Raw genomic sequence first — 54,560 nt, forward strand, 5'->3', positions numbered from 1 at the left:
ACATTATTAGCGAGGGAAGCGTTCTCGCCGCTGGTAAGCCTGATGAAATTATTCAAAATGATGCGGTTCGAAGGGTTTATTTGGGAGAAAACTTCCGCATGTAGTGCACCAATTTGGTGAATTTTTGCGATTGGCGACCGTGAAGCCTTCCTAGAATGGATTCATGCGCTTTTCGATTAGTCCCCGACTAGGCCAACAAGCCAGCCTCAGCCCACAACTTCAACAAGCTGTGAGGCTCTTAATGCTCTCGAATCTCGAACTTGAGCAAGAGCTTGAAAAAGCCGCTCTCGATAATCCAATCATCGAATTTGAACCTGGCGCGGCTCATCACTCCACGCGTAGTGAGGGTGATGGACTTGAACAAATACCGAATCAAATCTCGCTTCAAACTGCCCTCGCTGAACAAATTCGGGTAATGAATATCAACCCGAGACTTAAAGCGGCAGTTCACTACTTGGCAGCATGTCTCGATGAGCGCGGCTTTCTAACTGAAAGCCTTGAAATCATCACCCTTGAAATCGCTGAACGTTTTCAGGAGCAGTACACCCTCGCTGAATTACAAATAGCATTAGGCCACTTACAGCAATTAGAGCCTATTGGTGTTGGCGCACGCGATCTGAGCGAATGTCTATGCATCCAACTTCAAGAAAAGCTAAAGCAGGCAACTATTACCCCTGAAGAAAGGGCCACTCTTTCGCTTGCCCTACAAATTTGTAAATCCCACTTAAGTAAGGTGGCAAATCGAGAGTATGCAAAGTTAAAGGTTCTTTTGGGTAAATCTGAAAGCAGTATTGAGGCGGCAATTCGGAAAATTAAAACGCTTAACCATCATCCGGCAGCCAATTATGACGATGGCATTGATCAGTTGGTGACCCCAGATATTGTCGTTTACAAAAAGCGCAACCTATGGCTTGCTAAACGTAATGAGGAAGCCGTTCCAAAAGTCTCATTAAATCAAGAATATATCAACATCATCTCTGAACACCGTGACCATGCCGATATTGGTGCAATGCGCCAAAAAATGACAGAAGCAAAATGGTTATTAAAAAATATTCAACAACGGGAAGAAACCATACTGCGCGTGGCTTCTGAGGTCGTTGCACGGCAACAATCCTTCTTTGAGTCTGGGGATATTGCACTCCGCCCATTGGTTTTACGAGAAATCGCTGATAACCTAGAGTTGCATGAATCTACTGTATCTCGTGTAACGAAGCAAAAGTACTTAAGTTGCCCCTTGGGTTTATTTGAACTAAAACATTTCTTTAGTCATTCCATTGCCTCAGAGCAAGGTGATCGAGTCTCCACAACCGCGGTTCATGAAATTATTCGTCGTATCGTGGCCAATGAGTCTCCTGGTAAACCAATCTCTGATCACTCGATTGCAATGATTTTAGAAAACCAAGGGTATGCGGTTGCTCGGCGCACAGTAGCGAAGTATCGGGACTCACTGCGCATCCCAGCCATGCATTTGCGTAGGCATTAATCATGGAGGTTTATAATGAATTTACGCATCAACAGCCGTCATCTCGAAGTTACTCCAGGCATTCGTGATCACTTAGAAAATCGTCTAGAACGAATTCGTAAGCATTTTGATCATGTGATTGATGCCTCTGCATTTCTCATGATTGATAAAGCAAAAGAAAAAGGATTAAGACAAACGGCTGAATTGACTCTTCATCTCAAGGGAAAGGAGTTATTTGCTCAGGCGCATCACGAAGATTTGTATCACGCAATGGATGCCGTCATCGATAAACTCGACCGACAAGTTATCAAGCATAAAGAGCGAATCCAAGATCACCATCACGATAAACATCAGCTGCAAAATTAAGTGTATTGACCCCTATAATCAGGGGTCATGAATGTTCTTAGTCGCCTATTTACTACTGACAGCATTAATTTGAATGCACAAGCGTCTAACAAGGCGCAGGCATTCGAAAATGCTGGTCAGTATTTTGCGACCAAACTTCAAATTCCGTCCGAGACTGTCTTAAGTTTCCTAAATGCCCGGGAAGCTCTGGGTTCAACTGGTCTTGGATTCGGTGTAGCCATACCTCATGGACGAATTAAAGGCTTACAAGAGCCATGTGCGGCTCTTTTTAAGCTCCAAACCCCAATTGAGTTTGGGGCCCCAGACGGCAAACCCGTTTCACTCCTCCTTTTTCTATTGGTTCCAGAAAAGGCAACCCAGGAACATCTTGAAATCCTAGCGGTCATTGCTCAGCTACTCACCAACCCCCAAACCCTTGACCAGTTGCAAAATGAGACTGATCCTGAGAAAGTTAGGGACTTGATTTGCCACTGGGAGGCTTTGCAATGAGCCAGCAACTTTTACTGGAAGACGTCACAGCCCAACAGATCTTCGATGAAAATATTGGGGATTTAAAGCTGTCTTGGATCAGCGGCCTCGAGGGCGCTGACCGAAAATTCAACGCTGATGCCGTCAAGTCTGCGGCCGCCTCCTCTGATTTGGTTGGGCATTTAAATATGATTCATCCAAGCCGAATTCAGATATTCGGGAATCAAGAGATTGACTATCACGCCAAACTACCAAGTGCTGAACGTCAAACCCAAATCTCCTCTCTGATCGCGAGTAAGCCGCCCTGCATTATTGTGGCCGACGGCTGCAAAGCAGATGAGGAATTACAACTCTATTGCCAACGTTCCTCCACTCCCCTCTTTGCGACCAATACTTCTGCTGCAGAGGTCATTGATCACCTGCGGTTTTACTTAACCAAGATTGGGGCGCCTTGCATTACGATGCACGGCGTTTTTATGGACATCTTAGGTCTTGGCGTCTTAATTACTGGTGAATCCGGCTTAGGCAAGAGCGAGCTCGGTCTCGAACTAATTTCTCGTGGTCATGGTTTAGTAGCCGATGATGCGGTTGACTTTACACGACTCGGGCCAGACTACATTGAAGGTCGCTGTCCTGAGATTTTGCGCGATCTTCTCGAAGTTCGTGGTTTAGGTTTACTGGATATTCGGACGATCTTTGGTGAAACCGCGGTTCGACGGAAGTTGAAACTCCGCTTAATTGTGCAGCTGGTTCGTCGCAATGATGGTGAGTTCGAACGCTTGCCGATTGAATCCCAGTTTGTCGAGGTTCTTGATATCCCAATTCGCACCGTGAAAATTCAGGTGGCTGCTGGACGAAACTTAGCAGTTCTCGTTGAGGCTGCTGTTCGTAACACCATTTTGCAACTAAGAGGCATTGATACTCTCAAAGATTTTATTGAGCGTCAACGCAATCAAATGAATCTCGATAGCGAACATAATAAATCCCAAGGCCGTCTCTTATAAGATGCGCATCCAACTCATTACTGGCATCTCTGGTTCAGGAAAATCAGTAGCATTACGTGCGTTTGAAGATGCTGGCTACGATTGCGTTGATAACTTACCAGTGTCTTTAATTGAGCAATTGGTAAAGACCATGGAGGGCGAACAACGTCAGCATATTGCAATTGCAGTTGATGCTAGACGAGGAGAATCGATCTCTCAATTACCTGCGCTTCTGGAAAAGCTACGCCACAAGCATCAGGTTGATGTGTTGTTTCTAAACGCGGACACCAATACCTTGGTCCAGCGCTTCTCAGAAACGCGCCGCCGTCATCCACTCTCCCACCCAACGCAATCGACCACCTTAATTGATGCGATTGAGAGGGAACGAGAATTGCTCGCTCCTTTAGCAAGCGAAGCTCAACAAATTGATACTGGGCACATTCCTGCCCACACACTACGGCACTGGATCGCCGATCAATTAAAAGAGCGGCCCATTGGGCTAGCGTTGATATTCGAGTCCTTCGCATTCAAAGGTGGCGTACCCAGTGAGGCAGATATTGTGTTTGATGTTCGCTGCCTCCCAAACCCACATTACGAAGCGCCCCTGCGAGATCAAACTGGCTTAGATCAAGCGGTGGCGGACTATTTGTGTCAGTTTCCTGAGGTCACACAAATGCTCACTGATATTGAGACACATATCGAAAAATGGTTGCCACACTATTTGAAAGATGGTCGCAGCTATCTCACGGTAGCGATTGGTTGCACAGGCGGTCAACACCGATCGGTTTATCTCGTACATCAATTGAATCAATTATTCTCTCAGGCAGCCATCAAAGACGTATATGTCTTAGAGCGTCATCGAGAACTCGATTCCAAGAAGACCCGGATTGGCTGAGGCAGGCCGTATTCTTTTAATCGTCTTGTGCAAATCCAATCGAGCGTAGCGCTTAAGTGCGACCATTTCCGTTTGAGATGAATGATCCATGGTTGCATTCGTAGCCGTCGATGACTAAATACATGCTCGATTACATGGCCTTTTTCAACTGAGGCAATCGACCCTAAATCGCTTTTTGATAAAAGCTTTGAAAGAACAGTTTGATTTAGTAAGCTCGTGACGTCACTTGGTTTTGAACGATTTATTTTCGGTTCGATCGGCTCCCATGGGGTTTCGATTAAGGAATAGAGTCCGCCCCAAATCGCTTTTGGAGCTCGCCTCTCAAGCAATATCTCATCCTGATAACGAATCAAAAAGATATTTGTTGTAAACGTTGGTGATTCTTTTTTCTTCTTTTTCGCTGGAATAAGGTCGACCTGACCAAGCTCATACGCTTTGCACTCACTCTTCATTGGGCACATCTGATCCTGACTTTGGCATTTAGCAGCCTTCGGGGTGCACCAGGTAGCCCCAAAATCCATTAGTGCTTGTGTGTAAATAGGCATTTGAGACTTTGACTTGGGAAGAAGCGCTGTTGCATGTTCCCACAGTAATTGCACTGTCTCATGGCTTTGTTGATCGCCTGTAACACCAAAAAATCGGCTGATGACCCGCTTCACGTTGGCATCTAGGATTGGGGCGCGCTCCTCGAATGCAAAGGCAGCAATTGCGCCTGCTGTCGATCGGCCAATGCCGGGCAGTTGCTCAAGTTCTTTTGCCGTTCTGGGGAACTGGCCCGCATACTTTGCCATGATCTCTTGGGAACAACGATGGAGATTACGTGCGCGCGAGTAATACCCCAATCCGCTCCACAGAGCCATAACCGCATCAAGATCTGCGCTGGCTAACGCTTTGACGGTTGGAAATTGACGCATAAATTGTGGATAGCGCTGCATCACAGTACTAACCTGGGTCTGCTGTAACATGATCTCCGATACCCAAACTGCATATGGATCTTGATGACCTTGCCAGGGCAGACCTTGACGACCATAATGCTTTGACCAACGAATTAAAGCCTGGGAAAAATGAAATCCCATAGCTATCGTTTCTGACAGTAAGGGCAATAATAGGTCGAGCGCTGACCCTGGGTGATTTGCCGAATCGGTGTTTTGCAGACTCGACAGGGTTCATTTGCGCGATCATAGACTTTGGTTTGCATCATGAAGTAACCTGGATCACCATGCGCATCCACAAAATCACGCAAACTGCTCCCGCCGGCTGCAATCGCTCTTTTTAAAATGGTTCGTACCGCCTCGGCCAATCGCTCACACTGAGCTTTGCTTAATTTGCCAGCGGGTAAGCCTGGATGAATGCCGGCCTCAAACAAGGATTCAGAACAATAGATGTTGCCAACACCAACCACCGCTTGCCCGGCTAATAAAAATGCCTTTACCGAAATCGTTCGCTTTCGGGAACACTGGTACAAACGTGTTGCGCCCAACTGCCCCGCAAACTCCTCGGCGAGAGGCTCTGGCCCTAATTTTTGAATTAAAGGATGTTTTAACACGTCGCCCTTGGTAAATGGATGCCACAAGACAGCGCCAAACTTTCGGGGGTCGTGAAGTCGCAAACTCAGATCATCAAAATGAATTGAGACTCGATCGTGTGGCTTTAGGGGGTCTTTATGGGGCAGAACGCGCAATACCCCAGTCATGCCTAAATGAATAATCAAGTAGCCATCGGTCATTTTGAGTAATAAATACTTTCCTCGGCGCTCGATCGTATTGAGTCGTTGCCCCTTCAGAATTTTTGGCAAGCCCCTGGGAACAGGCCAACGCAGTCGTCCATCAATCACATCGACATGCGTGATCTGGCGCCCTTCTAGATGGGGTTTAATCCCCAAACGCGTGACTTCAACCTCTGGTAGTTCTGGCATCGGTACATTGTAGATTCGGGGATTAGAATGTGCTGATGGGCTATCAATTGACTTCGATTTTGGCAAATTCTTATCTAAAGCGTGCATTGCTTTGGGCTATTTGCTGCTGCTCTTTTGGCCTCCTAGTGCCTGCCTCAGCTCAGACCAAAGGAGCTACCAGCGAGCAAGTCTTTGAAATACTTGCTTCTGAAATTGCCCTACAACGCGGTGAAGCTGGGTTGGCCTATCAAACCTATTTGAGTCTGGCACGACAAACCGGGGATCCTGCTTTAGCTCAACGTGCAATGGAAATCGCGATTGCCGCAAACGCAGCAGATCTCGCCTTAATCGCCGCACAAACTTGGGATGAGCTATCACCGCCTGGTCAAAGTAAGCCCAAGGAAGTGTTGGTCACCCTACTCATGCTCAATCAACGCTGGTCTGATGCTGTTACACCAGCCATCGCCCTTCTTAAGGAACAAAATATCAGAGAGCGCGAGCAGATTTTGCTCCAGTGGCAAAGCCTATTGGGTCGGGCTCAAGATGAGGGGGCGGCTTTAAACGCCTATTACAAAATTGTTGCGGCCCTCGTTCCACCTCCATCCAATCCTCAAATTTTGTATACCTATGCTTTAGCAGCCGAGAAATCCGGTCAGTTTGAGGTGATGGAGAAAACCTTAAGATCTCTGATTGAACGCAATCCAAATGATATTCAGGCACTCAATGCACTCGGCTACTCCTTAGCCGACCGAAATGTCAAGCTGAAGGAGGCGTATGAACTAATTCTGAAAGCGCACAACCTTGATCCTAGAGATCCGTTTATTTTGGATAGTTTAGGCTGGGTTAACTTTCGTTTAGGGAACAATGAGCTTGCCTTAAAGCAGCTGCAAGACGCATTTCGTATCAAGCCTGAGGCTGATATTGCTGCCCATTTAGGTGAAGTCCTCTGGACGCTTAATCGACCCATTGAGGCAGAGGATGCTTGGCGACAAGGTGAATTAATCGATGCCAACAATGCTACTCTGCGCGAGACCTTAAAGCGTCTAAAACCATCTTGGGCGATCTCGATGGATGTAGTTGCTAGTCAGTGGGATGGTCGTTTTGCCGTTAAAGCAAGTGATCGACCCACCAACAATAATCAAGGTGGATCGGGTAGCTTTACCCTCACCAAAAATGGCTTAAGTGACACTTTAGAAATTCGGGGGCCGATGGGAGGTGCAATTGCCAAGATCACAATTAACCCAGGTGAGGCTATCCTAGAACGCGATGGCAAAAAAGTAAGTGCGATTGACGCCGATACCTTAATTCAAAATACCTTGGGACTACCATTGCCTGCGCGTGGTTTATCCAATTGGCTAAATGGACAATTACGTGCTGGCAGCCCTGCTAAGCTCGAACGCGATAATCAAGGTCAAGTCAAACGGATCTTGCAAGACGGCTGGGATTTAGCCTATGTGTGGAGTGAGAGTAAGAAAATTGAGCGTCTTACCATGACTAGAAATACAAACACGGGCTCGATTGATGTACGCCTAATTTTTGATCAAGTGAATGAGTAATCGCCTCGAGCTCCTTGCTCCAGCCAAAATCAATTTGTTTCTTCATGTGACCGGTCGACGTCCAAACGGATATCACGAACTTCAATCCGTATTTCAATTGGTCGATTGGTGTGACCGCATTTCTTTAACTCGGCTCGAGCACAGCACAATTATTCGGCACGGCGGTAATCCAGAGATTTCCCCAGAGAATGATCTGGTTGTTCGGGCCGCTCAGTTATTGAAAAACCATACGAACTATCCATGCGGGATTGAAATTCATCTTGAGAAAAATATCCCTATAGGAGCAGGCTTAGGTGGCGGATCATCAGATGCAGCCACAGTATTAATTGGTTTGAACCATCTCTGGGGTCTTCATCTTCCCCCGGCCGAACTGAGTGAGCTAGGATTAAAGCTAGGTGCCGATGTGCCATTCTTTTTATTTGGTCAAAACGCATTTGTGCAAGGCATCGGCGAGCAACTGGAATCCATTGATCTACCCGATCAAGACTTCTTAATCATTTTTCCAGGAGAGTCAATTGCTACCGAGACTGTGTTTCAATCCGATCAATTGACCCGAAACCATGCTCCGATTACAATGGCAGACTTCCTTGCAAACACTGGTGAAGTTGGTCAGTTTACAAACGACCTCCAACCAGTTGCTTGTGAGCTCTGCCCTGAAGTAAATCGAGCATTAAATTGGTTGGCGCAAACGCTCCCAGATGCTACTCGTAAGATGTCTGGGTCGGGTAGTAGTGTGTTTGCCGTCCTTCCAGGATCGATCAATCGACGCGATCTGGAACAACGCTTGCTCAATCTTCCCTCAGGGTGGGTGGGTCGGCTTGTTCGGGGTCTAAAACAAAATCCCGCTTACAATTCGGTTTTATCAGTATGACGCAGTAGGGGAGTCGCCAAGTTGGTCAAGGCACCGGATTTTGATTCCGGCATGCGAGGGTTCGAGTCCTTCCTCCCCTGCCATTGTTATGATGGATAACCAAGACTAGCTAAGACCATGAACTCTGACGCGCTCACCATTTTTACTGGCAACGCCAATCCCACACTTGCACAGGCGGTTGCTAGCCAAATGCAGTTGCAGCTAGGAAAAGCCTTCGTTGGCCGCTTTTCTGATGGCGAAATCCAGGTTGAAATCCAAGAAAACGTGCGCGGCAAGAATGTCGTCGTAATCCAGTCGACCTGTGATCCGACCAACGATAACCTGATGGAACTCATGATCATGATTGATGCCCTCAAAAGGTCATCTTCCAACCGAATTACTGCGGTCATCCCCTACTTTGGTTATGCCCGTCAAGACCGCCGCCCCCGTTCTGCGCGGGTTGCGATTTCGGCCAGAATTGTGGCCAATATGCTGCAATCGGTTGCCGGCGTTGAACGCGTTCTGACGATGGATCTACATGCAGATCAAATCCAAGGATTTTTTGATATCCCGGTCGACAATATCTATGCCTCCCCCGTCCTCTTAGGGGACCTACGGGCAAAAAATCAGCCTGACCTGACCGTGGTCTCACCCGATATTGGCGGTGTAGTACGCGCCAGGGCTTTTGCCAAGCAATTAAGCTGTGATCTGGCCATTATTGATAAACGCAGACCAAAGCCCAATGTCTCAGAGGTGATGCATTTAATTGGTGAGGTAGAAAACCGCCACTGTGTCATCATGGATGACATTATTGATACGGGCGGCACTCTCTGTAAGGCAGCCGAGGTTCTTAAGGAACGGGGTGCCAAAAGCGTGACAGCCTATTGCACCCACCCGGTTCTATCTGGGGGTGCAGCTGCCCGCATTGCAGGATCTGAAATTGATGAGTTAGTGGTTACTGACACGATTCCATTGAAACAAGATACAAAATCAGTCAATAAAATCAGGCAGTTAAGTGTTGCACCACTGCTGGCAGAGACGATCTCGCGGATTACCAAAGGCGACTCAGTTATGTCACTTTTTGCTGAATAGCTTCCTAAGCAACTGATTTCTACCGAATTTTTACTCTTTCAAGCTATAATTTAAGGCTTTCCGTTTGGTCGCGGACGGAAATTAACCCTTAATTTGGAGTCATCATGAAAGTTGTTGCATTTGAACGAAGCGTACAGGGCACTGGTGCGAGCCGCCGCCTGCGCAATTCTGGGAAAACCCCCGGAATTATCTATGGCGGAAAGCAAGAATCTCCCTGCGCAATCGAGTTAGACCACAATGCTTTATTCCATGCTTTGCGAAAAGAAGCTTTCCATTCATCCATTTTGGATATCGAATTAAACGGTAAATCACAAAAGGCCTTATTGCGTGATTACCAGATGCATCCATTTAAACCATTGGTGTTGCACGTTGACTTCCAGCGTGTATCTGCCAGTGAAAAAATTCATATGCGCGTTCCTCTGCACTTTAAGGGTGCCGAAGAATCAGAAGCAGTGAAGTTTGGTGGAGCGGTTGTTAGCCACGTCGCCAATGAAATCGAAATCACTTGCTTGCCTGGTGACCTTCCTGAGTTCTTAGAGGTGGATCTGAGCAAAATCGTGGTTGGTCAATCGATTCATGCCAAAGACGTTGCGCTACCCAAAGGCGTTAGCCTAGTTCTTCATGTCGAGCAAGAAAACCCTGTGATCGCAAACGCTCGCGTTCCAGCGGTTAAAGCGGAACCCGAACCAGGCGCTGAGGCTGCACCAGCCGCTGAGGCTGCACCAGCCGCTGACAAAGAAGCGAAGAGCTGAATCGTTTCACTCTCATAGAAACCCGCTTGATGCGGGTTTTTTATTGCCCAATTGAAGTCGTTTATAGTTGGATCACTTAGCCTCAATCGACTGATAAAAATGATTCGTTTAATTGTTGGACTCGGAAATCCTGGATCAAAGCATGAGGCCGACCGTCACAATGCAGGGTTTTGGTTTGTCGATCGTCTTGCTGCTCAACATAAACAATTTCTTCAGCCAGAAAAACGATTTAATGGTCGAATCGCAAAAATCCAAATCAAAGGTCATGATATTTACTTATTGGAACCAGATACCTATATGAATCTCAGTGGGGAAGCCGTTGGCCCCCTGTGTCGCTTTCATAAGATCGAGGTAAGTGAAGTGCTGGTAGTCCATGACGAACTGGACCTCAAAGCCGGCACGGCGCGTCTAAAAAAAGGCGGGGGCAATGGCGGTCACAATGGCCTAAAAGATATCCAACAGCATTTATCAAGCCCCGAATTCTGGCGACTCCGTTTTGGAATTGGTCACCCACGCGACCTACCTGGCAATCTAGCAAAAATGGATGTGGCCGACTATGTACTAAAGAAACCGAGCTCGGATGAGCAAGAGAAATTAGATGCGGCCATCACAAAAGCAATTGGCATTTTGCCCCTGGTTCTTGAAGGCAATACACAAGATGCCATGCAAATCCTGCACAGCGCAAATTAAATCATTTAATTGGTCTGCTTGAGAGCACTCAAGACTTTATATTTTTCAAGTAACTGCTCTTGGGTTTCAGAATAAGCGGGATTGAGCGGGATACAATCGACCGGGCAGACCTGACGGCATTGAGGAGCGTCAAAATGCCCCACGCACTCGGTGCATTTATTGGGATCGATCTCATAGATCTCAATCCCCATATAAATCGCATCGTTTGGGCATTCTGGTTCACAGACATCACAATTGATGCACTCGTCTGTAATCATTAACGCCATATTGATATCCCTAAAAGAATGATCAGAATAGCTTAAGTGGATTTAATTTGGGCGTTCTTCTTTTGTAACCATTTTTCCACTGAGGGAAAAACAAACTTACTCACATCGCCGCCCATGAGCGCAATTTCTCGGACAAAGGTACCAGAAATAAATTGATATTGATCTGATGGGGTCAAAAATAAAGTCTCCACATCTGGCAGTAGGTACCGATTCATACCGGCCATCTGAAACTCATACTCAAAATCTGAAACGGCACGCAAACCCCGCACAATCACTCGAGCAGAATGCTCTCGAGCAAAGTCTTTCAGTAATCCAGAAAATCCTGCGATTTCAACATTTGGGTAGTGACTCAACACCTCTTTGGCGATTTCAATCCGTTCATCAAGTGTAAAAATAGGACGCTTATTTTTACTATCAGCCACTCCGACAATCAGCTTGGTAAAAATACTTGAAGCACGCCGAACCAAATCTTCATGACCACGGGTAAATGGGTCAAAGGTTCCTGGATAGACAGCAATGGTCATAAAGACCCCCTTATTTATATGGATAAACAGGAGTTTAGCTCGAACTGCGGCGAAACAATACGGCTTTGACTTGGGCTGTTTCCATCGACTTAATAAGAGTCCAATTGGACAGTACCCTTTCCAATCGACTCAGATCAAAGGGATTGGGGCATTCAATATAGATTCCGCCCTGCCCTTGATCGTGACACACGCGACCGGCCTCTTGTGCTGCGCGAACGAGTAAGTCGGGTTGACTAAATGGAGGATCCAGAAAAATCAGCTGGGCCGACTGATCATCAGCACGCTGTAAATAAGAAATTCCATCCCCATGAAGGATTTTTACTTCCCCGCGAATTGGATAAGAATTGAGGAGCTGATGCTGGGTCAGAAGCTGGTGATAGATTCGTTTATCTTTCTCGATGAATATGACCTCATCGGCTGATCGGGAGGCGGCCTCAAAACCAAGTGCTCCAGAACCAGCAAACACATCAATTGCTTTTAAGCCACCGAGGTCTGAGCCTATCCAATTAAAAAGCGTTTCACGAACCCGATCAGAGCTAGGACGCAAATCCTGTTGATCCAAAACCTGAATCTGCCGGCTGCGCCACACACCACCAATAATCCGAATTCGGTGGCTTTGTGCCAATTAGGGTGTGCCTCCAACAAGAACACTGATCATTCTGCGCATATCCAGGTGTCGTTTAAACGCATTGCGCACATCATCTTTTTTGACCGCTGCAACTTGTTGTGTCCACACATCGAGAGTATTGAGTGGTAACTGATTCCAAGTAATTGCTGAGAGGTTATCAAGCAATTTGCGATTGCTATCGAGTCGTAATGGATAGCCATTGATTAAGTTTGCCTTAGCAGCAGCTAATTCTGCATCGCTTGGGCCATCTTCAATAAATCGTGCAATCGTCTCTTGTAATACATTGAGAGCTTGATCTGCTTGGTCATTACGGGTTTGTAAGCCCGCTTCAAAAGTTCCGGTATCGCGCCCCGGCTGAAAGTAACTAAATACGCTATACGCAAATCCACGCTTATCTCGAACCTCACCAACCAAGCGCGATACAAAGCCCCCGCCACCCAAAACATAGTTTCCGACAAGCAAAGGGAAGTAGTCAGGATTGTCACGAGTGATGGCGGTCATACCCATTGCAATATGAGTTTGCTGTGTTTGAAATGGAATTCGGATCAAACGCTTGGATTCTGGCTCTATTGGTGAGCGCTCTAAAGATGGCAATGCAGGAATCACTGGTCCCTTAGCGGGTAATGCTGTAATAATTTGTTCGGCGATTTGCTTTGCTCTGGCTGGATCGACATTGCCCACAATATTCACAATGACTCGGTCTTGGCGATAGAAATTCTGATGGAATCGCTTTAGGTCACCCTCCTTAATTGCTGCAATTGATTCAATATTAGGGGATCGTGCCAACGGATAGTTTCCGAATACCTCTTGACGAAACCGTTTTTGCAGAACGACTTCTGGCTTCGTATCGCCCTCCTGAATCGCGGCACTAACGCGCTGCTTCTCACGCATCAAAATCGATGCATCAAAAATAGGTTTCGATACACTAGCTACTAGAAGTTGCAGGAGTGGATCAAAAATATCGGGTTTACTCAGTGATCGAGCGCGCACGATGGCTCTCTCACCTGAAGCGGACGCACTAATGCTAGCTCCCAACTCAGCAATTGCATCTGCCTGTTGGGCTTCATTCAAAAAACCGCCCTGCCACTGAATGCCGCGGGTCAGCAGCGCAGCGGTCAAGGATGCCAGACCACTTTGATCTTTCGGGTCGTAGCGACTTCCTGCATCAATACTAATTTCAATATCGACCATTGGTATGGCGTTCGTTTGAATCAAATAGGCTTTTGTACCATTGCTTAAGGGAATCGCTTGGATTGGCAATACTGCCTGGGCATGAGCTGCGATAAACGTCGCAATTAAGACAATTAGCCCCTTAATAAGATGATGATTACGCTGCATTGTGTTCCCTTTTAATGACGCAAACTACCTGACATTCCACGCGGCTTCGCAAGCATTGAACGTGGCTGGGGATCTAAAGTCACAATGGTTAAACCATCGCTGACAAAATACGTATTAATTGCACGTTGGATTTGATCCGATTGAATCAACTGAATTCGCTCAATGATGCGATCTAAGTCACGCCAAGAGACATTCGCCATCTCTGAACTACCAATCTCCATGGCTTGAGCAAAAATTGAATCGCGTTTATATACTTGTGAAGCAAGCAATTGTGCTTTGATACGCTTTAACTCGGATTCAGTAACCCCCTGATTAGCAATGTCTCCTAAGGTCTTCATAATGCCTCTCTCAAGATCCTGCACTGTTTGACCTTTGGCGGCAGTTGCACCAATCACAAAAAGCTCTGGCCCACGGCTAATTAGTTCGTAACTTGCCCCGGTGCTATTAGCCAGTCTTTGATTACGAACTAACTCTCGATTTAACCTTGAGTTATCGTGCCCGCTCAAGACGGCAGATAAAACGAGTAAGGCATACGGATCCACCTCATCCATTTTTTTAGGATCTAGTTTGGGAACCTTCCACGCCATCATGATTTGCGGGCTCTCAGCAGGAGCCTTCAAAACAGCGCGCTTCTCGCCTTTTTGCTCAGGTTCGAGCTGAGGTTTGCGTTCAGGTAATTTTTTTGCTGATATAGGTCCGTAGTACTTTTCGACCAATGCTTTCACTGCCAATGGATTAACATCACCCGCCACCACAACCACGGCATTATTTGGTGCATACCAGTCGCGATACCACTGTCGCGCATCAGCAGGCTGCATATTTTGCAAGTCGTTCATCCAGCCGATAATGGGATGTCGGTACGGAGAGCTCATAAATGCCGTTGCCATCAGTAGCTCACGCATCAAACTCGATGGATTATCTTCCGTACGTAAGCGTCGCTCTTCCATCACCACCTGAAGCTCTCGCCCAAACTCCTCATCGGAAAATTGCAGATTTGCCATTCGATCGGCTTCAAGCCGCATCACTTCGGCAAGCTTTGATTTCTCAATCTGCTGAAAATATCCGGTGAAATCACGGGCTGTAAAGGCGTTCTCACGTCCGCCCACGGCCGCCACCATCCGCGAGAATTCACCTGATTTGACCGTTTTCGTTCCCTTAAACATCATGTGCTCAAGCACATGGGCAACGCCGGTTTTGCCATTGACCTCATCCATGGATCCAGCCCGATACCAGACCATATGAACAACGGTCGGTGCACGATGATCCTGGCGAACGATCAGGCGCAAGCCATTCTTGAGTTGATACTCATGCGTATCGGACTGAGTCGCAAAAGCATTCCCTGAGACAGGCAAGCAAATAGCAGCCAAGGCAATCAATGCCGACCTGATGGCTCTCAATATTGGGTTGCTAAACTGGAATTTCGCTATCATGAATAGTTTAGATGTATGAATTATCTAGTTAAGATCACTCTTTTGGATTGTATCGACAATGTTTGGTTTACGTAAAACACTTAGCTCACTCTTTACTCGTAACCGAGTGGATGAAGCCTGGTTCGATCATTTAGAAGAATTACTGATCAAAGCCGATGTTGGTGTTTCGACATCAACCGCTCTAATAGCTAGTCTACGCAAATCGGCCAAACAGCATTCCATTACAAATTCTGAGGATTTAAAGGCAGTTCTAGTTGATGAGCTCAGCCATCTTTTGAGTGACTTAGAGTCCCCAGAAAATCCTTTAAGCCCAAGTGCTACGCATCCTAAGCCAGAAGTTTGGCTAATTGTAGGGGTCAATGGTGCTGGCAAAACCACATCGATTGGAAAACTATGTCATCACTTCCAGGCTCAAGGAAAGTCGGTGCTCCTCGCTGCTGGGGATACATTTCGAGCGGCGGCGCGCAATCAACTCAAGGAATGGGGTGAGCGCAATCAAGTGCAAGTGCTCAGCCAAGAGAGTGGCGATGCTGGCGCGATTGCGCATGATGCAATCCAAGCCGCTTTGTCTCGGCAGGTTGACGTTGTACTAATTGATACGGCTGGCCGACTCGCTACTCAAGCGAATCTGATGGAGGAATTAAAGAAGGTCAAGCGAGTCATTTCCAAGTTGATCCCCGATGCCCCCCATCAAATTGTCTTGGTCCTTGATGGCAATACGGGTCAGAATGGAATTGCCCAAGTTTTGGCTTTTCGGAACGCAATTGGACTACACGGCCTTATCGTCACCAAATTGGATGGCACCGCTAAAGGCGGGGTAATTTGCGCACTTCGCAATGAGTTGCAAAGCTCCTCCCAAACCCAGGGCCCAAAAACCTATGTTTATGCACTTGGCAAGGGTGAGCAATTAGGTGATTTGGAGCTATTTTCTGCTAAGGCTTATGCCCAAGAGCTTGTAGAATAGCTATATAAATCAATATCTTGTAGATTATTAGACGCATTAGCACTCTATTGACAAGAGTGCTAAAATAATTCGATCTAAACTCAAATTAATCTATCAACGATGACTTTGAACACCCTCATGAATACTCGAAAAACGGGCTCGTCTAGTATTGCTCTTGCAATGCCTGCTCTACCAGCCCTTGGAGTCGGTACGATTGATGCCTATTTGGCACACATTAATCGCTTACCAATGTTAAGTGCTGCCCAGGAATACACCCTGGCGCAGGAATATCGCCGCTCCGACAATTTAGATGCTGCGCGACAACTGGTATTGTCTCACTTGCGACTGGTTGCGTCGGTCGCTCGTCAATACTTGGGTTACGGCATTCCGCATGCCGACCTCATTCAGGAAGGCAATATTGGTTTGATGAAAGCAGTCAAACGCTACGATCCCAACCAAGGGGTACGACTCGTTTCGTACGCCATTCATTGGATCAAAGCAGAAATCCATGAATACATTCTCAAGAACTGGCGCTTAGTCAAAGTAGCAACGACCAAAGCGCAACGCAAACTGTTTTTCAATTTACGTAGCAATAAACTTTCTGCAAATGCCTTGAGCAATGATGAAATTGAGTCATTAGCTAAAGCCCTTGATGTTCGCGGTGCCGATGTCAAAGAAATGGAAATGCGGCTTGCTGGGGGAGACGTCTCGATCGAGGGGGATGGCCAAGATGAGGAAAGCTTTGCGCCAATTCATTGGCTCAGTGATGAAAGCCAAGAACCAACTGCGGTTATTGAGCAAAACGAATCTTACTCTTTGCATGGTCCAAAACTCTTGCAAGCACTTCATACTCTAGATGAGCGCAGTCGTGCGATTGTTGAAAGCCGTTGGTTGGCAGTTAACGCAGAAGGCCAAGGCGGCAAGACTTTGCATGATCTTGCTAAGGAATTTGGGATCTCTGCTGAACGGGTACGTCAGATAGAGGTCGCTGCTTTTAAGAAGTTGCGTGCGCTCTTAAAAGATGAGAACCCAAGGCTTCACTAAGACTTATTGAAGTAGTAGTTTTAGGTCATGGGCAATCGGCTCGGCGCCTTGCCCATGCTTGATATAGAGGCGTAAATTACCGTTTGGATCAAATACGTAACTTCCAGCAGTATGGTCGATCGTGTAATTTTTAGGATTACTGCCCGGCACCTTGTTGTAATACACCTTGAAATCCTTGGCGACCTTGGCAAGCGCCTCGTCATTAGCCGGTCTCAGCCCAATAAAACGAGGATCAAAAGCGGGGGGGTATTGTGCCATTAGCTCTGCAGTATCTCGCTGCGGGTCAACTGTAATAAAAATAACTTGCACCCGATCAGATAATGGGCCTAAGGTTTTCATGACCTCTTGCATTTCAACTAATGTCGCAGGACAAACATCTGGGCAGTGGGTATAGCCAAAGAAAATTAATACAGCCTTACCTTTGAAATCAGCCATGGTTTTCACCTGACCATTAGGATCCAAAAGTTCAAAATTAGAACCAAATGATTTACTGCCAGTAATATCAACATTCTTGAAGCTAGGCTTTGAACAAGCGGCCAATAAAAACACGGCGCATAAAAGGACTAATTTTTTCATGGGCTATATGTAATGATCGATCAAAATAGCAGCAAATAGTAGAGCTAAATAAGTAATGGAGTACTTAAATGTCTTACGAGCCAACTGATCGCTGTAGTGTTGGTAAAGACGGATTGCATACATTACAAAAATACCGCTAAGAATCAGTGCACATACCAAATAGAATAAGCCACTCATTCCATAGACATAAGGAAGAATCGAGGCCGCCAATAAGATGAGCGTATAGAGCAAGATATTGAGTAAGGTAAATCGCTCACCGTGAGTGACCGGCAACATCGGCAAGCCCGCCTGTACATAATCTTCGCGTCGGTAGAGTGCCAATGCCCAAAAATGCGGTGGGGTCCACACAAAAATGATGAGCACCAATAACCAGGCTTCTGCCGATAATTGATTAGTAACAGCTACCCAACCCAATGCAGGTGGCATGGCACCAGAAAGCCCGCCAATCACAATGTTTTGGGGCGTTGCTGGCTTTAAGAACCAGGTATAAATAACGGCATACCCCACAAAGGTTGCAAAGGTAAGCCACATCGTGAGGGGATTGGTGTAAATCCACAGTACTGCCATCCCTGCGGCTCCCAAAATGCAAGAGAAAATAATAATTTGCCAAGGGGTAATCTCGCCCGTTGCTGAGGGGCGCCATGCGGTTCGACGCATTTTGGCATCAACCGCTTGCTCTATCAGACAGTTCACCGCAAATGCCGCGCCCGCTAACAACCAAATGCCGATCGATCCACCAAGTAATATCGACCAGGGAACCATCCCAGGGGTTGCCAAAAACATGCCAATAATCGCGCAAAATACTGCGAGCTGAGTCACTCTTGGCTTAGTTAATACCCAATATTGTCTCCAGCGAGGCATAGGAGGACGAACAAAATCAGTACTCATGCAATCCCTCGCTGGGGCGGCTTACCGGATAAAAAATAGTTATTACTCCACGCACTTAAACGCACCAAGCAAAATAAAATAGCTGCCGCACCACCGGTGTGCAACAACGCCGCTACTAATGGCCATTGAAAGACTACATTCGATATACCGGTGGCGATTTGTAATGCAAGCAATGCAATGATTGCCTTCCCCCAAAATTGAACCTTTGGCTCTGGATGTCGAATTACTTTTATAGCAACGAAAAGCAAAATAGCGGAGGCAAAAATAGCACCAACACGATGGGTCCAGTGGATTGTGACTAGCGCTGCCATCGGGATCATCTCACCCGATTTAGCCTCACCCAAATCGCGCCATAAGAAAAAAGCATTTTGCCAATCCATATTGGGATACCAAACACCCATACAAGTTGGAAAATCAGGACAAGCCAACACAGCATAGTTAGTACTAACCCACGCACCTAGAAAAATTTGAGCAAAGAGTGCAACAATAGCGATTAATACAAGGCTGCCAGATAAGCTTGAAATCGTCTTGGAATCACTTGAACAGAGGGCATCGTTACGTTGCGCGAACCAGACCATGCTGGCAAATAAGATCAATGCCAAGATGAGATGCATACTAACAATGATTGGTTGCAGCTTAAGGGTCACGGTCCAGGCTCCAAATGCGCCTTGTAAACAAACTAAGACCAGTAAAAACAAACTGCCTTTAATAGCTAAGGAGCGGCCTGCGCTTGGCTGCTTAAATGCCATGATGACTTGAATAATGATTAAAAACCCAACGCTCATCGCCAAGTAACGATGAATCATTTCAACCCATGCTTTAAAAACCGTTACCGGCCCTGTGGGCATTGCAGCTTCTGCCGCCCGAATTTCTTCGATGGCGCGAAAGGGATTGGATGTGCCATAGCAACCTGGCCAGTCTGGGCAACCTAAACCAGAATCACTTAAACGAGTAAATGCACCAAACAAAATGAGGTCAAAGGTTAGGAAGACGATGGTCCAATTGAGCTTTTGAAATAGCCCCATTCCTTTTTTAAAATAAAGGATTGCCAGCGGTAAGCCAGCAATCAAGAGAGCGATTCCGGCAAGCTCTAAAACCATTAGAGCCATTTCAGACATCATATCTTCTCACCCTTGCGATTTAACTTTAGAAGACGCTCAACGTCTTTACGAATCTTCACAAAGTCACTCGAGCTGGTTTTGTCGGGAAAGACCATCATCTTCTCACCACTTGGATCAATCAGAGCGATTCCTTGGCCTAGATTTTGAGTGTTCAGCCAAGCTTGCCAAGCAGCCTCATTTTTTGGATCAGGAGCGGGAATAATATAAAAACCAGCATTCTCTTGATCATAGGCCCTCTGAATATCATCCTCAACTGGGCCGCGATCATTCACAACCCAAACCAATTGCAGACGATTTTTATTCTTACCAAGAGCTAAGCGTACCTGACGCATCAGATATAAAACCTCAACACAAGCATCATTGCCTTTTTTGCACTCGCTTGCCGGTCTTGCCACCATCAGGGTCCACTTACCGTTAAATGGAATCTCAAACCAGCTGGGATTAATTGGCTGTGGCGGCACAATCAAAGTACCATAATTGGTCTTTCCGCCCTCAGGCTTATAAACGTAATAGGCCAAATACGATGCGATTACTGGCGATGCGCATGCGAGTAGCACCAGTATCATTTGAATCCGGCCGCGACGAGTTCTGGCATCTAATGCCTTCTTATCAAGCTGACTCGCTGGAATTAATAAATCTTGATCGCTCACTGCTATATAACCTTTATGAACTTGATTTACCTTGATTGCGATAGCGCATAAAACCAGTTGTGAACCAAAATGCTAGCGCGGCCGCACCTAAAGAAAACCATTGGAAAGCATAAGCATAATGGCGATCGACGCCTGTCGTTGCCACAGGCCAAATTCGGGACAATCCATCACCTTCATCTGGGTCATTTTGGCGAATAATGAAGGGTAATTGTGGATATGCCATTCGGCCCGCTTCATAGGTCAGGTCTAAATTTTGCTGAATCCGGGGTGAAGCTTGACTATTGGGTTGATTGCCAAGCTCTAACACCCTCCCTGGCCCAGCCAATGCAATACCCTCGATGACTACACTCTCCTTAGGCGTTGTAATGCTTGGCAATATCAATCGATCTTGATTATTTCTGGGGGCCCACCCTCGGTTAACCCAAACAAGGCGCTTTTCCTGACCATCAAGTAAAAATGGCATCAGCACATAAAACCCGGATTGGGTCTGCCCTGTTTGTGGCTTTAGACTGGGGCGATTATCAAGCCAAACGACCTCATTGGGCAAAAAACGACCACGCGCTCGCACCGGCCTAAACTCAGTTTCTGATAGAGTCCAATTTTTGGCATTGAGGTCAATCTGCTCTCGAGCCGCCATGGCGCTAATTTGATTAGCCAGAATTATTTTTTGATCCGCACGACCCAGTTGCCAACGGCCAGCCAAAATACCTATTGCAAGAACGACTAGCATCGCAATGGTTGCGACTCTTCGCTCTACAATAAGAACTCGAAATAAACTCAAGGGTTTGGCACCAATATGAAATGGCTAATTGTTTTAATTTTGTTGGTCATCATCGCTAGCTTAGGATCGGCGTTGTATTTCATGATGAAAGACAAAGGCAATAGCTCCAGGATGGTTCACTCGCTGATGCTCAGAATTGGTTTATCGATTGCACTATTCATTGGCATTTGGATTGCCCATTACTTTGGACTCATTGAGTCCACTGGCCTGAAAGTGCCTCAATAGGCTAGGCGGCAACCAACGCTGCCGCCTATTGGCCATTACATCCAGTAAATGACGATGTAAAGCCCTAGCCAGACGACGTCAACAAAGTGCCAATACCAAGCGGCACCTTCAAAACCAAAGTGATTCTCGGCGGTGAAATCACCACGAATCAAACGGCGCAGGATAATCGCCAACATCAAGCCACCCAAGAACACATGGAATCCATGAAAACCGGTCAGCATGAAGAAGGTTGATCCGTAAATTCCAGAAGTGAGCTTCAGGTTCAGGTCGTTATAAGCATGGATGTATTCGTAAGCTTGAAAACCCAAGAAAATAAGCCCAAGAAATACGGTCGCAAATAATCCATAAATGGCGTGCTGACGATTTCCCTCTCGTAAAGCATGATGTGCCCAGGTCACGGTAACCCCTGAGCTCAAGAGCAATAACGTATTAATCGTTGGAATTGGCCAAGGGCCAATAGTACTAAATTTTTGAACCAGATCAGCAGGACCAACGGTTGGCCATGCAGCTACAAAATCAGGCCATAAGAGTTTATTGTCCACATCACCAAGCCAGGGCACTGTAATACTGCGAGCGTAGAACAGGGCCGCAAAGAAAGCGGCAAAAAACATGATCTCGGAAAAGATGAACCAGCTCATCGACCAGCGATAGGACACATCGACGTTCACACCGTTCTTGCCGGTATTGGACTCCGAGATTGCATCACCAAACCAACCGTACAGCACAAACAGCACATAAATAACTGCTGCTAGGACCAGCGGTCCTCCCCATGAAAGGCCATTGACCCAAGCGGACATGCCGCCGCCAAAGCCAAGCAGTCCAATGCTAGCAAGGACGGGATATTTTGAGGGGCCCGGAACAAAATAATACGGTGTGGAGTTTGATGACATCGCGCTCTTTCTAACTAAAAATTAATTGGTTACCACTAAATTCACAATCAACAAAAGGATCGCCATAAATAGTACGGCGCCCAATACACCAGCAATGATGATGTGCACAAAACTCAAGCTTGCAACATCATTTTGCAATCCTGCTTTATTGCGAATCCCTAAAAACGCCCACAAAACGGCACGCATTGAACGAAAAAAACTAGGTTGCTTGTTCATAGTGACACTTTGCTCTTAGATTCTTTGACATTTGCAACAGGCTTAGGTACTCCGGTCTCAAAAAAGGTATACGACAGGGTGATTGTTTTAACGTCTTTTGGAAGATTGGGATCAACAATAAATACCACTGGCATTTGCCGAATCTGATGTGGGGTCAGGGCTTGCTCTTGAAAACAAAAGCATTCGATCTTCGTAAAAAACTCCGTTGCGGTCTTTGGAGCATAGCTGGGAATTGCCTGAGCAGCGACAGGTCGATCCAAAGTATTAACTACTTCATAAACGATCTCGTGCATCTCGCCTGGATGAACTTCAAGAAAGTTCTTAACCGGCTTAAAAGCAAATGGTCCACGACTATTGGAGTCAAACTCAATCGTGATCGTTCGACTGTAATCTACTTGGGTATTACCTGGCTTGCTAGCTCCATAAGCACGCACACCATAATTATTTTTACTAGTGACAACATTAATGCCAGTCACTTCACAAAGGGCTTTGTATAAAGGCACCAAGGCATAACCAAATCCAAACATCAATACAGCAAGCAAAAGAAGCTTCAGTAGGATTTGCTTATTAAGGGCGCCTAGATTATTTGCCATATATCTAACCTAAGATCCAATACTTCAATACGATGCCCAAGAAAAAAGTCAACGCAATCGATAGCAAGACCGCCGCTAGGCGGCGGTTGCTCATCAAAGGATTCGATCGCTCGGTCACGTCAAGTGCCATTAGCTAATTTTGGGCGGCTGCTCAAATGTATGGAATGGCGCGGGTGATGGAACGGTCCACTCCAAAGTATTGGCTGTCTCCCATGGATTATCCGGAGCTTTCTTGCCATGACCACGGTATGCAGGGAGCACGACAAACAGCAGGAAATAAACCTGCATTAAGCCAAAGCCAAGACCACCGATCGAAGCAATTAAATTGAAATCAGCAAACTGGGTTGGGTAATCTGCATAGCGACGTGGCATACCTGCTAAACCCAAGAAATGCATTGGGAAGAAGGTGAGGTTAAAGAAGAACATTGAGCCCCAGAAATGAACCTTGCCGCGGAACTCATCGGCCATACGACCAGTCCACTTTGGACACCAGTAATAAAAGCCTGCAAACATCGCAAAGAGCGAACCCGCCACTAGCACATAGTGGAAGTGGGCAACCACATAGTAGGTGTCTTGTAGACCAATATCAATTGGGGCCATCGCCAAAACCAGCCCAGTAAAACCACCGATCGTAAACACAAAAATAAATCCAATCGCCCATAGCATCGGGGTTTCAAAGGTCATTGACCCTTTCCACATGGTCGCAACCCAGTTAAAAATCTTTACCCCGGTTGGAACTGCAATTAGCATCGTGGCATACATAAAGAAGAGCTGACCAGTCACCGGCATACCAGTGGTAAACATGTGATGAGCCCAAACAATAAATGACAAGATTGCGATGGATGATGTGGCATAAACCATCGATGCGTAGCCAAACAAACGCTTTCTGGCAAATACAGGAACGACCTCACTGATAATGCCAAACGCGGGCAAGATCATGATGTAAACCTCTGGGTGACCGAAGAACCAGAAGATATGCTGATACATCACGGGATCGCCACCGCCAGCTGCAGAGAAGAAGCTGGTTCCAAAATGACGGTCAGTGAGAACCATAGTGATCGCGCCGGCTAGCACAGGCATCACAGCAATTAACAAATAGGCAGTAATCAACCAGGTCCAGCAGAACATTGGCATCTTCATGAGTGTCATGCCAGGTGCGCGCATATTCAAGATGGTCACAATGATGTTAATTGAACCCATAATGGACGAGGCGCCTAACAAATGAAGTGCAAAGATGGCCATATCCATCCCCGGCCCCATTTGCAGGGTGAGCGGTGCATACAAGGTCCAGCCGCCTGAGGGCGCACCACCTGGTGCTAAAAATGAACCGAACAATAACAATGCAGCAACTGGCAAAATCCAGAAACTGAAGTTGTTCATACGGGCGAATGCCATATCAGACGCGCCGATTTGCAAAGGAATCATCCAGTTTGCAAAACCCACGAAAGCCGGCATGATGGCACCGAACACCATCACCAAGCCGTGCATGGTGGTTAACTGATTAAAAAACTCGGGGCGCAAATATTGCAACCCAGGCTGAAACAGTTCCAAACGAATACCAAGCGCCATCACTCCGCCAGCCAGAAGGCTCACGAAGGCGAAGATCAAATACATCGTGCCGATGTCTTTGTGGTTGGTTGCAAACAACCAACGACGCCATCCATGGGGATGGTCGTGGGCATGATCGTGTGCGTGATCGTGGGTTGTGGATATGGTGCTCATGATTTGCTCCGGTTTAATTCAATTCGTTATATAAGTTCAATTATTTGCCAGCACGAACAGTAGCGAACTCCTGGGTTTGAACAACTTCACCCGTCTTATTGCTCCATGCATTTCGGTAATAGGTCATTACAGCTGCCAAATCTCCATCAGAAATAACGCCACCCCATTTAGGCATCGCACCTTTACCGTTAATCAAAATATTGAAATTGCCTGCTTTCGGACCCAAGGCAACCTTGCTGCCATCTAATGCAGGGAAAGCGCCGGCGCCCTTACCGTTGGCTTGATGGCAAGCAGCGCAATTGGCGGCATACACCTTAGCACCACGATCCATTTGCTCAGCCAAGGTGTAAACCTTGCTCGGATCATCCGCGTTAGCAGCCATTTCTTTTTTCTTTTCAGCAACCCATTTGGTGTAGTCCTCATCAGAAACGACTCTAACTACGATGGGCATAAATGCGTGCTGCGCGCCACAAAGCTCAGAACATTGTCCACGGAAGGTGCCAATTTTTTCAGCTCTGAACCAGGTGTCACGCACAAAGCCAGGAATTGCGTCTTGCTTTACGCCAAATGCAGGAACGGTCCATGCATGAATCACATCGTTCGCAGTTGTAATTAGACGAATTTTTTTATTCACAGGGACAACCATCTCATGATCGACTTCCATCAGATAGGTTGGACTCTTGGGCGCGAGATTGTTAATCGCTTCGCGTGAAGTCGACATGGTCGAAAGGAAGCTAATACCTTCTCCCTCGCCCTTAATGTAGTCATAACCCCACTTCCACTGATAACCAGTGGTTTTAATGGTGATGTCTGCATTGGTGGTGTCCTTCATCGCAACTACTGTTTTGGTGGCGGGAAGAGCCATACCAATCACAATTAGCAGAGGAATAACAGTCCAAATAATTTCAACCGAAGTACTCTCATGAAACGATGCGGGCTGGGCACCTTTGGATTTGCGATGCTTGTAAATCGAATAGAACATCACTGAGAAAACGCCAATAAAGATCACCAAACAAATGATCATCATCATCCAGTGCAACCAATGAATCTCTTCCATAATTTTGGTTGCAGGGGCGGGGAAATTGAGTTGATTTACTTTGGGGCCGCCTGGCATATCTTGCGCCGCAACAGTAAAACTCCAGATTCCAAAACCAAGGGCAAGCCAAATTTTTGTCAGCAATTTACGAATATTCATTTTTTTCTCAAATTTAAGAGCAGCGCACCTAATAAAGTCTGGTCGCTTGTCCAGCCACTAGTCACTAATTAGACACTGAATTATAGGATGATTTGCTTGACAGAAGTCATTTTGTGATTTCCTTTGGGGCAAACCCTATATGTAGATAATTAAATGTAAGTACTTACTTATAAATTAGCTATGGAACTATTTACGTTTAATTGCATCTACGCGAATATATGCTGATTTAGCATCCCCAGTACTGAGATTTTTTGCCAAAACCCAAGCATGTCCATAAACGATTTCCAGGGTCAGTTTTAGGGGGTCAGGAACCCTAAGTTGATGGAGTTGCGTACCCGCAGAAATGAGCCCCAGAGCTAGGCCATCCTTATAAAGAGCCTGCCCAGTTTCGTACTCCAAATGAAGATATTCCATATCCATCACCGGGTCCGAATAGCGGTTTTGAACCAAGGCATCCCCAATATCGTGCATATCGAGGGCGCCTGGCAAGGTTTGCATTTGACTACCATCCGGGTTGGCATCCCGGAGTTCCTTACCTGTATCAGGGCCCAAATAGGCAAATGAAATCAAACCGCCTTCTTTCAGATGCTGGTGACAACTCGCCATCCAAGCGCTCGGGTTATTGAGATTTTGCAAACATAAATTACTGAGGATCAAATCGTAGGATGCATTGTCTGGAATCCCCTGACCCAGTAATCGGCCTGAGTTCAACAAAGGGCGACTGAGTACCTGTTTAAGTTTGATCCCCAATGGAATCCTTCCCTGAATTTGAGGATCAAGAATGGTGTCAATTTGCGCACTAGGAAAACGCTTCGCAAATGCCCTGCGATTTAAGCCAGAAAAATCGGGTTCGAGCAAAATGTGTTTCGGCATCAGCTTGATGGGCGCTAACTTATCAAGCATTCGCTCTTGAATCTCAGTTCGAAGCCATGAAAGAGAAGTGGTCATCGAATCAGTATACTCAGCGCCCCGATGAGCTGGCTTCGTACTGCAACCCAATATTTAATTCCGACACTGTGCATGGTGTGCGAGCAAGCACAAGCTGAAATTGTATGCTTTCCATGTCGCGATCGCATTGCTCAAAACCGCTTGCAATTTGGTCCATCCTGTCAGATTTGTGCGCTACCAATCGGGCCGCATCAATCACTTTGTGCTGCGTGTGAACAGGTAAAACCGGCCTTTGATCACGTGACTTATCTCGACCTCTATCAGGAACCATTACGTCAAACGCTTCACCTTTTAAAGTACCAAAAGAGGCTAGCATGCGCTAGTGGCTTTGCCCTCTTGTGGAATATATTTCATCAACATGCTCTCAAAGCATGCGATGCGGATGTTTTAATTCCAGTGCCGCTAAATCCAACAAAATTAGCAGCGCGCGGCTTTAATCAAGCATGGGAAATCGCGAAACGGTTTGATCTTCCGAAATCCATCAGACGCATTCCAAACCTAGTGATTTGCCACCCAACCCACACTGCTCAAGCAAGTCTTAATCGTGCCGACCGCACTGCATCGATGCGAGACCGTTTTGAATTGAAAGTTGGTGCAGCTTCTATGATTCATGACCAACATATCGTGGTTATTGATGATGTCATGACCACCGGCTCAACGATCCACTCGTTAGCAACAACTCTCAAAAAGTCTGGGGCAAAGCGGGTGAGCGCATGGACCATGCTTCGCACGCCTCCTTGGGAGTCTTAAGTGCAATATGATGCTGCTATGTTTAATGTCGTTTTATTTGAACCTGAGATCCCACCGAATACTGGGAACATCATCCGCCTATGTGCCAATACGGGTGCGCAATTGCATCTCATCAAACCACTTGGTTTTCCTCTTGAACACGCCAAATTGAAGCGCGCGGGCCTGGATTACCATGAGTTTGCCAATCTCAAGCTGTATGAGAACTGGTCCGATTTTCTAACAAGCACAAAGGCCGATTTGCAGCGTGTCTTTGCTTTAACGACTAAGGGGCAGCGCTCACTTCTTCATACAGAATTTCACTCAAACGATTACTTTGTATTTGGATCAGAGACCAAAGGCATTAGCGATCAGGTACGCGCTAGCATTCCTCGCGAGAATCACCTTCGATTGGCAATGCTTGCTAATAGTCGCAGCTTAAATCTCTCAAACTCTGTAGCGGTCGTGGTTTATGAAGCATGGCGCCAACACCAATTCCAGGGTGGGACTTAAGTTTCCGATTTAGGCCCGCGGCCCATTAAGGTCCGAACTCCATCCTCGGGACTCAGTTGACCATTAAGTACGTGACTAACCGTTGTACAAATTGGCATCTCAACCTGATGTTGTTTAGCCAAATCACTCACGGCTTGCGCACACAAGACACCCTCAGCCACATGACCAAGCGCGGCTAATACCCGGTCCAATGGCTCCCCAGCGGCAAGCGATAAACCCACACGACGGTTACGCGATAAATCACCCGTTGCGGTCAAAATAAGATCGCCCAAGCCAGCGAGTCCCATACAGGTCTCGCTCTTACCGCCGACAGCTTTAACTAACCGCATCATTTCTGCAAGACCTCGGGTTAACAAGGCAGCGCGGGCATTCATACCCAAGCCCAAGCCATCGCCAATTCCGGCAGCAATTGCTAATACATTTTTAACGGCGCCACCAAGCTCAACCCCAATCAAATCATCGCTTGCATACACCCGAATATTTCCATGGTGAAACGCAGTTTGTACTTGCTGACAAAATTCAGATGCAGTGCTTGCAACCGTCAAAGCGCAAGGCAAACCCTCGCCAACTTCACGGGCAAAGCTAGGGCCTGACAAAACACCCACTGCATGCGCATGGGTGGCAAATCGTTCTTGTTCGCGGCCAACAACCTGATGGGGAAGTAGGGAGGTTTTGGGTTCCAACCCTTTGCAAAGCCACAAAATGTTGAAAGGCTGTTGTGCCGTTTTAAAAACATCAGCTACCGTAGCTGCTAACCCAGCCATTGGGGTCGCAATCACTAATAGGTCATCAGCCCCTAATCTGTTAACGGCTTTCTCAAAATCCGACTCAATCAATAATGATTTGGGTAACGCAATAGCTGGTAAATACTGTTTATTTTCTTGATCCCTGCGAAGGGCATCGGCGGCATTTGGGTTGCGCGCCCATAAGCAAACCGAATGGTGACTAGCAGCGGATATAGCAATGGCTGTACCCCATGCTCCTGCCCCTAGGACCGATATATTCATTAGTTGGGCAAAATAATTTTGCTCTCTGCCTCACCATTACCGGCTTGCGCTCCCTGAGCTGCCTGAGCCTGAGCCAAACGATGCTCATACATGCCATGAAAGTTGATATCGGCAAGATGAATAGGCTGAAAGCCGGCGCGACTAATAATGTCGGCAACGTTTGAGCGCAAATACGGAAAGATGATGCTTGGGCAAGTGATGCCAAGCATTGGGTCAATTTGCTCAATCGGGATATTCTTAAACTCGAAAATACCGGCTTGCTTAGCTTCGACCAAGAACATGACCTTGCCTTCAACGCGAGCGGTGACTGTGCTCAAGAGGGCAACCTCAAATAACTCGTCGCTTAGGCGATCAACCGCAATATCCAATTCCACCTGAATCTGTGGCTCACTCGCAACCAACAAAATACCGGGGGCATTGGGTTGCTCGAGTGATAAATCTTTTAGATAAACACGTTGGATGACAAACGAAGGCTCATTTGAACCTGTGGCTGAATTCGTTGCAGCATCACTCATACAAACTCTCTTTCCAATTAGAAATGGTTAGGCTAAAAGCGGATCAAGACCGCCTGCACGATCTAATGCTGCTAGATCATCGTAACCGCCAATATGACGATCACCGATATAAATTTGTGGAACAGTCCTGCGACCTGTGCGAGTCATCATTTCTTCTCGCTTGGCTGGATCGACATCAATTAATATTTTTTGTAAATTCTGAACACCCTTTTTTTGTAAAAGTTTCTCAGCCATCACGCAGTAAGGGCAAACGCGGGTGCTGTACATCAAAACGTCTGGCATCGCTTCCCCATTAGGATTTAATAAGCGGCAACCCGGAGGTTTGCCAAGCGTTGATACCGCCCTCTAAAACACCCACTTCGGTATACCCAAGATTGCGAAGCTCTTTAGCTGCTTTCTGAGAATGAGCCGGGCCCCGACCAATCACCACAACAGGATATTTTTGATCGATTTTCATGGTTTTCAAGCTAGCGCCTAAGCTCTCCAAGGCGATATTTTTGGCATTTGGCAAATGGCCTAATTTAAAATCTTCCTCGGTCCGCAAATCGATCACATTTGCCTTGCGACGGTTAATCCAAATGGTCGCATCGGTGGGGGTTAGACCCTTGCCACTAATTAGGGTTGATAATGTTGGCATGAATAAAGCCATGCCCGAAATGATCATTAAGGCGGCCAGTACGAGGTTGTCTGTTTGAGCTAAGAAGTCCATTGTCAGATTATAGAATGCATCTATGAAACAACTCATCCTAGTCCGCCACGGACAATCCGCCTGGAATCTTGAGAATCGGTTTACTGGATGGGCCGATATTGACCTAACGCCAACAGGCGTTGAGCAATCCCAACGGGCTGGCCAGCTTCTAAGGGATGCTGGTTATGACTTTGATATTGCCTATACCTCGGTTCTAAAGCGCGCCATCCGAACCTTATGGAACATCCAAGATGCCATGGATCTAATGTGGGTGCCTGTGGTCCATAGCTGGCGATTAAACGAACGGCACTACGGTGCACTGACCGGGCTCAATAAGGCAGAGACTGCAGCTAAATTTGGGGATGAGCAAGTCCATATCTGGAGGCGCTCCTATGCCATCGCCCCGCCTCCATTAAGCCCAGAGCAGCGCGCTGAGCTCGCCAGTGACCCCCGCTACACCAAGCTTAATCATGAGGATATTCCCCATGGGGAGTGCCTAAAAGACACCGTCAGTCGGGTTTTACCCCTCTGGAATGAGTCGATCGCTCCGGCTCTCAAACTTGGTAAACGGGTTATTCTGGTCGCCCATGGCAATAGCATCCGCGCCCTCATGAAGCACATTGATCAGGTATCAGATGAGGCGATCATGGAGGTCAATGTGCCTAACGGCAATCCCCTCATTTATGAACTGGACGATGAGCTTCGCCCAATACAACATTTCTATTTAGAGGCAAAATAGCTAAATGCGTCAGTTATTTAGAAATATTGTCCTAATTAGTATTGGCTTGATTGCCGGAATTGCGGCAACCATCCAGTTCTCGGCGACCGCGCAGCAAGGTGCCAGCACCTTGCCGCTCGATGAGTTACGCACACTCTCAAATGTTTTTGGGCAAATTAAGCGTGAGTATGTAGAACCCATTGACGACAAACAATTACTCACTGATGCAGTTAAAGGAATGGTCAGCAGTCTTGATCCGCACTCCGCTTACCTTGACAAAAAAGATTTTGCAGAAATGCAAGAGCAAACTGCTGGAAAGTTTGCAGGGCTTGGTATTGAAATTACCTCTGAAGACGGTTTAGTAAAAGTTCTTAATCCAATCGAAGGCTCTCCTGCTGCTAAAGCCGGTCTTCAAGCAGGCGATCTCATTACCCGCCTAGACGATAAACCAGTGCGTGGCATGTCACTCGATAAAGCGGTTCGTACCATGCGTGGTACCCCAGGAACCAAAATTACTTTAACGATTTTCAGAAAAAGTGAAGAGCGCACTTTTCCGGTTACCATCACCCGCGCTGAAATCAAAGTACAGTCGATTCGAGCAAAAATTGTGGATAACAATATTGCATGGGTTCGCATTACTAGCTTTCAAGAGCGCACCGTTCCAGACCTTGCTAAGAAATTAGCAGAGCTTGCCGCTAAAGATCCGAGCTTAAAAGGGTTGGTATTAGATCTGCGTAATAACGGTGGTGGACTACTGCAAGGCGCAGTCGGTGTTGCAGCCGCTTTCTTGCCTCCGGGCTCAGTGATTGTCTCAACCAAAGGCCAAGCGCCAGACTCGCGCCAAGTATTTAATGCAGTTCCCGCTATGTATAAATTAAGTGAATCGAATGATCCACTCGATGAGGTGCCGCCGCTTTTTAAGAAAATCCCAATGGTCGTGCTTGTCAATGCCTACTCCGCATCTGCCTCTGAAATCGTTGCGGGTGCACTGCAAGATTACAAACGTGCCACTATTCTGGGAAAGACCACCTTTGGTAAGGGATCCGTGCAGACTGTTCGGCCACTAAGTAGCGACTCGGCACTCAAAATTACTACCGCTTATTACTACACGCCCAATGGTCGCTCAATCCAAGCATTTGGGATTAAACCCGATATTCCGGTGGATCAGAATAAGGACGGTGACCCAGAAGATGTATTAATTACACGAGAGATTGATAGCGAAAAGCACTTGCGTAATAAACAATCCTCAGAAGAAGCATTGATCAAAGATCGCGAGAAACGGCGTCTGCAAGAATTGCAATTGATTGAAGAGCGCAATGCAAAGAAAACGCCAGAGGAGCGTGAGAAAGAAAAGAATCGTCGCCCACCTGAGTTTGGTAGCAATGATGACTTCATGCTGCAACAAGCCATTGCCTTTCTCAACGGTCAAACTGTCAAGCGCTCGGCTTCTAAACTCGAGTAATTGAGTTGCTCATGAATGACGAGCAACTCCTTCGCTATTCGCGTCATCTACTACTCGATGAAATTGATATTGCAGGCCAAGAGCGCCTATTAAGTTCCCACGTACTCGTAATTGGGGCTGGTGGTTTAGGCTCTGCGTGCGCGCCTTATCTAGCTGCCGCTGGCATTGGACGAATTACTCTAATCGACCATGATCATGTCGAGCTTACTAACCTTCAGCGTCAAATCATGCACCAAGACAATAGCATTGGCATGAGTAAGGTGGCCTCAGGCAAACGTTTTCTGAAAAGCTTAAATCCCAGCTGTCAGGTTGAAGCGCTTGAAAAAAGGCTTGATGAACCCTTACTCAAAGAGCTGCTTGGTGATGTTGATGTAGTGGTTGACTGTACTGATAACTTTTCGACCCGACACCTGATTAATCGGGTATGCGTTACCCATGGAAAAGTATTGGTCTCAGGCGCCGCATTACGCTTTGATGGTCAGGTGAGCGTATTTGATTTTAGCGATCCAAACTCACCATGCTATGCCTGCGTCTTCCCACCAGATCCTAATTATGTTGAAACCAACTGTGCCAGCATGGGGGTCTTTGCACCTCTAGTAGGCATTATTGGAACTATTCAGGCGGCGCAAACTCTGCAAGTCATTATTGGTTTTGGAGAGCCGTTAATCGGGCGCTTGCTGATCTGGAATGCCCGCACGACCCAGATCGATGAAATTAAACTCGCACGCCATCACGCTTGTCCAGTGTGCGGACCAGGCACGCACTAATGAATTGAATTCAAGCGATTAAATAGAATGCTTTGCTCAACTGGCTCGTAAGCCGCCAGTAACTCATCAATATGCATCTTCAACTTGCGGGTATCGGCCTGCATGATCTCGCGCTTAACCAGTAAGAGCTGACTAAAGTGCATTGAGAAATCGGTCAATCCCATCGCCAATAAGAGCTTTGTCAAGGCAGGATCACCCGCCATCTCGCCGCATACTGCAATCGGCACATTGGCTCGGTTTGCCTCACGAATAATTCCGGCAATTAAATTGAGTACTGCCGGATTTAATGGGTCGTATAGGTGAGCAACCGCATGATCGGCACGATCAATCGCCAAGGTGTACTGAATCAAATCATTGGTACCAATTGATAAATAATCAAAGTGTTTGACAAAGAGCGGCATCATCAAGGCGGCGGCTGGAATCTCAATCATTGCTCCTACCTGAATATCTGGATTAAACGCCTTGCCCCGCTCTTGTAATTGCTGTTTAGCCTTTTCAATGAGCCGCAAACTTTCATGAATCTCCTGTGCATGCGCCAACATTGGCAATAACAGTCGAACTTGGCCATGTGCAGACGCTCGTAATATGGCGCGCAATTGAGTTAAAAATATCTCGGGCTCAGACAACGACCAACGAATGGCGCGCAAACCCAGAGGAGATGTTCCAGTAGAACCAGTTTCAGCTCCCGCGACTGCTTTATCAGAGCCAATATCAATCGTACGAATATTCACTGGCAAACCAAACATTGCCTCCACCGCACGGGTGTATTCCTGATATTGCTTCTCTTCATCCGGAAGACCATGTTCTTGGTTCATAAACAAGAACTCAGACCGAAATAATCCAATGCCAACCGCACCTAATTCCAGAGCATGTTTTGCATCTTCTGGTAACTCAATATTGGCAAATAACTCGATCTCAACACCATCTTTGGTGCGGGTTGGGCTGTACTTAAGCTCTTGTAGCTTTTCAGACTCCAGGCGTTTTTCAGTCTGAAGACTTCGATACTGAGCCAGAAGCATCTCATCGGGAGCAACCACCACAATGCCGCGGTCCCCATCAATCACAATCCAATCGCCGTGCTCAATCATGTCGCTGGCATGGCGTATACCTACGACTGCTGGTATTTCTAAGCTACGCGCCACAATAGCAGTGTGAGAGGTCTTGCCACCTAAATCGGTTACAAATCCACCCAGCGCATTCTCTTTAAAGCGCAACATATCATGAGGTGCAATATCATGCGCCACCACAATCGTGTCATCCTCAAAGTGTCCTGTAATCAGTCCTTCACCACCAACCACAGTCTGACGGTTATGCGACTGCAATGCCTTTAAGACTCGCTCAGCGACCTGCCGAATATCATTGCCACGTTCCTTTAAATACGGATCGTCCATTTCAGCAAACTGCTCAAGCAAATCATTGAGCTCGGTGGTCAGGGCCCAAGCAGCATTTAGGCGTTTTTGCCGAATCAAGGCTAAGGGCTTCTCAGCTAAGGTTGGGTCCGAGAGGATTAATTGATGAACATCCAAAAATGCTGCCATCTCCTGTGGAGCATCTTTTGGTAAAGCGGCTTTAAGGGTATTGAGTTCTTGGCGCACGCAATCAAACGCTTCGAGTAATTTATTAGCTTCGGCTTCTTCGGTCCCAGGCTCAATCAGGTAGTGACTAACCTCAAGGGCGGCTCTTGAAATTAATACGGCCTTACCAATCGCAATACCTTTAGAGACGGCAATACCGTGAAGAGCAAAGGTCATTCCTACTCGCCCTCACCAAATCGGTCTTGAATCAGCTCACAAATTTTCTTTAGGGCTTCGTCTTCTTTCTCGCCAACGGTCTCGATCGTAACGGTACTACCCATGCCAGCAGCAAGCATCATTACGCCCATAATGCTTTTCGCATTAATGCGTCGGCCATTCTTGCTCATAAATACCTCGCACGGGTATTCACTAGCGAGTTGCGATAACTTTGCGGACGCGCGTGCATGCAGGCCAAGCTTATTAATGATTTCAATATCAAGTTTTGGCATCGCTCGTTCCTGCATTCTGATTCAACATAAGCTCGGCATCGGTCATTGAAGAGGGCGCTCCTAAACGAATAATGCCATTTTGACCACCCTGCATAGCTTTAAGAGCAACCGATTCAACTCCGGTACCTCGATAAGAAATCGCTCGCATGAGCATTGGCAAGTTCACACCAGCTAACACAATCACCTTGCATGAAAAGAGTCCAGATTTGGCAAGCCGAGTGGCAACATTCGCTGGGGTAGCACCCATAACGTCTGTTAAAACCAATATGCCATATTCACTTTGAACCTGAGTGGCGGCTTCATAGACGCGATCAAAACTAATCTTGGTGTCTTCATGCGGAGGAATATCAACCGCAGCCATACGAACCGGCACCTTGCCATAGGTATGCTCAACAAAACCAAGCATGGATCCGGCAATTGGGGTGTGGGCAACAATTAGGATTCCTGGCACCTTAAATGAGCTCCTTTTCAAGCAATGTAAGCCATTTTTGAGCAATATCCAAATTGGTTTGTTGAGTAATTTCCACAAAACAGGTGGGGCTTGTCACATTAATCTCGGTCAAGTAACCGCCGATCATGTCGAGGCCCACTAAGAACAAGCCACGCTTAGCCAGAATAGGGGCTAAATGATTGGCAATTTCCTCTTCGCGTGCGGTCAGAGCCATGGCTAAACCTTTGCCACCAACGGCTAAGTTCCCACGAATCTCTGAGCCCTGCGGTATACGCGCCAAAGCATAAGGCATGACCTCACCACCAATGAGCAAAACGCGCTTATCGCCCGAGGTAATTTCGGGCAAGTAACGTTGGGCCATTAGAGTACGTGCGCCGTTCTCACCAAGGGTTTCAACAATGCTTCCTAAATTAAGTCCATCGGGCCCCACCCGAAATACGCCCATGCCACCCATACCATCGAGTGGCTTAATAACAATGTCGTGATGCAGCCGATGAAAATCGCGGATCGCATGAATATCGCGCGTCACCAAACTCGGGGGGATAAATTGCGGGAACTCCGTGATCGAGAGTTTTTCAGAATGATTGCGAACTGCATCCGGTGAGTTAAATACCCGCGCTCCTTGTAAAACAGCTGCCGATAGGATCCAGGTGCTCGTCAAATACTCTACCGTGAATGGTGGATCTTGGCGCATTAAGACCGCTGAAAAGTACTCCAACGGATACTCCTCAAATGAACCCAGGGCATACCAATGCTCACCATCCAACAGTTCAATTGTTTGACAACGTGCTCTGGCCTTGCCTTGACCCCAAACCAAGTCATGGCTTTGGGTATACCAAATCGCATGCCCTGCAGCCTGTGCAGCACGCATCATGGCTAAAGTGCTATCTTTCTCGACCTTAAACGAATCGAGTGGATCAGCAATAAACAGAAATTTCATGGCCAGACTTAAGCGGCCTCGGCATCCGGATCGGTGCGCTCAAGCTCAAGCGATGCAGCCAGCAAAGCCAAACGCGCCACAACACCGTATAAGTAAAAGCGGTTTGGTGCTGCGCTACCTGGCTTAGCTTTCATATCGGGCATGGCGTTTTGCTCAAACGCGAGCGGCACAAAATGCATGCCAGGTGCATTCAAATTCTCATCGGGTCCACGGTCGGTATGAACCCGATAAAAACCCCCAATAACATAACGATCGATCATATAAACCACAGGTTCGGCCACGGCCTCATTAACCTTCTCAAAGGTATAAACACCTTCTTGAACAATCACGTCACTGACCGCAAGACCCTCTTTAACGATGCTCATCTTATTGCGATCACGGCGGTTTAAGTTCTTTAAATCATTGGGGTCGTGCGCAATCATCACGCCCATTCCATAGGTTCCAGCGTCGGGCTTAACAACCACATAGGGCTTATCTTTAATGCCGTACTCACGGTATTTCTTAGCGGTCTTTTTAAGAACTTGATCAACGGCTGCGAGTAATTGCTCTTCACCCTTTTGCTCATGAAAATCCATCCCAGTGCAACGAGCGTAATAGGGATTAATCATCCACGGATCAATATTGATTAATTTGGCAAATTTCTTGGCTAACTCTTCATACGCCTGAAAGTGATTGGACTTTCGACGAATCGGCCAGCCGGCATGCAGCCCTGGGAGCAAGTACTGTTCGTACACATTCTCGAGGATTGGCGGAATGCCCGCGGATAAATCATTGTTAAGCAAAATAGAGCAAGGATCAAAATCTTTGAGTCCCAAACGGGTCTTGCGTAAACCTAGGCGCGTTAGTGGCTCTAAAACTAATTTGCCACCCTCTGGCAACTCTATGGTGGTTGGTTTTTTAATATCGTCCGATAGGGTACCCAAACGAACATTTAATCCCGCTTGGCGCAGAATCGATGATAAGCAAGCAATATTCTGTAGATAGAAGGTATTACGAGTATGCCGCTCAGGGATCAACAATAAATTTTTGGCCTCTGGGCAGATTTTCTCAATCGCTGCCATCGCAGCCTGAACGGCCAAAGGCAACATTTCGGGAGATAGATTATTAAACCCACCCGGAAATAAATTGGTATCAACTGGAGAGAGCTTAAATCCAGAATTTCGCAGGTCGACCGAGCAATAAAACGGTGGAGTATGCTCCTGCCACTCCAAGCGAAACCAGCGCTCAATCGTTGGGGTTGCTTCGAGTACTTTCGACTCGAGCTCTAAGAGAGGGCCACTTAAGGCGGTAATAAGATGCGGGACCATATCCGCATTGTAAGTTTTTTGAAAGAAAGACGCGGAATCTTACGATTCCGCGCTTAAAAACTAGGCAACCAACCAGTGCCGCCTAGTGAGGGGTAAAAAACAACAAATCACTATTGCCATGCCACACTACCAACTACTATTTGATGTCTGGGTTTGCTGGAATCACTAAAAACCACCAAACCCATTACATCAGAATGCTTATTTTGAATAAGCGGTCTCACCGTGCGATACGAGATCGAGACCTTCACGCTCTTGATCTTCGTTTACACGTAAACCAATCACGATATCAACAATCTTGTACGCAATCACAGAAATAATTGCGCTCCAGATAATAGTGATACCGACACCTTCAGCCTGGATCAATACTTGACTAGCGATTGAGAAATCCGCATCGCCTGTTCCACCCAGACTTGGGGCCGTGAACACTCCGGTTAGGATCGCACCAATGATGCCACCTACACCGTGAACGCCGAACACGTCTAAGGAATCATCCGCACCGAGCATTTTCTTCAAACCACTCACACCCCAGAAACAAACGAATCCGCAAACAAGTCCAATCACAATTGCGCCCATTGGACCGACTGTGCCGCAAGCTGGAGTAATACCAACCAATCCTGCAATCGCACCAGATGCTGCACCTAACATCGAGGCCTTACCTCTAAACATAGTCTCAGCGATATTCCAAGCCAAGACTGCAGCAGCAGGCGCAAGCAAGGTGTTAATGAATGGCAAGGTTGCGGTTGCATTTGCTTCCAAGTTTGAGCCCGCATTAAATCCAAACCAGCCCACCCAGAGAAGTGATGCACCAACCATGGTCAGGGTCAGGCTATGCGGCGTCATTGCATCTTTACCGTAACCAATCCGCTTGCCAATCATGTAGGCACCAATTAAACCTGCAATCCCTGCATTGATATGAACTACGGTGCCGCCAGCAAAGTCGAGATCGCCCTTACCAAGCAGATAGCCTCCTGGGCCCCAAACCATGTGAGCGATTGGGAGGTAGGCGAAGGTGAACCAGATTGCGCAGAACAAAAGCACTGCTGCAAATTTCATTCTCTCAGCAAACGAGCCAACAATCAGACAGGCAGTAATGCCGGCAAAGGTTGCCTGAAAAGCAATAAAAATTAATTCAGGGATCTTAGAGGTGTCGGTAAAAGTATCCGATAAGGACTCAATCGTAACGCCCGATAAAAAGAGCTTACTAAAGTCACCAATAAATAGCCCTTCGCCACCAAATGCCAAGGAGTATCCATAGATCACCCACAAGATAGCAATCAATGAAAACACTGTCATGACCTGCATCAAGACCGAGAGCATGTTTTTACTGCGGACCAAGCCACCATAAAACAAGGCCAAGCCTGGAACAACCATCATGATGACCAAGATGGTACTTAACATCATCCAAGCAATATCTGCTTTTTCAACAGTCGCTTTTACCTCTGGAGCAGCGGCTGCAGCAGTAGCAGCGGCGGCAGCGATTGGCTCAGGAGCAGCCAAAGCAGCAGACGTTGCCACTACACCAGTGACGCCAATGGCTAGTGCCACTGCGCCACTCGTTAGGACTTTTTTTATCCAATTCAACATGTTTAACCCCTTATAGTGCTGAGGTACCGGTTTCACCGGTACGAATACGAACGACATGTTCGATTGAAGAGACAAAAATCTTGCCATCACCAATCTTGCCCGTGCGTGCTGATTTCTCAATCGCCTCTATGGCGCGATCAAGAATGCCGTCTTCTACCGCAGCTTCAATGCGAACCTTGGGTAAAAAATCAACTACATACTCAGCGCCGCGATACAACTCGGTGTGACCCTTTTGTCGACCAAAGCCTTTCACCTCTGAAACGGTGATGCCTGAAACCCCAACTTCTGAGAGAGCCTCACGCACCTCGTCAAGCTTGAAAGGCTTGATGATTGCGGTAATCATTTTCATGCATATCTCCTAGATAGTGAGGGGAATTAGAAGGTTTTGGTGAGGGCAACAACGGCGCTTCCACGACCAGCCCAGTTTGTTGGTGCATTTGTACCAGCGCCAGCAGTAAACCATTCTCTATTCGCATTTGTGCTTATATAGGAAGCTGAGAGTGACAAGCCGCCTCCAAAATCTTTAGTTACACCCAATTTCCAGTCTGTGTAACTTAAATTATTTAGAGTTTGAGGATATCCTGGGATAGTTGTATTTGGCTGTCCAGCAATATATTGGTAACCAATATGACCATTGGCTGTTAATCCCCATATTCCCGTGTCATAGTTTACAGTTAAGTCGGGATAAAATGATCCACTACTATTTGGAATTCCAAATAATGATGTAACAGCATAAGAAAATTTAACAAATCCACTTACGGGCCCAAATGTAAAGTTCTGGGCTGCGTACAGCTCGGTTGTATTTGGATTATTAATAAATGTAAAAGTTCCTTTGTTTGGGTAGTAATACTGAAGCACACCAAAATCAGAGGCAAATCCTGGGGCAATCAGCTCTTTTTTAAATCCGGCATAAAAATCCATTTCGACAGGTGCTGTAACTGTTGGCACTTGATTATTAATCCAGCTGATGGTTGAGTTCCAGTTTCCAATATAGAAGCCACTCTCATGGGCATAATCAAATCCTCCTTGAATAGCAGGTTGGCCATTGGTTTGACTAATTCCTCGATACTTGTAGTCGTTAGTAATTGTTACGTTTGCAGAGATTGGGCTCTTCTCTTCAGCTGGTGCAGATTGCGCCATGGCGCCACCTGCCAATGCTGAGATCGCTAAAGCGAGTGTGGTTTTCTTAAAAGTGTTCATAAATACTCCCTTCTGGTTGAATGAAAAAATGCACTACACATTTAGTCATGCAATAAGCGTGCCAGGTTATTAAATATTGTTTTAAATCAAGTATTTATTTAATTTTTTGGCTTTGGATTTGACTTAATTGGTGCTTATTTTGGTGAATATCTGGGGTTTTTGTGGGCTTTTGCACCAAATAAATGCATCATTTGGAGTCATTTTGTGCACCACCTTTGGGCATGCAAGGTCTTTGGCTTCGCCCTACAATTCTTTTATGCAAAAACCTAGTCAACTATTCGAGCAAATGCAGACCATTGCGGTCGATATGCAAAACAAGATCGGTGAGGTAATCCGTAACTCGCCCGCTAAAGACATTGAAAAAAATGTTCGGGCCATGATGACCCAGGGTTTTCAGCGCATGGATTTGGTTACACGCGAAGAGTTTGATATTCAGTCGAAGGTCTTGGCTAAGACCCGTGAGAAATTAGAGGTGCTTGAAGCAAAAGTAGCGGCCCTCGAAAACAAGTCGTAATGATTTAGATCTTTACGACCTCATCTTCAGCTTCGTCATCTCGAAAGAAGGTAGCTGGAAAATATTTGGGTGCAATCAAGAACCAAATAAAGCCAGCAATCTGCACCACTAGAAATACCGCTAGCGCCAAATCATAAGCGCTGCTTTTGTTCCAACCCAAAGCAATGCCCAAATCCAATAAATGACCGATACCCCATTGCACAATAAAGGCGCCAATAAAGAGTGTTAAGTTATAGGTGGTGCTGACTCTTCCCGAATAGTGCTTCGGAAAATACAAAACAATAATGCTCTGCGCCAACACAAACGAGGCGCAGGTAATAGCAAATAGATACCACCAGATCCATACCAAGGGCGTTTGCCAAAAATACGCACAGGCCTGCATGATCATCGATGCGCCAACCATCCAGGTCATGTAGCGCATCGTATCAACTCCGCGCTTGGCTAATTTTGGCAAGATCCAAGCATTAAAGAGATAGGCAAAGAGGAGTACGGTGTTAAATCCAAATACGATTTGTGCGGCAGTGCTTGGGCGATACTCCATCACCTCAATGAGCCATGGGCCAAACCATAAGGTTTGAATCGCGATAAATCCGCCATAACAAAATGTGCCTAGTGGCAGGATGCGCCAGAAAAATGGATTGGTCAAAATTGGCTGATAGCTTTGCCACGATAAATTCGCTTGTGCGCTGGGTATTTCGTGATTTGTGTGCTGATGTTGCTTATGTTGTTTTCGCACTGGCAAACCAAAGTACAGAATCAGGATTGCCAGAAATGACAAGCCAGCTAGGACTAAAAAGACCCCGCGCCAACCGATATAGGGTGTGACCAAATGTACAGGCCATGTGCTTGCTAGGGCACCGCTGGTACCAAACACCAACATGGCTGAAGCTAATTGTCCTTGTTGAGAGGGTGCGTACCAAGCCCTAAATCCTGAGAATGCAGCCATTAGACAGGCGGACACCCCCATTCCAATTAAGACCCGTGCAATCACTAATGTGTTGAAGTTCTCAGCCAAGGCAAAAATAATGGCGCCAATCACAGCGAGGGTCATCACCCAGACTTCAGTAATCCGTGGGCCAAAGCGATCAAGCGCCAAACCCAGGGGAATTTGGGTCATTCCAAAGCCAACAAAATAGGCTGAGGACAAGAGTCCTAAATCCGCATTGCTAATTTGAAGATCGCGCACAAGATCTGGAGCGATCACCACATTGATCGTACGAAATGCATACGACATAAAGTAGGCCATGGCAAAGCATAAGAAAATCCGCAATGCAAAGCCACCCTCTAAGGGTAGCCTTAGATGATCATTGGGTCTGCCATACCAATGGGAATAATGCGCCCGACTCATTTAGTGCTTAGTTTGGTCGAAACTCATCAAAAAATATAGCGATGTTTTCTTGACTGAGGAGAGACTCTAATTGAGTGAACTGCCCCGTCCGAATGACGCTGATTTGATAAAGGTTCACAGAATCATTGGCAGCCGGCCTAATTAACCACCGCACCCGCATCACCTTTTTGTTTTCAGGAAGACCTAAATAATAGTCTTGCGTGACTTGTTTAGCTTGACCCGCTGGGCCAATTCGGCTGGTAGCATCTTTGACCAGATTAAATTGGGTTGTGTTTGCCTGTCGTAGCAGGGTATTTTTTAACATCTGCTCAACCTGTGTAACCTGAGTCGCAATCGTGGCTGGGATTTGTGTGGTCATCACGGCAAATACATCCTCATCGACTTTGGCGAACTCGAGAGTTTGCTTTAGAGACGTTGTTTGATAGGTAATGTCGCGCTCAATTAGTTGGGGCTTACTCGGAAACATCACCGAATAGCCCTGCGCATCGTTTTTAATGGTACGCCAATCAAATTGAGGGCTACACGCTACGATGAGAGTACAAAGGGTAGCTAGCCCAAATATGCGTATTGCCCTATACAACGCCAGCCTCATGGGCTTGTTGATCAGCGTGATAACTTGAGCGCACCATCGCACCAACCGCTGCATGGCTAAAGCCCATCGCATACGCTTTTTGCTCAAACTCTTTAAAGGTATCTGGGTGCACATACCGCAATACTGGTAAGTGGTGATTTGAAGGGGCAAGGTACTGACCAATGGTGAGCATATCAATATCATGCGCGCGCATATCCTGCATGACCTCCAAGATCTCCTCATCGGTTTCGCCCAATCCAACCATCAAACCACTCTTAGTCGGTATCTGTGGAAAGCGTGCTTTGAAGTCTTTCAATAGCTTTAATGAATGTGCATAGTCTGATCCTGGTCTCGCTTGCTTATATAAGCGCGGTACGGTTTCCAGGTTATGGTTCATGACATCAGGCAAGCCTTGTGGATCACTAGCAAATATATCGAGAGCCTTCTCAAGTCGTCCCCGAAAATCAGGCACCAAAACCTCAACACGAGTTGACGGTGAAAGCTCTTTGGTTCGTCGGATGCAATCGACAAAATGCTGTGCGCCGCCATCACGCAGATCATCACGATCAACACTTGTAATCACCACATAGGAAAGTTTGAGTGCAGCTATTGTCTTCGCGAGATTAATCGGTTCTTGCGTATCCAAGGGGTCAGGTCTGCCATGCCCCACATCGCAGAACGGGCAGCGTCGCGTACATTTATCGCCCATGATCATAAAGGTGGCTGTGCCTTTACCAAAACACTCACCAATATTAGGACAGCTTGCCTCTTCACATACAGTGACCAACTGGTTCTCACGCAAAATCTGTTTAATCTCATTAAAGCGCGAACTACTCGATGCGGCTTTGACCCGAATCCAGTCCGGCTTTTTTAAGGTCTCGGCTAGAGGCACGATCTTAATTGGAATCCGCGCAGTCTTGTCTGCCGATTTTTGTTTTTGCAGGGGATCGTATTCTTTTTTTAGATCGCTCATCAAACAGGTTCCAGTTGCAACTGCTGTTGTAGGTGATTCAGTAAATTTCCTGCAACGGTATCGATATTCTCGCTGATTCCAAGCGACTTGAGATCAATCGTTTTTAAGCCCTCATAGCCACAAGGGTGGATTGCCTCAAAGGGTGATAAGTCCATATCAATATTCAGTGCCAAACCGTGGTAACTACATTGTTTGGTAATTTTAAGCCCCAGGGCTGCAATCTTGGCACCCCAAAGGGACGGTGATACCTGAGGCTGCTCACTAAGATAAATGCCAGGAGCACCGGACTTACGCTCAGTAATTACCTTGCAATCAATTAGGGTCTGGATAAGCGCTTCCTCAATGCGCGAAACCAGCTCTTTGACATAGAGCTTCTTACGCTTAAGATCAAGTAATAAATAAATCACGATTTGGCCTGGCCCGTGATAGGTAATCTCACCGCCACGATCAACTTCAATAAGAGGAATAGAATCAATCGGAGTATGTAAATTACTTGGCTCTCCAGCCAAGCCCAAGGTAAAGACCGGAGGATGTTGCAAGACCCACACTTCATCAATCGTCGTCGCAGAGCGCTCTTGTGTAAACCGTTGCATGGATTCAAAAGCTTCTTGGTATCCCACCATGCCCAAGAACCGAATTTGTACTGGGCTAGCCTGCATAGCAACTCACTAGAGTACGACGCTCACCAAGGGATGGGTGGATAGTGTTCGATAGATTTCATCGAGCTGCTCACGACTGGTTACATGCACTGTAATGGTTAGGCCCAGATAATTACCATCACGCGATGGCCGCTCTTCAATGCTTGTCTCCTGAAAATCCGGATCAAATTGCTTGGCAATATGAATCACGGCTGGCAAAAACTCGGGGGCTGCTTTACCCATTACCTTGATTGGAAAATCACATGGGTACTGAATCAGGGACTCTGCAGGAGTATTGGTGTTCATGATGATGTTCTCGGAAAGCCCAACCAGTTAGACAAAATAATATTGCGTATGCAGTGCAACTTGCGATGAAAAAAATGATCGGCTCCTGGTACCACATGCACAGTTAATTCTTGAGGACGAGTCCAATCAAATACCGCACTCAACGGAATGGTCTCATCATTTTCCCCATGAATCACAATCGTATCGGTGGGAACACGTTCGGCCAGCTCCCACTTGCCTGCTGCGCTACCCACCATGACAAAGCGCTCTACCGGTCGTCCAAGCTCAGCTAGTTTTTGAACTAAATGGGTGCCCACATAACTACCAAAGGAGAAACCGGCTAGCACCAATGGCAATTGATTGACTTCGGTAATCCAAAGCTGCTCATTAGCATTTGGCAGGCTTTGCGTCCAAGCTCCTGGCGTGCGCATCCAATCACTAATGCAAATCAGGTCGTCAAGCTCACCACGCCCCTCATCATGGACGCCTTCTGATAAACCAACCCCCCGAAAATTTGGTCTCACGCATACATAATCCAACTGATTAAACGTTCTTGCTAAGGTCTGCACCACCTTGTTATCCATGGTGCCACCGAGTAAGGGATGGGGGTGAGCAATCAAGGCCAATCCTCGCAACTCAGTATGGGGATTTTGTTTAAGGCTCTCTGGCAAATCAATCGAGAGCTGAATCTGGCCCACTGGGCCAGAAATCGTAATAGTTTGGGTCCGACTGTTCATGCCATGCCTAATCGCTCAATTAAATCATTAAACGTTCGACAGGCTTACCTTGCATCAAATGAGAGTCGATAATTTCTTCTACATCTTCGGTATCGATCATCGAGTACCACACACCCTGGGGATAAACCACCATAACGGGGCCGTTCGCACAATGATCTAAACAACCTGCTTTATTCACACGTACCTTGCCTGCACCGTTGAGTCCCAATTCTTTGACTCGTTTTTTAGTGAAATCAAACAAGGCTTGGGCATTGTGCCGAGCACAGCAATCATCGCCATTGCTCCGCTCGTTTAAACAAAAGAATAGGTGGTATTGATAGCTCATCCTAGAAATTATATCGATGGATGAGGCTTCTAGCCGAACTCACTGATTTGCGCGTCGGGCGTAATGAATCAGCCAAATGAATGCCACTGGCAGCCACAGCCAAGACAGCCATTGCATTAAATCGTTGAGATGGGCTAAACGGCTGTGATTCCATCGAGGCAAGCTAATGGTGAAGTAGGGGTTATCTGGGAAATAGTTCACCAAAATCATGAGAGCAACTAAAGCGCTGATACAGGCAATGAACCGAATGCTAGTTGAACAGCGCATAAAAATACTAGCCAGAAGACTACTGAGCACCATCCCCCAAATTGCACCCGCACTTAACCACACAAAGCCAAACTCTGACCCAAACTGTAGAGAGGTAAATAAGGATTTGATCGTGATCGTAATCACCAATAATCCTGCAAGGATTGGTAGTTTAGGAATATTGTTGCGAAGTGCTAAAGAAAAGAATAGGCAAACGCCAAACCAACTAAGGCCGGTTACTAAAGCCTCATAAATCGTGTGGTGCATTCCATCCAAACCCCAGCTTGCAACCGGATTGATACCTAGACCTAAAAAGCCCATGCCTAACCATGCACTTTGGGGATAAATTTGTGCGAACGGAAACAAAATGAATAGGGCAACACTTAACCAACGTGTACCAAACCAGTAATCAAAGCGCTTACGCAGTGCGGTTCCAGATAACCAATGTGGGCCTAAAGGTTGAGCTAATAGTGCACCAATTAAGGCACCCATTAAATTAGCGATCCAATCAATTTGTGTCGGTACTCGGGTGGGTAACCAACTTTGTGCACTCTCGATCGCACCCGATAGAAGGGCGCTGAATACTAAGGCAATGGCAATTGCTCGAAATCCTTGCCAGCGAGGATAAAGAGCGAACACCAAAATAAAGCCCAAGGGAATATATCCCAAGACATTGATCGTCACATCAAATAAGGTAATGTATTTAGGCAGGGGGCCCGACCACCACGCAAATGGATCCAAACCAAACTTCCAATCCACATTAAAAGGGTTTAAACATCCATAGCCAATGAGCAAGACATAAATGATGGCGATTGCCCGAGCCAGCGGCATTGCCTGCAAAGGCCAATGGATACGCTGAGGCACTCTTGGCGTATCAGTAGGTTCTTGAGTAAGGTCTTTTTTGGCTTTGCCTGACATAAGTACCCATTCTATCGAGACCTTTCTACAATAGACAAATGAACTGGAATTGCATTCTTGAGCGCGTTGCTCAAACTGAATCAACCAACGACGATCTCATGGCGCGATGGCGCTCTGGGGCGCTCATCGACCCCATCTCCCGTTTGGCCAAAAACCAAACCAAGGGTAAAGGGCGATCTGGGCGACATTGGTTTACAGAGCCAAATGCTTCTTTATCGTTTTCGCTCGCTTATCCCTTTGATCAAACACAACAATCGCTGCATGGGCTAAGTCTTGTTTGCGGACTCGCGGTGATCCAGGGGATCTCCAAGAGTCTTGGACTTGATGAAATGAGTCTGCGTCAGTACGGTCTTTCACTAAAGTGGCCCAATGACCTTTTGATCAAGGAACGCAAATTAGGTGGGATTCTAATTGAGGGTGGAAAACTGTCGGGCTCCAACCCAAATGAGCAAGTCTGGATGATTATCGGGATCGGCATGAACTTAAGCCATTCCAAATCCTTAGAGAGCGCTGCGCAACTGCCGATTAGCGCTCTCTCAGAACTCAATCACAAGCACATGCCAATAGAGGCTGATTTGGTTTGGCTCGCCATTCTCAACGCTCTGGGCGACTATCTTGAACTCTTTGCCAAAAAAGGATTTGCGCCTTTTCGTTCGCAATGGGATTTTTGGGATGCCTATCGCGATCAACCAGTGAGTATTTCGGAGTCAGGCGTAGTTAAGCAAACAGGCATTGCCCATGGCATTAATGAAGAGGGCGCACTTTTACTGCAAGTGCCTGGTAATAGCGAATTAAAGGCGATCTATGCCGGAGATGTCTCTTTAAGAAAGCATCTATGAGCTCATTCTTACTGATTGATATTGGTAACTCGCGCTTAAAGTGGGCAAGTGTGAATAGCAAACGCAATCCCGTCGAGCGCGATAAAAAATTATGGGATCACTCCGGTGCGATTGATACTAAGTTACTAGGCTCAAAAGAGCACCGTGATGAGCTGGCTCACTACATTCTCAATACCATCCCAACCCCAAGTGCGATTGGTCTTTGCAGTGTGGCTACAGAATCTGCAGTCCAACAGATCAATGAGCTACTTCAGCCCTGGCAACACTGTCCCCAGTTTCGTCTACTCGGAAACTCATCATATCCATCTCTGCGGACGCAATACCAAAACACCCACACCCTGGGTGCCGATCGCTGGGCTGCATTAATTGCTGCACGAGAGCTATCCAATGACAACACCTTAGTGATTAGTGCCGGTACCGCAACAACCATTGATTTTTTGGGTGGTAATGGAATGCACTATGGTGGTTGGATTCTGCCGGGGTTGGGACTAATGCGTGAAGGCCTATTGCAACATACCGCCGGTCTCAATGTAGCGAGTCTTGATCAAGCATCGAGTGGCATTGGATTAGATACTGCAAGCGCGATTGACGAAGGATCGCGGCTAGCCCATTTGGGAGCCATTACACAGGCAATCAATTTTGCTAAAGAGCGCCATCAAGCCGTTACCCGTATATGGATTGATGGTGGTCATGCGAATACCTTATTCGAAGGACTGATTCAAAATCAAATCCCCGCAGAAAAAATGCCGGGTTTGGTACTTCGAGGACTCTGGGCTTGGCTCAATACCCAAATCGCAAGGAACTAAGAACGAATCTTACCAAGTAGGTTTGTAGTAGAGCGCTCATGAATAAAGGGGATCGCGTATGCTTTTCCACCCCATGCGTGCACAAGCTTCGTCTCCTCTAAAGTCTTAATTGCATAGTCTCCGCCTTTGACATAAATGTCTGGACGGATCTTACGAATCAACTCGACAGGGGTCTGCTCTGAAAATAACACCACCAAATCAACGCTTTCTAGTGCCGCTAAGAGGGCCATTCGATCTTCTTGACCATTAATCGGGCGATCAGAACCTTTTCCCAACATTCGCACCGATGCATCTGAATTAACGCCCACGACCAAACTACCGCCAAGCTGGCGGGCTTGCGCTAAGTAACTGACATGTCCCCGGTGCAAAAGATCGAATACGCCGTTCGTAAAAACCATAGGACGAGCCAAGGACTTTAGCTTTTGCTCTAAATCCCCACTAGTGGTACATAGTTTTGCTTCAAAAGCAGGGGGCTTCAAGATTGGCTCTGTCATAAGCCAAATTCTAGATGATTCCAACCCAAAACCCTGTCTGATCCTGAATTAAAGGGGTAATTCTTCCCAAAATACAAAAGAGGGCGGAAGACGGTAGACTTCAAGGTTTCTAGATTAAAAGTGAGGATTCTTGATGAAATGGTTAATCATGATTTCCCTATTTGGTGCAACGACCATGCTAAGTCCAAATGATGCACACGCCAACCCATCGGCGAATAAGTGCAGCCCCGCTCTGTCACATACCTTTCCAAGGCTGCAGGATGAAATTCCTCAAAGTCTTTGCCAATACCAAGGTAAGGTCATCATGGTCGTGAATACGGCTAGTTTTTGTGGTTTTACCAGCCAATATGAGTCACTTGAGAAAATTTATGCCCGTTATAAAGATCGTGGCTTTGTAATTCTGGGCTTCCCATCAAATGATTTTGGGCAACAAGAGCCGGGATCGAATAAAGAAATTGCTGAGTTTTGTAAAAATACTTACGATGTAAAATTCCCGATGTTTGCTAAAAGCTCTGTTAGTGGCAAAGAAGCGAATCCCCTCTTCAAGATGTTGATTGCCAAAACGGGCACCACGCCGAAGTGGAATTTTTACAAATACCTGATTGATCGCGACGGTAATATTGTGGATTCCTTTAATAGCCTGACGAAACCCGATAGCAAATCGATTACTTCTGAAATTGAAAAACTATTAAAGTCTAAGGCCTCGTGAACGCTCCCTCTCATCCCCACCCCAAAAAAATTGCAATTGTTGGAGCTGGTATTTCTGGCCTAGGTTGCGCATATGCATTACAAAAAAATGCAGGGGTTCATGTCACGCTGTTTGAGGAGGCATCTCATATTGGTGGACACAGTAACACGGTTGATATCGAAGTTCAAAGTCGTAATGGTGCGATCAAGTGCGCTGTGGATACTGGGTTTTTAGTCTTTAACCGAAAAACCTATCCCCGCCTAACACGTTTATTCGAGGAGCTCCAGGTTCCAATTGCCTTATCGGAAATGACCTTTTCGGTTTCCATTGATCGCTCCCTCGAATGGTCGGGCGATAACGTGAGTACTTTATTTGGGCAACGAAAGAATCTACTCCGCCCAGCGTTTTGGAGAATGGTTGCTGATATCGTACGTTTTAATCGCTTAGCAACTGCGCTAGCAACAAAGCAAGTTAGCGCTGGGCACAGCACCGATCCAAATCAGTTGCAATCAATCGCATCATTTCTGGATGAACATGGCTTTAGTCAATCGTTTCGGGAGTGGTATTTTTTACCAATGATTGGTGCGATCTGGTCGTGCCCCACCCAACAAATGCTCGAATTTCCGATCGAAACGATGGTGCGGTTTTGTCATAACCATGGACTCTTACAGGTCAACAATCGTCCCCAATGGCTAACAGTGAAGGGCGGATCGAAAGAGTATGTGGCAAGACTAATCAACGCTATGCATCCAGAGCGATTCAAGTTAATTCGCGAGTCAGTCAAAAAAGTGAATGTGCCAGACGCACAAAGCCCAGATAAACGCATTGAATTGATTAGCTCTCAGGGAATTCATTATTTTGACGAAGTCATCATGGCTTGCCATAGTGATGAGAGCCTAAAACTACTCCATGGGATTGACGAGTTTGATCGCTCTCTTTTGGCGGCCATCCCCTATCAAGCAAATCGTGCAGTGTTGCACCGCGATGCCAGCCTTTTGCCGAAGACCAAGCGCTGCTGGGCGGCCTGGAACTATAAAACCACTTACGCCAAAAATCAGATCCAATCGGTCAGTGTGGACTATCTCATCAATAAGCTACAGCCCCTACCAGCCGCATTGGGTCAAGAACCCATTATTGTGAGCCTTAACTCTCTGGTTGAACCAAAACCTGAATTTGTTTTTAAAGAAATTGCCTATTCACATCCTATTTTTGATGCCAAAGCGATTTCGGCACAAAAGAACCTTTCATTAATTCAAGGCAAAGCGGGAATTTGGTTCTGTGGCGCGTGGACTGGATACGGTTTTCATGAGGACGGTCTTCGCTCGGGAGAATTAGTCGCAGCTGACCTTGTTGCCTCGCTCCATGCCCCGCTTAAGCGCCCGCCATTGCAATCGGCTAACTAAGATAAAGATTGGTATTGCGAGCGATGGCGCATCCACTGATTAATTTTGGTCAAGTCAAGCATAGCCGCTTAAGACCGGTAGTCAATCGCTTTAGTTATGGAGTCTTTACATTAAAGATCCCGATGCGAGAGCGCAATCGCAACCCCGAGCTTCTCAAACAATATGGCATGGGCGATAACCAATGGGCCTTTTACTCGTTTTACGATCGCGATCATGGTCACGGTACGGAAAATTCTCTGACCTGGGCAGAGTCTCTTTTTGAGCAAGAGGGTATTTCAATTCCTGATGGTGAAATTTGGCTACAAACATTTCCAAGAGTCTTAGGTTACGTTTTTAATCCTGTCAGCTTTTGGATCTACACGGACGCGCACCAAGCCGTACGAGCGATCTTAACTGAAGTGAATAACACTTTTGGTGAGCGACATTGTTACCTGCTTCACAAAAAAGATGGTGGTGAAATTTTTTCAGGTGAAACACTGATTAGTCATAAAATTTTCCATGTATCGCCATTTTGTGATGTTTCTGGTGAGTATCAGTTTCGGTTTCTTTTTTCCAAAGACAGCCAACGCAAAATGGATTCGGTATGTCGCATTGAGCTTTATACCGATCATCAGCCACTGATCTACACCAGCATTAGCGGTCAAGATTTTCCCCTATCACGCTCTGCTCTAAGCCGCGCGAAGTTGCGCTACCCAATGATGACCTTTGGCGTGATTGCGCGCATTCATTGGCAAGCTCTCAAACTTTGGTTAAAAGGGGTACCATTTCACTCAAAACCAACACCTCCCAGAATTGAAGTGAGTTCATGATTCGTCCCGGACAAACCCTACTTCATAAATTATCGGCATCGCGCACTGAAAAAATCCCGGCAGATGGAAAACTTAGTCTTGCTGCTCGGACCATTGAGCGCCTCTTAAAGCAGTTATCGATCGGTCATCTGGTGATGACTTTTCCAAATGGTGAACAGCGTGAATTTGGCAATCGCACCGACTCCTTACATGCTGAGATTCACTTCCATCGCTGGTCTGCATTCCAAGATATCTTGCGGCATGGTGATATTGGCTTTGCTGAAGGGTATATCCGCGGGGATTGGGACAGCCCCAATCTTGAGAAGTTACTCGATCTTGCCGTTAAGAACCGAAATGTTCTCGAGCGTGCTATCTACGGCAATTGGTTTGGGTCCCTAGTGTATCGATTTCGGCATTTTCTGAACCGAAACAATAAGGCGGGCAGCAAAAAGAATATTCATGCGCACTACGATCTAGGCAATGCCTTTTATCGCCTGTGGCTTGATCCCAGCATGACCTATTCGAGCGCTTGGTTTGGGGCTGACTCGAATGCCAGTTTGGAGCTTGCGCAACGGGCAAAATATCGCAATATCCTAAATTCTCTGGCACTTCAACCCAATAGCAAGATTCTGGAAATCGGTTGTGGGTGGGGTGGATTTATGGAAGAAGCAGCCCTTGCTGGTCACCGGGTTACAGGACTCACCCTCTCAACTGAACAGCAGTCATTTGCAATGGACCGCGTCAATCGACAATGGCCTAATCGTCATGAAGTACGACTTCAAGACTATCGGGATTGCAAGGATCAATTTGATGGAATCGCTTCTATTGAAATGTTTGAAGCGGTTGGCGAGCAATATTGGCCAATGTATTTTGAAACCCTTGCCCGCTGCCTGAAGCAAAATGGTAAAGCATGTATTCAAACAATTGTGATTGCTGAAAACCTGTTCGACCGCTATCGTAAAAGTACAGACTTTATTCAGCAATATATTTTCCCGGGTGGGATGTTACCATCCCGAGAAGCATTTAAACACTATGCACAACAAGCGGGGCTCCAGATCGAATGTGAATTCGCCTTTGGGCATGACTATGCCAAAACCCTTTGTATTTGGTATGAGCACTTTAATCAAAAACTGCCTGAAATCCGAGAGCTTGGGTTTGATGAACCCTTCATTCGGTTATGGAACTTTTATCTGATGTACTGTGCAGCCGGCTTCAAAGAGCAAAATATTGATGTCGTTCAATTCACGCTAAGCCACCAACCGAAATAGGTCAAGCAATGAAGCAACCAGCGATTACTAACTATCAGCAACAACGCGTATGGGTGATTGGGGCATCGAGTGGCATCGGTGAGGCTTGCGTTAAGGCTCTTTTTCAAAAAGGTGCTCGTGTTGCACTATCTAGTCGTCGCGTCGAACGCCTTGAGGCAATTGTGCAGAATCATGCCAAGGATGATTATCTAATTCTGCCTGTTGATGTCATGCGCGAGGCTGATATCCAAGGAGCCTATCAAAAGATAGAGAAAGAATGGGGCGGCATTGATTTACTGCTTTTTGTCTCCGGAATTTATATTCCGATGCGAGCCGATACTTTCAATATGGCCGATGCTGAGAAAACTGTCGATTCGAATCTCTTGGGTCCGATGCGTGCTGTTGGAGCTGTATTGCCGTCGATGCTTGCCCGCGGTAGCGGTCATATTGCCATTGTCGGCAGTGTTGCAGGCTATAGTGGTTTACCCAAGGCCTTGGCTTACGGGCCCACAAAGGCAGCCATGATTAACTTCTGCGAAACCTTGTTTTATGATCTGCAGCCCAATGGTGTCGGGGTTCATATGATTTCTCCGGGCTTTGTAGAAACAGAAGCAACCGCACAAAATGACTTTGAAATGCCGGCCCTCATCTCTGCTCAGACCGCTGCTAATGAGATCTTAGATGGAATTGCGCGCGGAGAATTTGATATTCACTTCCCTAAACGCTTTTCAGGCTTTTTAAAGTTCTTACGCATCTTGCCCTACCCAATCTACTTTTGGATATTGCGTAAGTTTGTGAAGATCTAAATCTATTTGTAGCCGTCTTTGCGGACTTTATTCACTAAGAAATCCAT

68 protein-coding genes and 1 tRNA gene (2 of these 69 only partly in view) are annotated in these 54,560 nt (G+C 46.6%); 28 read left to right on the plus strand and 41 right to left on the minus strand.

Translation table 11 applies throughout. The features are described 5' to 3' along the window. The 6 genes in view from lptB to rapZ are tightly spaced (at most 59 nt apart) and all read left to right on the plus strand, a layout consistent with a single transcriptional unit that may run on beyond the window. A protein-coding gene (lptB, locus tag QUE60_RS08345) for an LPS export ABC transporter ATP-binding protein (RefSeq protein ID WP_286223582.1) crosses the window boundary here: on the plus strand, positions 1-104 show its final stretch. It extends 649 nt beyond the left edge of the window; 104 of the gene's 753 nt are visible here — the last part of the coding sequence; its start codon lies off the left edge, out of view; the stop codon is at positions 102-104. A 59-nt stretch (positions 105-163) separates the two neighbouring features. Then, positions 164-1,483, plus strand: a complete 1,320-nt coding sequence (rpoN, locus tag QUE60_RS08350) for an RNA polymerase factor sigma-54 (protein WP_286226731.1) — start codon at positions 164-166, stop codon at positions 1,481-1,483. Positions 1,484-1,498: 15 nt separating this feature from the next. Further along, entirely contained in the window at positions 1,499-1,828 is a 330-nt protein-coding gene (gene hpf, locus QUE60_RS08355; RefSeq protein ID WP_286223584.1) for a ribosome hibernation-promoting factor, HPF/YfiA family, read from the plus strand. 27 nt (positions 1,829-1,855) lie between these two features. Then, a complete protein-coding gene (locus QUE60_RS08360) occupies positions 1,856-2,317 on the plus strand; it encodes a PTS sugar transporter subunit IIA (RefSeq protein WP_286226732.1) in 462 nt (153 codons plus the stop codon). Then, on the plus strand, positions 2,314-3,300 hold the full coding sequence (gene hprK / locus QUE60_RS08365) for an HPr(Ser) kinase/phosphatase (protein WP_108509129.1): 987 nt from the start codon (positions 2,314-2,316) through the stop codon (positions 3,298-3,300). Before QUE60_RS08360 ends, hprK begins: the two co-directional genes overlap by 4 nt. Position 3,301: 1 nt before the next feature. Beyond that, positions 3,302-4,174, plus strand: a complete 873-nt coding sequence (gene rapZ / locus QUE60_RS08370; protein WP_286225296.1) for an RNase adapter RapZ — start codon at positions 3,302-3,304, stop codon at positions 4,172-4,174. Here rapZ and mutY read toward each other — a convergent pair. Together mutY and mutM are read right to left on the minus strand one after the other, a co-directional pair. Continuing rightward, positions 4,135-5,250, minus strand: coding sequence for an A/G-specific adenine glycosylase (mutY, locus tag QUE60_RS08375; RefSeq protein WP_286226733.1), 1,116 nt, complete (start codon positions 5,248-5,250; stop codon positions 4,135-4,137). The two genes, rapZ and mutY, sit on opposite strands and share 40 nt — an antisense overlap. Before the next feature lie 2 nt (positions 5,251-5,252). Then, positions 5,253-6,089: a bifunctional DNA-formamidopyrimidine glycosylase/DNA-(apurinic or apyrimidinic site) lyase gene (gene mutM, locus QUE60_RS08380; RefSeq protein ID WP_286226734.1), complete on the minus strand. Its 837-nt coding sequence runs from the start codon at positions 6,087-6,089 to the stop codon at positions 5,253-5,255. A gap of 35 nt (positions 6,090-6,124) precedes the next feature. On the opposite strand from mutM, the gene QUE60_RS08385 reads away from it, so the two are divergent. From QUE60_RS08385 to pth, 6 genes are all read left to right on the plus strand, one after another. Then, positions 6,125-7,624 carry a lipoprotein insertase outer membrane protein LolB gene (locus QUE60_RS08385; protein WP_286226735.1) on the plus strand — a complete coding sequence of 500 codons (1,500 nt, stop codon included), beginning with the start codon at positions 6,125-6,127 and terminating at the stop codon, positions 7,622-7,624. Further along, on the plus strand, positions 7,617-8,495 hold the full coding sequence (ispE, locus tag QUE60_RS08390) for a 4-(cytidine 5'-diphospho)-2-C-methyl-D-erythritol kinase (RefSeq protein WP_286226736.1): 879 nt from the start codon (positions 7,617-7,619) through the stop codon (positions 8,493-8,495). The genes QUE60_RS08385 and ispE overlap by 8 nt, the downstream gene beginning before the upstream one ends. 6 nt (positions 8,496-8,501) lie before the next feature. Next, positions 8,502-8,578 (plus strand) — tRNA-Gln (locus QUE60_RS08395). A gap of 34 nt (positions 8,579-8,612) precedes the next feature. After that, positions 8,613-9,566 carry a ribose-phosphate pyrophosphokinase gene (locus QUE60_RS08400; RefSeq protein WP_286226737.1) on the plus strand — a complete coding sequence of 318 codons (954 nt, stop codon included), beginning with the start codon at positions 8,613-8,615 and terminating at the stop codon, positions 9,564-9,566. A 104-nt stretch (positions 9,567-9,670) separates the two neighbouring features. Next, positions 9,671-10,318, plus strand: coding sequence for a 50S ribosomal protein L25/general stress protein Ctc (locus tag QUE60_RS08405; protein ID WP_286223592.1), 648 nt, complete (start codon positions 9,671-9,673; stop codon positions 10,316-10,318). Between the two features lie 99 nt (positions 10,319-10,417). After that, positions 10,418-11,008, plus strand: a complete 591-nt coding sequence (gene pth, locus QUE60_RS08410; RefSeq protein ID WP_286223593.1) for an aminoacyl-tRNA hydrolase — start codon at positions 10,418-10,420, stop codon at positions 11,006-11,008. 5 nt (positions 11,009-11,013) lie between these two features. On the opposite strand, the gene QUE60_RS08415 is transcribed toward pth, so the two are convergent. The 5 genes from QUE60_RS08415 to QUE60_RS08435 are packed head-to-tail and all read right to left on the minus strand — an operon-like array spanning position 11,014 to position 15,194. Continuing rightward, entirely contained in the window at positions 11,014-11,274 is a 261-nt protein-coding gene (locus QUE60_RS08415) for a YfhL family 4Fe-4S dicluster ferredoxin (protein ID WP_286223594.1), read from the minus strand. A gap of 32 nt (positions 11,275-11,306) precedes the next feature. Beyond that, positions 11,307-11,798: a pantetheine-phosphate adenylyltransferase gene (coaD, locus tag QUE60_RS08420; RefSeq protein ID WP_286223595.1), complete on the minus strand. Its 492-nt coding sequence runs from the start codon at positions 11,796-11,798 to the stop codon at positions 11,307-11,309. A 34-nt stretch (positions 11,799-11,832) separates the two neighbouring features. After that, entirely contained in the window at positions 11,833-12,423 is a 591-nt protein-coding gene (rsmD, locus tag QUE60_RS08425) for a 16S rRNA (guanine(966)-N(2))-methyltransferase RsmD (RefSeq protein WP_286226738.1), read from the minus strand. After that, a complete protein-coding gene (locus QUE60_RS08430; RefSeq protein WP_286226739.1) occupies positions 12,424-13,764 on the minus strand; it encodes a M16 family metallopeptidase in 1,341 nt (446 codons plus the stop codon). An 11-nt stretch (positions 13,765-13,775) separates the two neighbouring features. Continuing rightward, entirely contained in the window at positions 13,776-15,194 is a 1,419-nt protein-coding gene (locus tag QUE60_RS08435; protein WP_286226740.1) for a M16 family metallopeptidase, read from the minus strand. 58 nt (positions 15,195-15,252) lie between these two features. Here QUE60_RS08435 and ftsY point away from each other — a divergent pair, with 58 nt between their 5' ends. Both ftsY and rpoH read left to right on the plus strand, forming a co-directional pair. Beyond that, on the plus strand, positions 15,253-16,158 hold the full coding sequence (gene ftsY, locus QUE60_RS08440; protein WP_286226741.1) for a signal recognition particle-docking protein FtsY: 906 nt from the start codon (positions 15,253-15,255) through the stop codon (positions 16,156-16,158). 117 nt (positions 16,159-16,275) lie between these two features. Continuing rightward, positions 16,276-17,181 (plus strand): RNA polymerase sigma factor RpoH, encoded by a 906-nt coding sequence (rpoH, locus tag QUE60_RS08445; protein ID WP_353506037.1) that lies wholly within the window; start codon positions 16,276-16,278, stop codon positions 17,179-17,181. Positions 17,182-17,184: 3 nt separating this feature from the next. Here rpoH and QUE60_RS08450 read toward each other — a convergent pair whose 3' ends face one another. The 5 genes from QUE60_RS08450 to QUE60_RS08470 are packed head-to-tail and all read right to left on the minus strand — an operon-like array spanning position 17,185 to position 21,146. Next, positions 17,185-17,757: an SCO family protein gene (locus QUE60_RS08450; RefSeq protein WP_286223600.1), complete on the minus strand. Its 573-nt coding sequence runs from the start codon at positions 17,755-17,757 to the stop codon at positions 17,185-17,187. 3 nt (positions 17,758-17,760) lie between these two features. Beyond that, positions 17,761-18,645: a heme o synthase gene (cyoE, locus tag QUE60_RS08455; RefSeq protein ID WP_286223601.1), complete on the minus strand. Its 885-nt coding sequence runs from the start codon at positions 18,643-18,645 to the stop codon at positions 17,761-17,763. Beyond that, positions 18,642-19,766, minus strand: coding sequence for a COX15/CtaA family protein (locus QUE60_RS08460; protein WP_286226742.1), 1,125 nt, complete (start codon positions 19,764-19,766; stop codon positions 18,642-18,644). The genes cyoE and QUE60_RS08460 overlap by 4 nt, the downstream gene beginning before the upstream one ends. Continuing rightward, complete coding sequence (locus QUE60_RS08465; protein WP_286223603.1) at positions 19,763-20,416, minus strand: hypothetical protein; 654 nt, start codon at positions 20,414-20,416, stop codon at positions 19,763-19,765. Before QUE60_RS08465 ends, QUE60_RS08460 begins: the two co-directional genes overlap by 4 nt. Positions 20,417-20,429: 13 nt before the next feature. After that, the gene (locus QUE60_RS08470; protein WP_286226743.1) at positions 20,430-21,146 is read right to left on the minus strand and encodes an SURF1 family protein; all 717 of its coding nucleotides are present in this window, start codon (positions 21,144-21,146) and stop codon (positions 20,430-20,432) included. A gap of 66 nt (positions 21,147-21,212) precedes the next feature. Between QUE60_RS08470 and QUE60_RS08475 the strand changes: the two genes are divergently transcribed. Then, entirely contained in the window at positions 21,213-21,422 is a 210-nt protein-coding gene (locus tag QUE60_RS08475) for a twin transmembrane helix small protein (RefSeq protein ID WP_108509147.1), read from the plus strand. A gap of 35 nt (positions 21,423-21,457) precedes the next feature. Here the strand turns inward: QUE60_RS08475 and QUE60_RS08480 are convergent, their stop codons facing one another. The 7 genes from QUE60_RS08480 to QUE60_RS08510 all read right to left on the minus strand — a co-directional run bounded on the left by QUE60_RS08480 (position 21,458) and on the right by QUE60_RS08510 (position 26,986). Then, complete coding sequence (locus QUE60_RS08480) at positions 21,458-22,312, minus strand: cytochrome c oxidase subunit 3 (RefSeq protein WP_108509148.1); 855 nt, start codon at positions 22,310-22,312, stop codon at positions 21,458-21,460. A gap of 21 nt (positions 22,313-22,333) precedes the next feature. Then, complete coding sequence (locus tag QUE60_RS08485; protein ID WP_108509149.1) at positions 22,334-22,528, minus strand: DUF2970 domain-containing protein; 195 nt, start codon at positions 22,526-22,528, stop codon at positions 22,334-22,336. Continuing rightward, positions 22,525-23,121, minus strand: coding sequence for a cytochrome c oxidase assembly protein (locus QUE60_RS08490; protein WP_286226744.1), 597 nt, complete (start codon positions 23,119-23,121; stop codon positions 22,525-22,527). Before QUE60_RS08490 ends, QUE60_RS08485 begins: the two co-directional genes overlap by 4 nt. Positions 23,122-23,125: 4 nt before the next feature. Then, complete coding sequence (locus QUE60_RS08495) at positions 23,126-23,251, minus strand: cytochrome oxidase small assembly protein (RefSeq protein WP_286223606.1); 126 nt, start codon at positions 23,249-23,251, stop codon at positions 23,126-23,128. Next, the gene (gene ctaD / locus QUE60_RS08500) at positions 23,251-24,843 is read right to left on the minus strand and encodes a cytochrome c oxidase subunit I (RefSeq protein ID WP_286225315.1); all 1,593 of its coding nucleotides are present in this window, start codon (positions 24,841-24,843) and stop codon (positions 23,251-23,253) included. Before ctaD ends, QUE60_RS08495 begins: the two co-directional genes overlap by 1 nt. A 40-nt stretch (positions 24,844-24,883) precedes the next feature. Next, on the minus strand, positions 24,884-25,957 hold the full coding sequence (coxB, locus tag QUE60_RS08505) for a cytochrome c oxidase subunit II (protein WP_286227516.1): 1,074 nt from the start codon (positions 25,955-25,957) through the stop codon (positions 24,884-24,886). A gap of 267 nt (positions 25,958-26,224) precedes the next feature. Further along, entirely contained in the window at positions 26,225-26,986 is a 762-nt protein-coding gene (locus tag QUE60_RS08510; RefSeq protein ID WP_286226745.1) for a methyltransferase domain-containing protein, read from the minus strand. 24 nt (positions 26,987-27,010) lie between these two features. Here QUE60_RS08510 and QUE60_RS08515 point away from each other — a divergent pair, with 24 nt between their 5' ends. Further along, positions 27,011-27,736, plus strand: a complete 726-nt coding sequence (locus QUE60_RS08515; RefSeq protein ID WP_286226746.1) for a ComF family protein — start codon at positions 27,011-27,013, stop codon at positions 27,734-27,736. Between the two features lie 18 nt (positions 27,737-27,754). Continuing rightward, positions 27,755-28,225: a tRNA (uridine(34)/cytosine(34)/5-carboxymethylaminomethyluridine(34)-2'-O)-methyltransferase TrmL gene (trmL, locus tag QUE60_RS08520; protein ID WP_286224769.1), complete on the plus strand. Its 471-nt coding sequence runs from the start codon at positions 27,755-27,757 to the stop codon at positions 28,223-28,225. On the opposite strand, the gene QUE60_RS08525 is transcribed toward trmL, so the two are convergent. The 4 genes from QUE60_RS08525 to QUE60_RS08540 are packed head-to-tail and all read right to left on the minus strand — an operon-like array spanning position 28,222 to position 30,456. After that, complete coding sequence (locus tag QUE60_RS08525) at positions 28,222-29,232, minus strand: NAD(P)H-dependent glycerol-3-phosphate dehydrogenase (protein WP_286226747.1); 1,011 nt, start codon at positions 29,230-29,232, stop codon at positions 28,222-28,224. The two genes, trmL and QUE60_RS08525, sit on opposite strands and share 4 nt — an antisense overlap. After that, positions 29,232-29,747 carry a protein-export chaperone SecB gene (gene secB / locus QUE60_RS08530; RefSeq protein ID WP_108509157.1) on the minus strand — a complete coding sequence of 172 codons (516 nt, stop codon included), beginning with the start codon at positions 29,745-29,747 and terminating at the stop codon, positions 29,232-29,234. The genes QUE60_RS08525 and secB overlap by 1 nt, the downstream gene beginning before the upstream one ends. A 27-nt stretch (positions 29,748-29,774) precedes the next feature. Then, entirely contained in the window at positions 29,775-30,029 is a 255-nt protein-coding gene (grxC, locus tag QUE60_RS08535; protein ID WP_286223613.1) for a glutaredoxin 3, read from the minus strand. A 10-nt stretch (positions 30,030-30,039) separates the two neighbouring features. Then, positions 30,040-30,456 (minus strand): rhodanese-like domain-containing protein, encoded by a 417-nt coding sequence (locus QUE60_RS08540; protein WP_286226748.1) that lies wholly within the window; start codon positions 30,454-30,456, stop codon positions 30,040-30,042. Between the two features lie 22 nt (positions 30,457-30,478). On the opposite strand from QUE60_RS08540, the gene gpmA reads away from it, so the two are divergent. From gpmA to QUE60_RS08555, 3 genes are read left to right on the plus strand one after another with little or no spacing between them, the layout of a single operon-like run. Further along, positions 30,479-31,174 carry a 2,3-diphosphoglycerate-dependent phosphoglycerate mutase gene (gene gpmA, locus QUE60_RS08545; RefSeq protein WP_286225321.1) on the plus strand — a complete coding sequence of 232 codons (696 nt, stop codon included), beginning with the start codon at positions 30,479-30,481 and terminating at the stop codon, positions 31,172-31,174. Between the two features lie 4 nt (positions 31,175-31,178). Continuing rightward, on the plus strand, positions 31,179-32,615 hold the full coding sequence (locus QUE60_RS08550) for a S41 family peptidase (protein WP_286226749.1): 1,437 nt from the start codon (positions 31,179-31,181) through the stop codon (positions 32,613-32,615). Positions 32,616-32,626: 11 nt separating this feature from the next. Next, positions 32,627-33,382, plus strand: coding sequence for a HesA/MoeB/ThiF family protein (locus QUE60_RS08555; protein WP_286226750.1), 756 nt, complete (start codon positions 32,627-32,629; stop codon positions 33,380-33,382). Here QUE60_RS08555 and ptsP read toward each other — a convergent pair. The 8 genes from ptsP to QUE60_RS08595 form a co-directional block, all read right to left on the minus strand. Then, a complete protein-coding gene (gene ptsP / locus QUE60_RS08560; RefSeq protein WP_286226751.1) occupies positions 33,379-35,133 on the minus strand; it encodes a phosphoenolpyruvate--protein phosphotransferase in 1,755 nt (584 codons plus the stop codon). The genes QUE60_RS08555 and ptsP overlap by 4 nt on opposite strands. Positions 35,134-35,135: 2 nt before the next feature. Further along, on the minus strand, positions 35,136-35,405 hold the full coding sequence (locus tag QUE60_RS08565; RefSeq protein ID WP_286226752.1) for an HPr family phosphocarrier protein: 270 nt from the start codon (positions 35,403-35,405) through the stop codon (positions 35,136-35,138). After that, entirely contained in the window at positions 35,392-35,856 is a 465-nt protein-coding gene (locus QUE60_RS08570) for a PTS sugar transporter subunit IIA (RefSeq protein WP_286226754.1), read from the minus strand. Before QUE60_RS08570 ends, QUE60_RS08565 begins: the two co-directional genes overlap by 14 nt. Before the next feature lies 1 nt (position 35,857). Continuing rightward, a complete protein-coding gene (gene gshB / locus QUE60_RS08575) occupies positions 35,858-36,796 on the minus strand; it encodes a glutathione synthase (protein ID WP_286223621.1) in 939 nt (312 codons plus the stop codon). Between the two features lie 8 nt (positions 36,797-36,804). Then, entirely contained in the window at positions 36,805-38,103 is a 1,299-nt protein-coding gene (gene gshA, locus QUE60_RS08580; RefSeq protein WP_286223622.1) for a glutamate--cysteine ligase, read from the minus strand. 198 nt (positions 38,104-38,301) lie between these two features. Continuing rightward, the gene (locus tag QUE60_RS08585; RefSeq protein WP_286225330.1) at positions 38,302-39,687 is read right to left on the minus strand and encodes an ammonium transporter; all 1,386 of its coding nucleotides are present in this window, start codon (positions 39,685-39,687) and stop codon (positions 38,302-38,304) included. 10 nt (positions 39,688-39,697) lie between these two features. Beyond that, positions 39,698-40,036 (minus strand): P-II family nitrogen regulator, encoded by a 339-nt coding sequence (locus QUE60_RS08590; RefSeq protein WP_108509169.1) that lies wholly within the window; start codon positions 40,034-40,036, stop codon positions 39,698-39,700. A gap of 26 nt (positions 40,037-40,062) precedes the next feature. After that, on the minus strand, positions 40,063-40,887 hold the full coding sequence (locus tag QUE60_RS08595) for a TorF family putative porin (protein WP_286225333.1): 825 nt from the start codon (positions 40,885-40,887) through the stop codon (positions 40,063-40,065). Between the two features lie 256 nt (positions 40,888-41,143). Between QUE60_RS08595 and QUE60_RS08600 the strand changes: the two genes are divergently transcribed. Beyond that, complete coding sequence (locus QUE60_RS08600; protein WP_286226755.1) at positions 41,144-41,401, plus strand: accessory factor UbiK family protein; 258 nt, start codon at positions 41,144-41,146, stop codon at positions 41,399-41,401. Between the two features lie 4 nt (positions 41,402-41,405). Here the strand turns inward: QUE60_RS08600 and QUE60_RS08605 are convergent, their stop codons facing one another. The 8 genes from QUE60_RS08605 to QUE60_RS08640 all read right to left on the minus strand — a co-directional run bounded on the left by QUE60_RS08605 (position 41,406) and on the right by QUE60_RS08640 (position 47,442). Continuing rightward, positions 41,406-42,749, minus strand: a complete 1,344-nt coding sequence (locus QUE60_RS08605) for an MFS transporter (RefSeq protein ID WP_286226756.1) — start codon at positions 42,747-42,749, stop codon at positions 41,406-41,408. Positions 42,750-42,756: 7 nt separating this feature from the next. Next, positions 42,757-43,215, minus strand: a complete 459-nt coding sequence (locus QUE60_RS08610; RefSeq protein ID WP_286226757.1) for a hypothetical protein — start codon at positions 43,213-43,215, stop codon at positions 42,757-42,759. 106 nt (positions 43,216-43,321) lie between these two features. Beyond that, positions 43,322-44,293 (minus strand): lipoyl synthase, encoded by a 972-nt coding sequence (gene lipA, locus QUE60_RS08615; RefSeq protein ID WP_286223628.1) that lies wholly within the window; start codon positions 44,291-44,293, stop codon positions 43,322-43,324. Next, on the minus strand, positions 44,293-44,952 hold the full coding sequence (lipB, locus tag QUE60_RS08620) for a lipoyl(octanoyl) transferase LipB (RefSeq protein WP_286226758.1): 660 nt from the start codon (positions 44,950-44,952) through the stop codon (positions 44,293-44,295). Before lipB ends, lipA begins: the two co-directional genes overlap by 1 nt. Positions 44,953-44,961: 9 nt before the next feature. Further along, positions 44,962-45,237 (minus strand): HP0495 family protein, encoded by a 276-nt coding sequence (locus QUE60_RS08625; protein WP_286223630.1) that lies wholly within the window; start codon positions 45,235-45,237, stop codon positions 44,962-44,964. Next, positions 45,234-45,953, minus strand: a complete 720-nt coding sequence (locus QUE60_RS08630; RefSeq protein ID WP_286226759.1) for an alpha/beta hydrolase — start codon at positions 45,951-45,953, stop codon at positions 45,234-45,236. Before QUE60_RS08630 ends, QUE60_RS08625 begins: the two co-directional genes overlap by 4 nt. Before the next feature lie 19 nt (positions 45,954-45,972). Continuing rightward, complete coding sequence (locus QUE60_RS08635) at positions 45,973-46,278, minus strand: (2Fe-2S) ferredoxin domain-containing protein (RefSeq protein ID WP_108509177.1); 306 nt, start codon at positions 46,276-46,278, stop codon at positions 45,973-45,975. A 39-nt stretch (positions 46,279-46,317) separates the two neighbouring features. Then, positions 46,318-47,442: a VanZ family protein gene (locus QUE60_RS08640; RefSeq protein WP_286226760.1), complete on the minus strand. Its 1,125-nt coding sequence runs from the start codon at positions 47,440-47,442 to the stop codon at positions 46,318-46,320. A gap of 38 nt (positions 47,443-47,480) precedes the next feature. Between QUE60_RS08640 and QUE60_RS08645 the strand changes: the two genes are divergently transcribed. Continuing rightward, positions 47,481-48,281, plus strand: coding sequence for a biotin--[acetyl-CoA-carboxylase] ligase (locus QUE60_RS08645; protein WP_286226761.1), 801 nt, complete (start codon positions 47,481-47,483; stop codon positions 48,279-48,281). After that, positions 48,278-49,087: a type III pantothenate kinase gene (locus tag QUE60_RS08650; RefSeq protein WP_286226762.1), complete on the plus strand. Its 810-nt coding sequence runs from the start codon at positions 48,278-48,280 to the stop codon at positions 49,085-49,087. Before QUE60_RS08645 ends, QUE60_RS08650 begins: the two co-directional genes overlap by 4 nt. On the opposite strand, the gene rfaE2 is transcribed toward QUE60_RS08650, so the two are convergent. Next, positions 49,084-49,581, minus strand: a complete 498-nt coding sequence (gene rfaE2 / locus QUE60_RS08655; RefSeq protein WP_286226763.1) for a D-glycero-beta-D-manno-heptose 1-phosphate adenylyltransferase — start codon at positions 49,579-49,581, stop codon at positions 49,084-49,086. The two genes, QUE60_RS08650 and rfaE2, sit on opposite strands and share 4 nt — an antisense overlap. 133 nt (positions 49,582-49,714) lie before the next feature. Between rfaE2 and QUE60_RS08660 the strand changes: the two genes are divergently transcribed. The 5 genes from QUE60_RS08660 to QUE60_RS08680 are packed head-to-tail and all read left to right on the plus strand — an operon-like array spanning position 49,715 to position 54,513. After that, positions 49,715-50,290 carry a glutathione peroxidase gene (locus QUE60_RS08660; protein ID WP_458574686.1) on the plus strand — a complete coding sequence of 192 codons (576 nt, stop codon included), beginning with the start codon at positions 49,715-49,717 and terminating at the stop codon, positions 50,288-50,290. Next, positions 50,287-51,672: an NAD(P)/FAD-dependent oxidoreductase gene (locus QUE60_RS08665; RefSeq protein ID WP_286226764.1), complete on the plus strand. Its 1,386-nt coding sequence runs from the start codon at positions 50,287-50,289 to the stop codon at positions 51,670-51,672. Before QUE60_RS08660 ends, QUE60_RS08665 begins: the two co-directional genes overlap by 4 nt. A gap of 23 nt (positions 51,673-51,695) precedes the next feature. Next, on the plus strand, positions 51,696-52,481 hold the full coding sequence (locus QUE60_RS08670; RefSeq protein ID WP_286226765.1) for a DUF1365 domain-containing protein: 786 nt from the start codon (positions 51,696-51,698) through the stop codon (positions 52,479-52,481). After that, positions 52,478-53,728, plus strand: a complete 1,251-nt coding sequence (locus tag QUE60_RS08675; RefSeq protein WP_286226766.1) for an SAM-dependent methyltransferase — start codon at positions 52,478-52,480, stop codon at positions 53,726-53,728. Before QUE60_RS08670 ends, QUE60_RS08675 begins: the two co-directional genes overlap by 4 nt. Before the next feature lie 8 nt (positions 53,729-53,736). Further along, positions 53,737-54,513, plus strand: coding sequence for an SDR family NAD(P)-dependent oxidoreductase (locus tag QUE60_RS08680; RefSeq protein ID WP_286226767.1), 777 nt, complete (start codon positions 53,737-53,739; stop codon positions 54,511-54,513). A 2-nt stretch (positions 54,514-54,515) separates the two neighbouring features. Here the strand turns inward: QUE60_RS08680 and QUE60_RS08685 are convergent, their stop codons facing one another. After that, positions 54,516-54,560, minus strand: partial view of a thiol:disulfide interchange protein DsbA/DsbL gene (locus QUE60_RS08685; RefSeq protein WP_286223640.1) — the 3' portion only. It continues 603 nt past the right edge of the window; only the last 45 of its 648 coding nucleotides appear in the window; its start codon lies off the right edge, out of view; the stop codon is at positions 54,516-54,518.

It is taken from the genome of Polynucleobacter sp. HIN11 (genome assembly GCF_030297675.1).
Taxonomy (GTDB): domain Bacteria; phylum Pseudomonadota; class Gammaproteobacteria; order Burkholderiales; family Burkholderiaceae; genus Polynucleobacter.

Excerpts from the sequence above, each read along its gene's own strand:
- rpoN (WP_286226731.1), top strand. The coding sequence starts at position 164 with ATGCGCTTTTCGATTAGTCCCCGACTAGGCCAACAAGCCAGCCTCAGC.
- hpf (WP_286223584.1), top strand. The coding sequence starts at position 1,499 with ATGAATTTACGCATCAACAGCCGTCATCTCGAAGTTACTCCAGGCATT.
- QUE60_RS08360 (WP_286226732.1), top strand. The coding sequence starts at position 1,856 with ATGAATGTTCTTAGTCGCCTATTTACTACTGACAGCATTAATTTGAAT.
- hprK (WP_108509129.1), top strand. The coding sequence starts at position 2,314 with ATGAGCCAGCAACTTTTACTGGAAGACGTCACAGCCCAACAGATCTTC.
- rapZ (WP_286225296.1), top strand. The coding sequence starts at position 3,302 with ATGCGCATCCAACTCATTACTGGCATCTCTGGTTCAGGAAAATCAGTA.
- mutY (WP_286226733.1), bottom strand. The coding sequence starts at position 5,250 with ATGGGATTTCATTTTTCCCAGGCTTTAATTCGTTGGTCAAAGCATTAT.
- mutM (WP_286226734.1), bottom strand. The coding sequence starts at position 6,089 with ATGCCAGAACTACCAGAGGTTGAAGTCACGCGTTTGGGGATTAAACCC.
- QUE60_RS08385 (WP_286226735.1), top strand. The coding sequence starts at position 6,125 with ATGGGCTATCAATTGACTTCGATTTTGGCAAATTCTTATCTAAAGCGT.
- ispE (WP_286226736.1), top strand. The coding sequence starts at position 7,617 with ATGAGTAATCGCCTCGAGCTCCTTGCTCCAGCCAAAATCAATTTGTTT.
- QUE60_RS08400 (WP_286226737.1), top strand. The coding sequence starts at position 8,613 with ATGAACTCTGACGCGCTCACCATTTTTACTGGCAACGCCAATCCCACA.
- QUE60_RS08405 (WP_286223592.1), top strand. The coding sequence starts at position 9,671 with ATGAAAGTTGTTGCATTTGAACGAAGCGTACAGGGCACTGGTGCGAGC.
- pth (WP_286223593.1), top strand. The coding sequence starts at position 10,418 with ATGATTCGTTTAATTGTTGGACTCGGAAATCCTGGATCAAAGCATGAG.
- QUE60_RS08415 (WP_286223594.1), bottom strand. The coding sequence starts at position 11,274 with ATGGCGTTAATGATTACAGACGAGTGCATCAATTGTGATGTCTGTGAA.
- coaD (WP_286223595.1), bottom strand. The coding sequence starts at position 11,798 with ATGACCATTGCTGTCTATCCAGGAACCTTTGACCCATTTACCCGTGGT.
- QUE60_RS08430 (WP_286226739.1), bottom strand. The coding sequence starts at position 13,764 with ATGCAGCGTAATCATCATCTTATTAAGGGGCTAATTGTCTTAATTGCG.
- QUE60_RS08435 (WP_286226740.1), bottom strand. The coding sequence starts at position 15,194 with ATGATAGCGAAATTCCAGTTTAGCAACCCAATATTGAGAGCCATCAGG.
- ftsY (WP_286226741.1), top strand. The coding sequence starts at position 15,253 with ATGTTTGGTTTACGTAAAACACTTAGCTCACTCTTTACTCGTAACCGA.
- rpoH (WP_353506037.1), top strand. The coding sequence starts at position 16,276 with ATGAATACTCGAAAAACGGGCTCGTCTAGTATTGCTCTTGCAATGCCT.
- QUE60_RS08450 (WP_286223600.1), bottom strand. The coding sequence starts at position 17,757 with ATGAAAAAATTAGTCCTTTTATGCGCCGTGTTTTTATTGGCCGCTTGT.
- cyoE (WP_286223601.1), bottom strand. The coding sequence starts at position 18,645 with ATGAGTACTGATTTTGTTCGTCCTCCTATGCCTCGCTGGAGACAATAT.
- QUE60_RS08460 (WP_286226742.1), bottom strand. The coding sequence starts at position 19,766 with ATGATGTCTGAAATGGCTCTAATGGTTTTAGAGCTTGCCGGAATCGCT.
- QUE60_RS08470 (WP_286226743.1), bottom strand. The coding sequence starts at position 21,146 with ATGCTAGTCGTTCTTGCAATAGGTATTTTGGCTGGCCGTTGGCAACTG.
- QUE60_RS08475 (WP_108509147.1), top strand. The coding sequence starts at position 21,213 with ATGAAATGGCTAATTGTTTTAATTTTGTTGGTCATCATCGCTAGCTTA.
- QUE60_RS08480 (WP_108509148.1), bottom strand. The coding sequence starts at position 22,312 with ATGTCATCAAACTCCACACCGTATTATTTTGTTCCGGGCCCCTCAAAA.
- QUE60_RS08485 (WP_108509149.1), bottom strand. The coding sequence starts at position 22,528 with ATGAACAAGCAACCTAGTTTTTTTCGTTCAATGCGTGCCGTTTTGTGG.
- QUE60_RS08490 (WP_286226744.1), bottom strand. The coding sequence starts at position 23,121 with ATGGCAAATAATCTAGGCGCCCTTAATAAGCAAATCCTACTGAAGCTT.
- QUE60_RS08495 (WP_286223606.1), bottom strand. The coding sequence starts at position 23,251 with ATGGCACTTGACGTGACCGAGCGATCGAATCCTTTGATGAGCAACCGC.
- ctaD (WP_286225315.1), bottom strand. The coding sequence starts at position 24,843 with ATGAGCACCATATCCACAACCCACGATCACGCACACGATCATGCCCAC.
- coxB (WP_286227516.1), bottom strand. The coding sequence starts at position 25,957 with ATGCCAGGCGGCCCCAAAGTAAATCAACTCAATTTCCCCGCCCCTGCA.
- QUE60_RS08510 (WP_286226745.1), bottom strand. The coding sequence starts at position 26,986 with ATGACCACTTCTCTTTCATGGCTTCGAACTGAGATTCAAGAGCGAATG.
- QUE60_RS08515 (WP_286226746.1), top strand. The coding sequence starts at position 27,011 with ATGAGCTGGCTTCGTACTGCAACCCAATATTTAATTCCGACACTGTGC.
- trmL (WP_286224769.1), top strand. The coding sequence starts at position 27,755 with ATGTTTAATGTCGTTTTATTTGAACCTGAGATCCCACCGAATACTGGG.
- QUE60_RS08525 (WP_286226747.1), bottom strand. The coding sequence starts at position 29,232 with ATGAATATATCGGTCCTAGGGGCAGGAGCATGGGGTACAGCCATTGCT.
- secB (WP_108509157.1), bottom strand. The coding sequence starts at position 29,747 with ATGAGTGATGCTGCAACGAATTCAGCCACAGGTTCAAATGAGCCTTCG.
- grxC (WP_286223613.1), bottom strand. The coding sequence starts at position 30,029 with ATGCCAGACGTTTTGATGTACAGCACCCGCGTTTGCCCTTACTGCGTG.
- QUE60_RS08540 (WP_286226748.1), bottom strand. The coding sequence starts at position 30,456 with ATGGACTTCTTAGCTCAAACAGACAACCTCGTACTGGCCGCCTTAATG.
- gpmA (WP_286225321.1), top strand. The coding sequence starts at position 30,479 with ATGAAACAACTCATCCTAGTCCGCCACGGACAATCCGCCTGGAATCTT.
- QUE60_RS08550 (WP_286226749.1), top strand. The coding sequence starts at position 31,179 with ATGCGTCAGTTATTTAGAAATATTGTCCTAATTAGTATTGGCTTGATT.
- QUE60_RS08555 (WP_286226750.1), top strand. The coding sequence starts at position 32,627 with ATGAATGACGAGCAACTCCTTCGCTATTCGCGTCATCTACTACTCGAT.
- ptsP (WP_286226751.1), bottom strand. The coding sequence starts at position 35,133 with ATGACCTTTGCTCTTCACGGTATTGCCGTCTCTAAAGGTATTGCGATT.
- QUE60_RS08565 (WP_286226752.1), bottom strand. The coding sequence starts at position 35,405 with ATGCCAAAACTTGATATTGAAATCATTAATAAGCTTGGCCTGCATGCA.
- gshB (WP_286223621.1), bottom strand. The coding sequence starts at position 36,796 with ATGAAATTTCTGTTTATTGCTGATCCACTCGATTCGTTTAAGGTCGAG.
- gshA (WP_286223622.1), bottom strand. The coding sequence starts at position 38,103 with ATGGTCCCGCATCTTATTACCGCCTTAAGTGGCCCTCTCTTAGAGCTC.
- QUE60_RS08585 (WP_286225330.1), bottom strand. The coding sequence starts at position 39,687 with ATGTTGAATTGGATAAAAAAAGTCCTAACGAGTGGCGCAGTGGCACTA.
- QUE60_RS08590 (WP_108509169.1), bottom strand. The coding sequence starts at position 40,036 with ATGAAAATGATTACCGCAATCATCAAGCCTTTCAAGCTTGACGAGGTG.
- QUE60_RS08595 (WP_286225333.1), bottom strand. The coding sequence starts at position 40,887 with ATGAACACTTTTAAGAAAACCACACTCGCTTTAGCGATCTCAGCATTG.
- QUE60_RS08600 (WP_286226755.1), top strand. The coding sequence starts at position 41,144 with ATGCAAAAACCTAGTCAACTATTCGAGCAAATGCAGACCATTGCGGTC.
- QUE60_RS08605 (WP_286226756.1), bottom strand. The coding sequence starts at position 42,749 with ATGAGTCGGGCGCATTATTCCCATTGGTATGGCAGACCCAATGATCAT.
- QUE60_RS08610 (WP_286226757.1), bottom strand. The coding sequence starts at position 43,215 with ATGTTTCCGAGTAAGCCCCAACTAATTGAGCGCGACATTACCTATCAA.
- lipA (WP_286223628.1), bottom strand. The coding sequence starts at position 44,293 with ATGAGCGATCTAAAAAAAGAATACGATCCCCTGCAAAAACAAAAATCG.
- lipB (WP_286226758.1), bottom strand. The coding sequence starts at position 44,952 with ATGCAGGCTAGCCCAGTACAAATTCGGTTCTTGGGCATGGTGGGATAC.
- QUE60_RS08625 (WP_286223630.1), bottom strand. The coding sequence starts at position 45,237 with ATGAACACCAATACTCCTGCAGAGTCCCTGATTCAGTACCCATGTGAT.
- QUE60_RS08630 (WP_286226759.1), bottom strand. The coding sequence starts at position 45,953 with ATGAACAGTCGGACCCAAACTATTACGATTTCTGGCCCAGTGGGCCAG.
- QUE60_RS08635 (WP_108509177.1), bottom strand. The coding sequence starts at position 46,278 with ATGAGCTATCAATACCACCTATTCTTTTGTTTAAACGAGCGGAGCAAT.
- QUE60_RS08640 (WP_286226760.1), bottom strand. The coding sequence starts at position 47,442 with ATGTCAGGCAAAGCCAAAAAAGACCTTACTCAAGAACCTACTGATACG.
- QUE60_RS08645 (WP_286226761.1), top strand. The coding sequence starts at position 47,481 with ATGAACTGGAATTGCATTCTTGAGCGCGTTGCTCAAACTGAATCAACC.
- QUE60_RS08650 (WP_286226762.1), top strand. The coding sequence starts at position 48,278 with ATGAGCTCATTCTTACTGATTGATATTGGTAACTCGCGCTTAAAGTGG.
- rfaE2 (WP_286226763.1), bottom strand. The coding sequence starts at position 49,581 with ATGACAGAGCCAATCTTGAAGCCCCCTGCTTTTGAAGCAAAACTATGT.
- QUE60_RS08660 (WP_458574686.1), top strand. The coding sequence starts at position 49,715 with ATGAAATGGTTAATCATGATTTCCCTATTTGGTGCAACGACCATGCTA.
- QUE60_RS08670 (WP_286226765.1), top strand. The coding sequence starts at position 51,696 with ATGGCGCATCCACTGATTAATTTTGGTCAAGTCAAGCATAGCCGCTTA.
- QUE60_RS08675 (WP_286226766.1), top strand. The coding sequence starts at position 52,478 with ATGATTCGTCCCGGACAAACCCTACTTCATAAATTATCGGCATCGCGC.
- QUE60_RS08680 (WP_286226767.1), top strand. The coding sequence starts at position 53,737 with ATGAAGCAACCAGCGATTACTAACTATCAGCAACAACGCGTATGGGTG.